This window comes from Geodermatophilus sp. SYSU D00696, assembly GCF_054050235.1.
Window position 1 is genome coordinate 1 of sequence record NZ_JBJGYY010000025.1, and the last position, 56,639, is coordinate 56,639.

Sequence of the window (56,639 nt, forward strand, 5' to 3'; positions counted from 1 at the left end):
GGGACGGACGAACCTCTGGTGTGCCAGTTGTACCGCCAGGTGCACGGCTGGTTGGCTACGTTCGGCAGGGATAACCGCTGAAAGCATCTAAGCGGGAAGCTCGCTTCAAGATGAGGTCTCTCACCCAGTCATGGGGTAAGGCCCCCGCCCAGACCAGCGGGTTGATAGGCCGGAAGTGGACGCACCGCGAGGTGTGGAGCTGACCGGTACTAACAGGCCGAGGACTTGACCACACTTCCATCCACCCCACACGCGGATCCCCGCGCGGTCGAAGATGGTTTCCACACAGCGTCCACTGTGCAGTTCTGAACGCACCCAACCAGCCGCGGCTGGCCGGGGTCTCGTTCACAGTGTTACGGCGGCCATGGCGAGAGGGAAACGCCCGGTACCATTCCGAACCCGGAAGCTAAGCCTCTCAGCGCCGATGGTACTGCCCTGGAGACGGGGTGGGAGAGTAGGACGCCGCCGGACAACCATTCGAAGACGGGGGTCGGAGCCACAGGCTCCGGCCCCCGTCTTCGTGCGTTTCCGGCATCCGTTCCCGTGGCGCTCCCAGGAGTGCCGCCCGTAGCACCGAGGTATCCAGGACGACATGACTTCTCCCCGACGAGGCTCCGCAGGGCGCGGCCGCCAGGACGGCGCGGCTGCCCGCGGTCAGGCCCGTGCGGGCCGCGACGACCGACAGGGACGGCCGGCGGCAGGACGCGATCCCGGTGGGGACCGCCGCGGGGGCCCGGCCGGTGCGGCCCGTCGTGGCGTCGGCGGCTCCGCAGACCGCCGGGGCGGTCAGGGCGGGCGGGTTCCCGGTGGCGAGCGGTCCGCGCGGGGTGGGCAGTACGGCCGTGCCACGGATCGGACGCAGGGCGAGCGGTCCGGCCGGCCGGTCGAGGGCAGGAGCGGTGCCGGAGACTGGCGCGACCGTCGTCCGGCGCCCGAGCGGGGCGCGAGTGACCGCCAGGATCGTCGTCCTGCGTCGGGGCGCTCCGTTGACGACTGGCGGGACCGCCGTCCCTCGTCCGAGCATTCGTCGGGGTCGTGGGGGGACCGGCGCAGCGGCGTCGGCCGTCCTGCCGGGGAGCGCCGCCCGTCCGGGGACGGGAACCAGGCGGGGCGTCGTCCCCGGCCGGCCACCGGCGGCGCCGGCAACTGGCGGGACCGGCGGCCGGAGGGTCCCCGGACCGACCACGGACGTCCCGCGGCCCGGCGGGAGGAGCAGCGTCCGCGCCCTCAGCGGCGGGACGACGAGAGCGCCACGCGTCCGGACTGGCGGGACCGCCGCCCGGGCGGTGAGCGGTCCACCCGGGCGAGCGGCGACCGGGGTGCGTGGCGCGGTCGGCAGGACAGCACCGGTGCCCGTCCGCAGCGGCAGGACGCCTCGGCCGGCCGGCCCGACCGTGCCGGCGGCCGGGACTGGCGCGACCGCCGTCCCACCGACGACCATCGGGCCCGTCCCGACCGGGACCGCACGCCACCCTCCCCTCCGGGGCCCGACCTGCCCGACTGGGCCGAGGCCCGCGACCTGGACCAGGCCGTCCGGGCGTCCCTGCGCGGCCTGGACTCCCGCAACGGGGAGAAGGTGGCCCGCCACCTCGTCGTCGCCGGCACGCTCGTCGACGAGGACCCGCAGTTGGCGCTCGCCCACGCCCGGGCCGCCCGGGACCGGGCCTCGCGGATCGCGGTCGTGCGGGAGGCGGTCGGCGTGGCCGCGTACCACGCCGGCGACTACGCCGAGGCGTCACGGGAACTGCGCGCCTACCGGCGGATGAGCGGCGATGAGCGGTACCGCGCCGTCCTCGCCGACTGCGAGCGCGCCCAGGGACGGCCGGAGGTCGCGCTGCGGCTGGTGCGGGAGGCGCTCGGCGCCGGGCCCGAGCCGGCGGAGACCATCGAACTGCGGCTCGTCGAGGCCGGCGCCCGTCAGGACCTGGGGGAGACCGCGGCGGCCCGGCTGGTCCTCGAGGGTGCGCTGGGCGGCCGCCCGGTCCCCGGCGGGGTGGACCTGGCCGACGAGGGCACGCGGCGGCTCGCCGCGGCATACGCCGACCTGCTCGCCGCCGTCGACGACCCTGCGGCCGGCTCGTGGCGGGAGGCCGTGGACGCGGCAGGCCCGGACGAGGACGAGGACGTCGCCTTCGGCGAGGAGGAGCTGCCGCTCGCGCCGGCCCCGGCCGACGCCGAGACGACCGAGCACGCCGGGGATCCGGTCGGCGGCGCCCCGGCCCCTGCCGACGAGGACGACCTCGACTTCGACGAGGACGTCGAGCGCGAGGTCGCCGAGCTGCTCGGTGAGATCGACCCGCCGAGCGAGGACCAGCCCGGGCACTGACCACCGACAGCCGCGCCTCGGTCGTCCACACCGCCTCTGTGCGTCCACAGCGTCCGTGACGATGACCGGCCGGGGGTCGGCGGGCACCACGCTGCCGTCATGAGCGTGGCTGTCATCGACCGGAACGACGTCGTGCTCCGCGGGCGCCTCTCGGCACCCGCGGAGCACCGGACCCTCCCCAGCGGGGACCCGCTGGTGACCTTCCGTCTCGTCGTGCGCCGACCCGAGCCGCGGGTCCGCGGGTCCTCGGTCGACGTGCTGACCTGCATCACCTACGACCGCGGCCTGCAGCGGCGGGTGGCCGCCTGGGAGGCGGGCGACGTCGTCGAGGTGGAGGGCGCGCTGCAACGGCGGTTCTGGCGCACCGGCCAGGGCACCGTGTCGGTGTGCGAGGTGAACTGCCGGCGTGGCCGCAAGGTCCCGCGGTCGGGTGCCCCGGGGACGGTGCGGACAGCGTGAGGGGTCCGGAGGCGGCGCGGTCCTCAGCCGGCGTGCGGCCGCAGCACCAGGCCTGTGCGCGGCTTGGGCACGAACAGCGTCGACTTGCGCGGCATCCGCGCCCCGGCACGGGCGACCGCGGCGACGTCGGCGGGGGAGGGTGGCCGCAACAGCACCGCCACCCCCGCCCGTGCGCCGGCCAGCCGCACCGCCTCGGGGAGGTCGTGCGCCACCAGCAGCGAGCCCGGGTCGTCGGCGCGGCCCCACAGCGCGGTCACCAGGCCGGCCGTGGCGAGCACGACGTCGAGCCGCCGCCAGGACGGGGGCGCCTCGGCGGGCACCGTGGCGCGGACCTCCGGCGTGGGATCGGACAGGCGCAGCAGGCGCCGGCCGTCGGTGACCAGGAAGCCGTCGTCGAGCGTTCCCAGCAGCGGCCGGGCCGCCGCGGCGACGGCGAGCGGGTCCGCCTCCACGGGCACCTCGGTCACCGTGAAGCCGCGCGCGGCGGCGTCCCCGGCCTGCTGCAGCGTCAGGTCGGGAACGACCCGGTGGATCGGCTCGACACGCAGCCCGCCGGCGCCCATCGGGGTGAGCAGCGCCAGGATCCGGCAGTCGCCCTGGCAGTCGCCCCGGGGATGGGTGCGGTGCAGTGCCTGGGCGGCGGCGTAGCGGTGGTGCCCGTCGGCGATGACCGCACCGGTGCGGGCGAGAGCCTCCTGCAGGCGCTCCAGGACGTCCGGATCGGTCACCCGCCACAGCCGGTGGGCGACCCCGTCGGCGTCGACGACCTCGAGGTCCGGGGCGCTGCCGCCGGCCGCGGCGGTCAGCGCGGCGACCTCCGGCTCGGTGTCGTGCGCGAGGACGATCGGCTCGAGGTCGGTGGCCGTCGCCGCCAGCAACGCCCGGCGGCCCTCCACGGCGGCGGGGAAGGTGTCCTCGTGCGGCAGCACCGCCCGCCCGCCCGACGCGGCGACCGCGACCGCGACCGCCCCGAGCCAGCCGACCGTCGGCGGCCCCTCGGCCGGCCGCATCTCGTAGCGCCACATCGCCGGGCGGTCGTCGCGCACCAGGACCCCGGCGCGCTCCCACGCGTGCAGCGTCCCGGCGGCGCGGGCCGCGACGTCGCCGGCCGCCGCCGGGCCGGTCGCACCGGCGGTACCCGGTCCGGACGTGCCCCCGGGGAGGATCAGGCGGACGATGTTGTGCGGGTCGGCGGCAGCCAGCCGCTCGGCGCCGTCCGGGGTCACCAGGTCGTACGCCGGCGAGCTCACGCGGGCCAGGTGCCCCGGGTCCCGCTGGCGGTAGGTGAGGGCCCGGAAGGGCCGGACGTCGAGCCCCGTCGCGAGGCGTGGCGGGGAGCCCAGCGGCGACGGGTGCACGACATGATCGTAGGAGCCGTCCGCTCCGGGCCGCCCGGGCGACCGGTCCCCGGGTCCGGACGCGCTCCGGGCGGGGGAGGCGGATCCGGGCAGGACGGGAGGGCGTCGGTGGCGACAGCAGGAGCCCCGGGACGGGGTACACCCGACGGGCAGGGACCCGAGGGCGGGGTCTACGAGTGGTACCGCCGCGGCCTGGACCTGCTCAGCAACGGCGACCCCGCGGCCGCGGCGACCCTGCTGACCCGGGTCGCGGAGGCCGAGCCCGGCTCGCGCAGCGTCCTGGAGGCGCTGGCCCGCGCCCAGTACGACGCCGGCCGCTACGGCGAGGCCGTCGACAGCTTCGGCGAGCTCGCCGCCGGCAACCCCACCGACGACTACGCCCACTTCGGCCTCGGCCTGGCCGCCAGCCGCGCCGGGGACCTGGAACTGGCCGCCGAGCACCTGGCCCTCGCGGTCGCCCTGCGTCCCGACCTGCCGCACTACGCGCGGGCGCTGCGCGGGGTCCGGGCACGACGGGCGTCGGGACCGGGGGCGGCGTGAGCACCGTCCCTGGCAGTCCCGTGCCGCGCGGTCTGGCCGCCGGCAGTCCCCGGCCACCTGCCGAGCTCTTCGACGTCGCCCTGCTCGACCTCGACGGGGTCGTCTACGTCGGGCCCGACGCGGTGCCCGGGGTCCCGGCCGCGCTCGCCGCCGCCCGGGCGTCGGGCATGCGGCTGGGCTTCGTCACCAACAACGCGGCGCGCCCGCCGGACGAGGTGTCCCGGCACCTGGCGGAGCTCGGCGTCCCCGCCACCGCCGACGAGGTGATCACCAGCTCCCAGGCGGCCGCCTCGGTGGTCGCCGCACTGCTCGGCGCCGGTGTCCGGGTGCTGCCGGTCGGCGGTCCCGGTGTCGCGGCGGCGCTGCGGGCGGCCGGGCTGACCGTCGTGGAGCGGGCCGAGGACGACCCGGCCGCGGTCGTCCAGGGCTACGGGCGGGAGGTCGGCTGGGCGCAGCTGTCCGAGGCGGTCGTCGCGGTCCGGCGCGGCGCCCGGCACGTGGCCACGAACGCCGACGCGACGATCCCCTCGCCGCGCGGTCCACTGCCGGGCAACGGGGCGATGGTCGGCGTGGTCCGCGGGGTCACCGGCGTGGAGCCGATGGTCACCGGCAAGCCCGACCCGGCGATGCACGCCGAGTGCGTCCGCCGCACCGGGGCGCGGCGCCCGCTCGTCGTCGGCGACCGGCTCGACACCGACATCGAGGGCAGCCACCGCGCCGGCGCCGCGAGCCTGCTGGTGCTCAGCGGGGTCACCGACCCGGCGCTGCTGCTGGGCGCGGGCCCTCCCCACCGCCCCGACCTGCTCGCGCACGACGCCGGCGGCCTGCTGACCCCGCATCCCCCCGTCGTCGCCGAGGAGGGTGGCTGGCGCTGCGGCGGCTGGGCGGCAACCGCCGACGGGGACGGCACGCTCGTGCTGCGCGCCGTCCCGGACGTCGCCGGCCGCGACGGCGCGAGCGGGGACGACGGTCTCGACGGGCTGCGTGCGCTGTGCGTGGCGTCCTGGTCGCGCCCGGGGGAGCCGGCCGCGCCGGCGGTGCGTGCCGGTGACGACGACGCCCGCCGCGTGCTCGCCGGCTGGGACCTGGCCCGGTGACGAGGACCGCCGGGCGGCCGCGCGGGCCGGGGCCCCCGGCCCGTCCCGGTGCCCCGTGGGGCCGTCCCCGGTCCCGTCCGCGCGGCGGTCCGCGTCGGTCCCGGCCGGTAGTCTCGCGGGCCGGGGACGCCGCCGCGTCCCGTCCCGGGCCCGCCGCCCGGAGACCTCCTGCTCCCTCGTCCGGAAGGTCGCTGCCATGACCGAGCCGAGCCGACCGCGACCGGTCCCGGGCCCGCCGCGGCCCGGTCCCGCCGCCGCGCCGGTCGCCGGCACGGCCGCTCCGGCCGGCCCCGGTGCACTCGTGGGCCCGGCCCCGGTCGACGGCACGGGCGCCGCCGTGGGGAACCCCCTGGCCGGGCTCGACCAGCGCCCCGTCGCCGAGCACGTGGCCGTCTTCGAGGCCGAGCACGACCGCCTGCGACGCGAACTCGCCACGATCGACCAGCTCTGATGCCGCGCCGCAGCCGACTCGACGCCGAGCTGGTGCGGCGGGGACTGGCCCGCTCGCGCGAGCACGCCGTCGAGCTGATCTCCGCGGGTCGGGTCGCCGTCGCCGGGCAGGCCGCGACCAAGCCGGCCACTGCCGTCGACCCGGCCACCCCCGTCGTGGTGCGCACCGACCCCGACGAGCAGCGCTGGGTCTCCCGCGGCGCGCACAAGCTGCTCGGCGCGCTCGACGCCTTCGGGGTGGCGGTGGCGAGCCGCCGTGCGCTGGACGCCGGTGCCTCCACCGGCGGGTTCACCGAGGTGCTGCTGTCCCGCGGCGCCCGCGAGGTGGTCGCGGTCGACGTCGGTTACGGCGAGCTGGCCTGGTCGCTGCGCACCGACGAGCGGGTGCGGGTGCTCGAGCGGACCAACGTCCGCACGCTGGAGCCGGCGCAGATCGGCGGCCCGGTCGACCTGGTCGTCGCCGATCTGTCGTTCATCTCGCTGCGGCTGGTGCTGCCCGCGCTCACCGCGTGCGCCACCGCGGAGGCCGACCTGCTGCCCATGGTCAAGCCGCAGTTCGAGGTCGGCCGCGAGCGGCTGGGCTCCGGCGGGGTCGTCCGGGAGCCGGCCGCCCGCGCGGACGCCGTCCTGGGGGTCGCCACGGCCGCCGCCGACCTGGGGTGGGGGACCGCCGGGGTGGTGGCCAGCCCGCTGCCGGGCCCGGCGGGCAACGTGGAGTTCTTCCTGTGGCTGCGCCACGACGCCGGGCGCCCGGAGGAGTCCGCGGTGCTGAGAGCCGTCGAGGAGGGCCCGCGGTGACCGCCCGGGCGGGCGGGCCGGTCGCGGGGGACGCTGGGACGGAGCCCGCGACCGACCGGGACCGCAGGACGGGTAGACCAGCGACGGGACCGCACAGTGACCAGCGTGGAGGACCGATGAGCGAGTCCGGCCAGGACGCATGGCGTCCCGGTGGCGGGCGGCACGTGCTGCTGGCCGTGCACACCGGGCGCGAGGACATCGTCGAGCTGGCGCGCAGCTCCGCCGCCCGGCTGGCGCGCGCGGACATCACCGTGCGCGTGCTCGAGGACGAGGCCGACGACCTGGGCATCCCGGGCGCCGAGGTGGTCGCCGCCGACGCCGAGGCGGCCCGGGGGGCCGAGATCGTCATGGTCTTCGGCGGCGACGGCACCTTCCTGCGGGCCGCCGAGCTGGCCCGCTTCAGCCACGCGGCGCTCATGGGCGTCAACCTCGGCCGCGTCGGCTTCCTCGCCGAGACCGAGCCCGAGGCGGTCGAGGAGACCCTGACCGCCATCGAGCGCTGCGAGTACGCGGTGGAGAAGCGGCTCGCCGTCGAGGTCGACGTCGTCGACGCCGCCGGTGCCGTCGTCGGCGGCACCTGGGCGCTCAACGAGGTGTCGGTCGAGAAGGCCCAGCGCTCCCGCGTCCTCGACGTGGTGATCTCCATCGACGGCCGGCCGCTGACCAGCTTCGGCTGCGACGGCGTCCTGTTCGCCACGCCCACCGGCTCCACGGCCTACGCCTTCTCCGCCGGTGGCCCGGTGGTCTGGCCCGACGTCGAGGCGCTGCTGCTGGTGCCGACCAACGCGCACGCCCTGTTCGCCCGTCCGCTGGTCACCTCGCCGGACTCGGTGCTGTCGGTCGCCATCCCGCCCGACGGCAACCGCGCCCGCGTGTCCGCCGACGGTCGCCGGGCGATGGACGTCCCCGACGGCGGCCGGGTCGACGTCCGGCGTGCCGAGCGGCCGGTGCGCATCGCCCGGGTGCACGCGGCCACCTTCGGCGACCGGCTGGTGGCCAAGTTCGGGCTGCCGGTGCGCGGTTTCCGCAACGCCCGCCGGCACGACCCGGGCCACGAGCTGCCGCCGTCGCGCAACGTGCTCATGCGTGACGTCGTGTCGCTGCCCCCGGCCGGCAACGGCGCACCCGCGACCCCGGCGACCGGGCGGGAGGAGGTGTGCGGTGGCTCCGCGGACGCCGACGCGTGAGCGGGCCGGGCGGACCCGGCGCGCCCCGGCTCCGGAGACCGCGCCGCCCGAGACCCCGGCCGGGGCCGAGGTGGCGGCGGCACCGGAGGCCGCCGCCGGCTCCGCGGCCCCGGACGCCGCGCCCGTCCGGGGCCGGCTCACCGAGCTGCGCATCCGCGGCCTGGGGGCCATCGACGACGTCACCCTCGAGCTCGGCCGCGGCCTCACCGTGGTCACCGGCGAGACCGGCGCCGGCAAGACGATGGTCGTCACCGGCCTGACGCTGCTCTTCGGCGGCCGCGCCGACCCCGGCCGGGTCCGCGCCACCGGCCGGGCCGGCGTCGAGGGGCGGCTGGAGCTGCCCGCGGAGTCCCCGGTGTGGGAGCGGGCCGCCGAGGCCGGCGCCGAGCCCGACGAGGACGGCTCGCTGATCCTGGCCCGCACGGTCAGTGCCGAGGGCCGCTCGCGGGCGCACCTGGGCGGGCGCAGCGTGCCGGTCGGCGTGGTCGCCGAGCTGGCCGAGGGGCTGCTGGCCGTGCACGGGCAGAGCGACCAGCTGCGGCTGTCCCGCCCCGCCGAGCAGCGGCACGCCCTCGACCGCTACGCGGGCCCCGCGCACCTGGAGCTGCTGCAGACCTACCGCGCCGCCTACGCGCACTGGCGCGAGCTCGCCGCCGACCTCGACCGCCGCCGCGGCCAGGCCCGCGAGCTGGCCCAGGCCGCGGACGTGCTGCGGCACGGGCTGGAGGAGATCGAGGCGCTGGCTCCCGAGCCCGGCGAGGACGACGCGCTCGACGCCCAGGCCAAGCGGCTCGGCGACGCCGACGCGCTGCGGGCCGCCGTCGACGAGGCCCGGATGGCGCTGGTCGGCGACGTCACCGGCGACCTCGGCACCGAGGGGCTGCCGCAGGACGCGACCGCTGCCCTGGCCACCGCCGAGCGGGCGCTCGCGACCACCGACGACCCCGCGCTGGTGCTGCTCGCCCGCGACCTCGCCGACGCGGTCGCGGTCGTCTCCGACGTCAGCGTCCAGCTGGCCGGGTACGTCGCCGACCTCGACGCCGACCCCGCACGGCTGGCCGAGGTCCTCGACCGGCGGGCGGCGATCACCGCGCTGGTCCGCAAGTACGCCGACCCGGGGGAGGGCCTGGCCGGCGTGCTGGCCTGGGCCGAGGAGGCACGCGAGAAGCTGTCCGCGCTCGACGTGTCCGACGAGGCCCTCGAGGCGCTGGCCGCCGCCCGCGACACCGCCCGCGCCGAGGTCGACGAGCTCGCCGCCCGCATCTCCGCCGGCCGCCGCGCCGCCGCCGACGGGTTCGCCGCCGAGGTGGGCCGGGAGCTCGCGGGCCTGGCCATGAAGAGCGCCCGGGTGTCGTTCTCCATCGACAGCCACCCCGGCGAACCCGACCCGGACGGCATCGACGAGGTCGCCCTGCTCATGGCCGCCCACCCCGGCGCCCCGCCGCGGCCGGTGCACCGCGGCGCGTCCGGCGGCGAGCTCTCCCGGGTCATGCTCGCGATCGAGGTCGTCTTCGCCGGCGCCGACCCGGTGCCGGTGATGGTCTTCGACGAGGTCGACGCCGGCGTCGGCGGGCAGGCGGCCGGCGAGATCGGCCGGCGGCTGGCCCGGCTGGCCCGCGACCACCAGGTCGTCGTGGTCACCCACCTCGCGCAGGTGGCCGCCTTCGCCGACACCCACCTGGTGGTCGACAAGTCGCCGGACACCGCGGCCGGGGTCACCGCCACCGACATCCGCGCCGTCGACGGCGAGGACCGGGTGCGCGAGCTGGCCCGCATGCTGTCGGGCCTCACCGACAGCGACACCGGCCAGGCCCACGCCCGGGAGCTGCTCGCGGTGGCCGCGGCCGCCCGGGCCTGACGGGCCCCGGGCCACCCGGTCGTGCACGACCGGGTCGCAGGACGCGGGAGTGCGCGACGCGCGGCCGGGGTAGGTGGGGAGCGTGCGTCTCGACGACCCCGCCCCACCCGTCCCCGCCGAGCGCCCCGCCGGGGCGCTCCGGTGAGCTGCTTCAGCTCGGCCGACGAGTCGGCGCACTACGGCTTCTCCGTCTGCATGCTGCTGCAGCAGTACCGCGAGCAGCTGCGCTGGGAGTCCGCGCCCGTCGTCGAGCTCGGCACCGGGGACGCCTCGGCCATCGCCGACGTCGTCGCCGGCCTGCCGGGCCTGCGGGTGCACGGCTACGACATCAGCGCCGACTCGGTGGCGGCGGCCCGGGCCAACATCGCCGAGCGCGGCGTGGCCGACCGCTACACCGTCGAGCTCGGGGACTTCTTCGACCAGGCCGACGCCGCGGGCGGGGAACCGGTCACCACCGCGATCTCCAACCCGCCCTACATCCCCGCGCCCGACCGCGACATCCGCATGCCCGAGCTCTGGGGCGGTGTGCGCGGCAACGACCTGACCCTGCAGCTGCTCAAGGCCGGCTACGACCACGTCGTCACCGCCGTCGCCAGCTACGCCGACCCGGTCACCACCGTCTCCACCGCCGCCGACCTCGGCTACCGGGTGGCCAACTTCCTCGCGATGGGCCTGGACTACGGGGCCTACAGCAGCGAGCCCAAGGTGCGCGCGCAGATCCGGCGGATCGTCGCCGAGGGCCGCGGCTGGGCAGGGGAGGACGAGTACATGGTCGCCGTGGCCCTGTTCACCCGCGATCCCGCGATCCCCGGCGACCGCGCCGACCAGCTGCGGCGGGCGCTGCAGCTGCCCGCCTGACCGCTCACCCCAGCGGCACGCACAGCGCGGCCGGGTCGTCGGCGCAGCCGCCCGCACCGACGCGCACCTCGTCCCACGGGCCGATCGCGTTCGACCCGGCCTCGTTGCGCAGCCCCGAGATCCGCAGCACCAGATCGGCGGTGGGCGCCGCGGCGCGGGCCACGACCCAGACCGACACGGTGGTGACGCTGCCGATCCCGCTGCCCACGCCGAAGCCGCCGGTCACCGGCGAGGTCGTGCCGTCCGGGCACCAGCGGGTCCCCGGCGCGGCGGACCCGACGAAGACGGCGGTCCCGGCGCGGGGCGCACCGCCGTCGGCCGCGGTCAGCGCGACGTCCGCGGCCAGCCCCGACATCCCCGCCGTCGAGGTGTCGGTGAAGGTCAGCTCGACGGCCAGGGAGCGCACGGACCCGTCGTCGGGCAGCCCGCAGTCCTCGGCGAAGGACCCCGGCAGCGGCGGGACGCCGACGGCGACCGGCGTGCGCACGACCTCGACCCGCCCGCTGTACGCCGCGCCGCCGGAGGAGTCGGCCAGCGTGGCGCTGGCGACCGGCACCGGCACCGGCACCGGCACCGGCGCGGGCGCCGGCAGCGGCACCGGGGCGATCGGCGGCGGCGACCCCTCGAACCGCGGGGCACCGGCCGGCGGGTCCCCGAGGTCGGTCAGCAGGCCGCAACCCGACAGCACCCCCAGCAGGGCGAGGGCCTGGAGGACGGCGGACCGGCGGGGACGCACGCCGCGCACCCTGGCAGACGACCCCCGTCTCCGGCGAGCACCGGCGGCGTCCTAGCGCCGTTTGGCGTACCCGGCCAGCCCGAACTGCAGCAGCGACAGCCCCCGCCGGCCGGCCGTGCGCAGCTCGGCGGCCAGCTCCGGACCGGTCACCCCGGCGAGCACCCGGTCGCGGGCCAGCTCGAGCAGCCGCCCGTACAGGGAGGTGATCGCCGACGCGGTCAGCTCCGGCTCCACCGCGCCGTCGGACGCCCCGGTCTCCGAGCGGATCTGCGCGGCCAGCGCCGCGGTGATCTCGCCGAGGATCTCCCGCTCCCGCACCTGCAGCGTCCGCGAGCCGCGCACCACCCGGGCCATCGCGGCCACCCCCTCGGCCGCCGCGGGGTCGCCCAGCGAGGTCATGGCCGCCACGACGAACGTCCCGGCCGCCGCGGCCGGCGACTCCCCGGCCGGCCGGGTGGCGACGGCGCGCAGCAGGGCGGCCCGCATCGGCGGGTCGGTGGACAGGACCAGGCCCTCCTTGACGGGGAAGTGGTTGAACACCGTCTTCTCCACCACGCCGGCCCGCTGGGCGATCTCCACGACGCTGACCGCGTCGAACCCGCGCTCGGCGAACAGCGCCGCCGCCACCTCGACGATCCGGTCCCGCGTCTCCAGCCGCCGGCGCTCGCGCACCCCGGCCCCCCGCCGCTCCCGGCGGCGGGCGGCCCGCCCCGACGGCGGCCCGGCGGCCGCGGGAGGGGCGGGCGCGGGCGACCCCGGGGGAGACGCGGACGGCTCGGGGCGGCTCCCCGGGACCGCCCGGATCACCGGGGCCGGAGCCGGTGCCCGCTCCGGCGCCGCCTCCGGCGCCCCGTCCGCGGCGCCGGGGCGGTTGGCCGGGAAGCTGGCAGCTGGAGCCCCACGTGTCACGTCGTGGACGCTAGACAGGACCGAGGGGCACTCCGGCGGTGCTGGTGGGGCAGCTGCGCCCGGCGTGTCGCGCTCACCGTGGTGTCGGACACCCTGCGTGACCAGGTCGTCGCCGGAGCGCGTCGGTGGGGAGCCCGTCCAGGCGTGCGTGGGACCATGACCCAATGCGCATCGGCACCCTGCGACGGAGCCGGGCCCAGGAGGCGGCACCCGGGGTCAGTGGCACCGTCCGGCTGGACCGTCGCACCAAGAACCTCACCAAGCGCCTGCGGCCCGGCGACGTCGCCGTCATCGACCACGTCGACATCGACCGTGTGAGCGCCGACTCCCTGGTCGCGGCGAAGGTCGGTGCGGTCGTCAACGCCGCCCCCAGCATCTCCGGCCGCTATCCCAACCTGGGCCCCGAGATCCTCACCGCCGCCGGCATCCCGCTGGTCGACGGCGTCGGCAAGGACGTCTTCGCCGCGCTCAAGGAGGGTGCGCAGGTCCGCGTCGACGGCGACACGCTCTACGGCCCCGACGGCACCCCCGTCGCGAAGGGCACCGAGCAGACGCCGGACACCGTCGCCGCGGCCATGGCCGACGCCAAGGCCGGGCTGTCCACGCAGCTCGAGGCCTTCGCCACCAACACGATGGAGTACATGAAGCGCGAGCGCGCGCTGCTCCTCGACGGCGTCGGCGTCCCCGACGTGCGCACCGCCATCGAGGGCCGCCACGTGCTCGTCGTCGTCCGCGGGTACGACTACAAGGAGGACCTGCAGGCGCTGCGGTCCTACATCCGCGACTACCGGCCGGTGCTCGTGGGTGTCGACGGCGGCGCCGACGCGCTGGTCGAGGCCGGCTACCAGCCGGACATGATCATCGGCGACATGGACTCGGTCAGCGACCACGTCCTGCGCAGCGGCGCCGAGGTCGTGGTGCACGCCTACGCCGACGGCCGCGCTCCCGGGCTCAAGCGGGTGCAGGACCTCGGGGTCGACGCGATCACCTTCCCGGCCGCGGCCACCAGCGAGGACATCGCGATGCTGCTGGCCGACGAGAAGGGCGCCAAGCTCATCGTCGCCGTCGGCACGCACGCCACGCTCGTGGAGTTCCTCGACAAGGGCCGCGGCGGCATGGCCTCGACCTTCCTCACCCGGCTGCGGCTGGGCGGCAAGCTCGTCGACGCCAAGGGCGTCAGCCGGCTCTACCGCAGCCGGATCTCGACCGGCGCGCTCGTCGTCCTGGTGCTCGCCGCGCTGCTGGCCATCGTCGCCGCGCTGGCCGTCACCACCGCCGGCCGCATCTACCTCGACCTGCTGGTCGACCAGTGGGACAGCTTCGTGTTCTGGTTGGAGAACCTCTTCTCGTGATCGACTTCCGCTACCACCTGGTCTCCCTGATCGCGGTGTTCCTCGCGATCGCCCTGGGGCTGGTGATCGGCGCGACCCAGCTGTCGGGACCGGTGCTGGACAACCTGCGGGGGCAGGTCACCGCACTGCAGGAGGACAAGCGGGAGCTGGAGGACACCACCCAGACCCTGCAGGCGCAGGTCGACACCGACCAGGCCTTCGAGTCCGCCGTCGCCCCGGCGCTGGTGCAGGGTGCGCTCACCGGCCGCGGCGTGCTGCTGGTGCTCGCCTCCGAGGAGGTCACCACCGACACCGTGGAGGAGGTGACCGCGATGGTCACCGAGGCCGGCGGCACGGTCAACGGGCAGGTCACCGTCACCCCGGACTACAGCGACCCGGCGAGCGAGTCGGCGCTGCAGAGCTACGTGACCACCCCGGCCGGCCGCCCCGCCGGCGTCGCGCTGCCCGAGACCGACGACACCGGCGAGCTCGTCGGCGCGCTGCTGGGCCAGGTGCTCATGGTCCCGGCCACCGGCGCCCCGGCGCCGGACACCGCCGCCGTCTCCACGGTCCTGGCCGGGCTGCAGGCGCTCGACGTGCTCTCCCAGGACTCGGACTCGGTGACGCCGGCCGACTTCGCCGTCGTGCTCACCGCCGGGACGCTCGGAGGCGAGGACGCCGCCGACCGCAACGACGCGCTGGTCGACCTGGCCACCGCGCTCGACGCCGCCGGATCGGGCGCCGTGGTCGCCGGGGACGCCGCCGCGGCGGGGGAGAACGGGCTCCTGGGCGCGCTCCGCGCCGACCCGGAGACCGCCACGGCCGTGTCCACCGTCGACAACGTGACCAGCCCGTCGGGCCAGATCAGCACCGTGCTGGCGCTGGGCCGCGAGCGCGAGGGCACCTCCGGCGCCTACGGCACCGCGGAGGGCACCCAGCCGGTCCCGCCGCTGCCGGCCGCCACCCCGTGACCGGGCGCCCGGCCCTCCTCGTGGCGGCCGGGGCGGTCGCCGCCCGCGCCGGGCTCGCCGCGGCCGGCGCGGTCGACGCCCGCCCGGCCGGGGACCCGTGGCGGCGGACCAACTACGCCGGCCGGCCGGTCACCCTGCTCGGCGGGCCGGCGCTGGCCGCCGCGGCCACCGCCGGCGCCGTCCTGGGCGCCCCGCCCGGCACCCGCGCCGCCGCCGCCGTGGCCGGCACGGTGTCCGGGCTGGTGGGCGGCTACGACGACCTGGCCGGCGCCCGGCCCGAGCAGGCCCGCGACAAGGGCCTGGCCGGGCACCTGGCCGCGCTGCGCGCCGGGCGGGTGTCGGGCGGCGCGGTGAAGGTCGCCGGCATCGGCGCCGCGGCCGCCGTCGCCGCGCTGCTCACGCGCCGCAGCCCCGTCGACGCCGTCCTCACCACCGGCCTGGTCGCCGGCACCGCGAACCTGGTCAACCTGCTCGACCTGCGCCCCGGCCGGGCGGCGAAGGCCGCGGCGCTGGCCGCCGCCGCGGGCCTGCGCGGTCCCGCGGGCGGCCTGGCCGCCGGGCCGCTGGGCGCCGCGCTGGCCGTGCTGCCGGCCGACCTCGGCGAGCGGGTGATGCTCGGCGACGCCGGCGCCAACGCCGTCGGCGCGCTGCTGGGGCTGCGGGCCGCGGCCGTCCCGTCGCGCCCGGTCCGCGCCGGCCTGCTGGCCGCGGTGACCGCGCTGACCCTGGCCAGCGAGCGGGTCAGCTTCACCCGGGTCATCGAGGCCACCCCGGGCCTGCGCGAGCTCGACCGGCTCGGCCGCCGCCCGGCGTGACCGCCGCGGGGCCGACCGTGTCGGGACGGCGGCTGGCCCAGGGGGTGGCCGGCGCGGCCGCGCTGATCGCCGTCCTCACGGTGCTGGCCCGCCTCGCCGGGTTCGGCCGCACGCTGGTGTTCACCAACGCCGTCGGCGCGGGCAGCACCGGCGACGTCTACACCGCGGCCAACACCGTCCCGAACATCGTCTTCGAGGTGGTCGCCGGGGGAGCGCTGGCCTCCCTGGTGGTGCCGATGCTCGCCGGCGGGATCGCCACCGGCGACCGCGAGCAGGTCCGCCGCACCGCCTCGGCGCTGCTGGGCTGGACCCTGCTGGTGCTCGTGCCGCTCGCCGCGCTGCTGGCGCTGCTCGCCGAGCCCGTCGCGCGGCTGCTGCTCGGCGGCGGTACCGACGCCGAGGTGGCCTTGGCCGCCCGGTTCCTGCTCGTGTTCGCCCCGCAGGTGGTCCTCTACGGCCTGGGCATCGTGCTCACCGGGATCCTGCAGGCCCACCGCCGCTTCGCCGCGCCCGCGCTCGCGCCGCTGCTGTCCAGCGTCGTCGTCGCCGGCGCCTACGCGCTGTTCGCGCTGATCGGCGGGGCGCGGTCGGTGGCGGACCTGACGACGCCGGCCGAGCTGGTCCTCGGCGTGGGCACGACGCTCGGCGTCGCGGCGCTCACCCTGCCGCTGCTGCTGCCGCTGCGCCGCCTGCGGCTGGGCCTGCGCCCGTCGCTGCGCTTCCCGGTGGGCGTCGCGCCGCGGGTGCGCCGGCTCGCCGTCGCGGGCGTGCTGACCCTCGCCGGCCAGCAGCTGGTGGCCGCCGTCGCGATCCGGCTGGCCAGCGACGGCCCCGACGGCACCCAGGTTGTCTACACCGCCGGCCTGACCCTGTTCCTCGTGCCGTGGGCCGCCGTCGCCGTGCCGCTGGCCACCTCGGCCTACCCGCTGCTGGCCGAGCGGGCCGGCACCGGCGACGAGGCCGGCTACCGCCGCGCGCTGGCCCCGCTGACCACGCTGGTGCTGGTGGCCTCGCTGGTCGCCGCCGCCGTCCTCGCCGCCGTCGCCGGGCCCATGGCCCGCGTCTTCCTGCTCGGCGGCAGCACCGGCGACGTCGCCGCGCTGCGCGACGCCATCCTCGCCTTCGCGCCCGGCCTGGCCGGCTACGGCCTGGTCGCCGTGCTCACCCGGGCGCTCTACGCGCGCGACCTGTGGCGGGCGCCCACCGCCTGCGTGCTCGGCGGGTGGCTGCTGGCGGTGGCGGCCGACGTCGTCCTGGCCCGCGCCCTCCCGCCCGCCGACCGGGCGCTGGCGCTGGCCGCCGGGCACAGCCTCGGGGTGACCGTCGCGGGGCTGGCGCTGCTCGCGGTCACCGCCCGGGTGGCCCCCGGCGGGCTGGCCGGCGTCGCCCGCTGCGGCCTGCCCGCGCTGCTGGCCGCCGGGGCCGGCGCCGCCGCGGGGCTGCTCACCGCCCGGGCGCTGGGCGCCGACCCGGTCCCGGCCGGCTCGCTGCCCGGGGCGGTCGGCGCCGGGCTGCTGGCCGCCGCGGCCGTGACCGCGGTGGCGGGGGCGGTCATGATGGTCACGGCGCGCCGCCCCCTGCTCGTGGCGGTGCGCGCGCTGCGGGAACCCGGGGGGACGGAGGTGCACGGTGGCTGAGCGGGGATCCCTGGCCGGCCGCCGCATCGCCGAGGTGCTGGCCACCAGCACCGGCGGCGTGGGCACCCACCTGCGCTCGGTGCTGCCGGCGCTGGCGGAGGCGGGCGCGGCGGTCACCGTCTGCGGCCCGGCCGCCACCGACGCGCTGTTCGGCTTCTCCGCGGCCGCCGGCTTCCGGCCCGTCGAGATCTCCGCCGGCCTGGACCCGGTGGCCGACGCCCGCGCGGTGCTCGCCCTGCGCCGCGCGCTGGCCGGCACCGACCTGGTGCACGCCCACGGGCTGCGCGCCGGGCTGGTCGCCGCGGCCGCGGTGCGGGCCGGGACCCGCGGCGGTCCCCGCCGGCCGCTGGTCGTCACGCTGCACAACGCCCTGCCCGACCGCGCCGGCCCGCTGCGCCGGGTGCTCGCCACCGCCGAGTGGACCACCGTCCGGGCCGCCGACGTCGTGCTGGCCGCCTCGGCCGACCTCGCCGCCAACGCCTGGCGGCTGGGCGCCCGCGACGTCCGGGTCGCGCCGGTGTCGGCGCCGGCGCTGCCCCCGGCCCGCCGCTCCCGCGCGGAGGTGCGCGCCGGGCTGGGCCTGACCGGGGGGCGGCCGCTGGTGCTCGCCGTCGGCCGGCTGCACCCGCAGAAGGGCTACGACGTCCTCCTCGACGCCGCCGCCACCTGGGCCGCCCGGCCGGACCCGCCGCTGGTCGCCGTCGCCGGGGACGGGCCGCTGGAGGCCGAGCTCGCCGCCCGCATCCGCGACCAGCGGCTGCCGGTGACCCTGCTCGGCCGCCGCGACGACGTCGCCGACCTGCTCGCCGCCGCCGACCTGGTGGTGCTGCCCTCCCGCTGGGAGGCCCGCTCGCTCACCGCGCAGGAGGCGCTGCGCGCCGGCACCCCGCTGGTGGCCACCCGCACCGGCGGCCTGCCCGGCCTGCTCGGCGACGGCGCGCTGCTGGTCCCGCCCGGTGACGCCGCCGCGCTCGCCGAGGCCGTCGACGGGCTGCTCGCCGACCCCGCCCGCGCCGCGGCGCTGGCCGCCGCCGGGAGGGCGCAGGCGGAGAGCTGGCCCGACGAGGCGGCCACCGCCCGCGCGCTGGCCGCCGTCTACCGCGAGCTGCTGGGCCCGCCGGAGAGCGGCGCGGCATGAGACGCGCCGCCGTCCTGCTGGCGACCCTGCTGACGCTGCTGGTCGCCGGGCTGCCCGGCGCGGCGGCCGCCGAGGACTGGTCGGCCGACCGGGTGCTGGTCGTCGGCGTGCCCGGGCTGGTGTGGAGCGACCTCGACCCCGCCACGACGCCGGCGCTGTGGGAGCTCGCCGACACCGCGCCGATCGGCGCCGTGTCGGTCCGCGCGGCGCGCTCGACCACCTGCCTGCTCGACGGCTGGGCCACGCTGGGCGCGGGCAACCGGGCACGGTTCCCCGCCCCCGACGAGGCCGCGCCGCCGGTGCCGCTGCCCACGGTCCCGCTGCCGGGCGGCGCCGCCGGGGCGGGCGCCACGCCGTCGCAGCCGCCGGTGCCGGCCGGGCCCCCGGCCAGCCCCGAGCTGTCGCACTGCGGCCTGCAGGAGCGGCTGGCGCAGGTCGGGCTGGCCGATCCGCTGACCGCCGTCCGCGCCGTCGCCGAGGACAGCGCCACCGTCCGGTTCGGCGCCGAGCCCGGCGCGCTGGGGGCCGCCGTGGGCTGCGCGACCGTGGTCGGCCGGGCGGCCGCGCTCGCCGTCGCCGCGCCCGGCGTGGGGCTGACCCGGGAGGAGGCGCTGCCGGCCGACCCGGCCGCCGTCGCCGCGCTGCTCGGGCCCTGCCCGCTGACGCTGGTCTCCCTCGACGGGCTGGTCGACGCCGGCGTGCCCGCGCCCGAGGGCAGCGAGACCGGCACCGAGCCCGGGTCGCGGGCGGCGGCCGTGGCGGCGATCGACGACGCCGTCGCGCGGCTGCGGGCCGCGGTCGCCACGCTGCCCGGCGAGACGCTGCTGCTGGTGCAGGGCGTCTCGGAGGTCAACGACGGCCGCCCGCAGCTGCACGTGGGCATCGCGTCGGGGCCGGGCTTCACCGAGCCGGGCTGGCTCACCTCGGCCAGCACCGGCCGCGCCCCGTTCACCCAGCTGATCGACGTCGCCCCGACCGTGCTGCGCGCCCTGGACGCCGAGCGGCCCGCCTCGGTCAACGGGCAGCCGCTCACGGTCACCGGCGGCCGCCCACCCACCGCCGAGGCGGTCGAGGCGCTGGAGCGGGCCAACACCGCGGCAGTGGTCCACCACCGCAGCACCGGCACCTTCTTCGTCGCGCTGGTGGCCGTCGACGCGGCGGTGGTCGCCCTCGGCCTGCTCGTCCTGGGCCTGCGCCGGGGGTCCCGCCCGCGGGCCGGCCGGCTCCGGCCGCTGCTCGAGGTCGCCGCCGTCGCCGCCGCGGCGCTGCCGGTCGCCACCTACCTCGCGGGGCTGCTGCCGTGGGAGCGGGCCGGGTCCCCGCGCTGGGCGCTGGCGGGGGCGGTGCTGCTGGCCACCGCCGCGGTGACGGCGCTGGCGCTGCTCGGACCGTGGGCCCGGGGAGCGGGACGGCGCCGGCGGCTCGGCCCGCTGCTCGCCGTCCTCGGCGTCACGCTGGCCACGCTGGTCGGCGACGTGCTGGCCGGCTCGCCGCTGGAGCTCGACGCGCTGCTCGGCTACGACGCGATCGTCGCCGGGCGGTTCACCGGCTACGGCAACCTCAGCTCCGGCCTGCTCGCCGCCGCCGCGCTGGTCACCACCGCCGTCGCCGCGACCGCCCTGGGGCGGCGCGCGGGCCCGGCCCGGCAGCGGCGGGTCACCGGCCTGGCGGTGCTGGCCGCCGGGGCGCTCACCGTCGTCCTCGTGGGGACGCCCGGGCTGGGCCGTGACTTCGGCGGCGTGCTGGCCGCGCTGCCGGGCTTCCTGCTGCTGGCGATGCTGCTCACCGGGGTGCGGGTGACGCTGGTCCGGCTGGCCGCGGTGCTCGGCGCTGGCGTGCTCGCCGTCGGCACGCTCGCGGTCCTGGACTGGACCCGCCCGGCCGACCAGCGCAGCCACCTGGGCCGCTTCGTCGAGCAGGTGCTCACCGGCGAGGCGTGGACCGTGGTCAGCCGCAAGGCCCAGGCCAACCTCGACATCCTGCTCGGCAGCGCGCTGGCGTGGGTGCTGCCGGTGGCGCTGGTGGCGGCGCTGTGGCTGGTCCGCGGGCGCCGGCCGGCCTGGCTGCGCGGCCCCGGCCTGCTGCGCTCGGGCGGCTCGGGCCTGGCGCCGGCCGACGTCGCGGTGCTGCGCGCGGGGCTGGTCGCCACCGCCCTGAGCCTGGCCCTGGGCGCCGCGGTCAACGACTCCGGCGTGGCGCTGCCCGCGACGGCCGCGACGCTGCTGGTGCCGCTGCTGGTGGCGCTGGCGGCGACCTCCCCGGCGGGCCGGGACACACCCGGTGGCACCGGGGGCGAAGCGGCCGATCGTGTTACGGTGGTTTCCCGTGGGTCGACCGTCTGGAATGCGTGATCGCGGGCTCCTCCACAACTCCCAGCCGACGAAGTTCGTCTTCGTCACCGGCGGAGTTGTCTCCTCTCTCGGCAAGGGCCTGACGGCCAGTTCGCTCGGCGCGCTGCTGTCCGCCCGCGGCCTGCGGGTGACCATGCAGAAGCTGGACCCGTACCTCAACGTCGACCCCGGGACGATGAACCCGTTCCAGCACGGGGAGGTCTTCGTCACCGAGGACGGCGCCGAGACCGACCTCGACGTCGGCCACTACGAGCGGTTCCTCGACACCGACCTGGGCGCGCGGTCGAACGTCACGACCGGGCAGGTGTACTCCGACGTCATCGCCAAGGAGCGGCGCGGGGAGTACCTCGGCGACACCGTGCAGGTCATCCCGCACATCACCAACGAGATCAAGGCGCGCATCCTCGCCGCGGCCGAGGCCGGTGGGGAGAGTGACGACGACGAGGACGCCGTCGACGTCGTCATCACCGAGATCGGCGGCACCGTCGGCGACATCGAGTCGCTGCCCTTCCTCGAGGCCGCCCGGCAGGTGCGCCACGAGATCGGCCGCGACAACTGCTTCTTCCTGCACATCTCGCTGGTGCCCTACATCGCCCCCTCCGGCGAGCTGAAGACCAAGCCGACCCAGCACTCGGTGGCCGCGCTGCGCAACATCGGCATCCAGCCCGACGCGCTGGTCTGCCGGGCCGACCGCGAGATCGCCACCGGCCTCAAGCGCAAGATCAGCCTGATGTGCGACGTCGACGCCGAGGGCGTCATCTCCTGCCCCGACGCGCCGTCGATCTACGACATCCCCAAGGTGCTGCACCGCGAGGGCCTCGACGCCTACGTCGTCCGCCGGCTCGGCCTGCCCTTCCGCGACGTCGACTGGACCGTGTGGGGCGACCTGCTCGACCGGGTGCACCGCCCGAAGCAGACGGTGACGATCGCCCTGGTCGGCAAGTACGTCGACCTGCCCGACGCCTACCTGTCGGTCACCGAGGCGCTGCGCGCCGGCGGGTTCGCCCACCGCAGCCGCGTGCAGATCCGCTGGGTGCCCTCCGACGACTGCCAGACCCCCGAGGGTGCGGCGGCCGCGCTCGGCGACGTCGACGGCGTCTGCATCCCCGGCGGGTTCGGCGTGCGCGGCATCGAGGGCAAGCTCGGCGCCATCCGCTACAGCCGCACCAACGGCATCCCGACCCTGGGCCTCTGCCTGGGCCTGCAGTGCATGGTCATCGAGTACGCCCGCCACATGGCCGGCCTCGAGCACGCCAACTCCGCGGAGTTCGACCCCGACACCCCCGACCCGGTGATCGCCACGATGGCCGACCAGCTCGACGTCGTCGCCGGCGAGCGCGACCTCGGCGGCACCATGCGGCTGGGCAGCTACCCAGCGGCGCTGCAGAAGGGGTCGGTGGCCGCGGCCGCCTACGGCTCGACCCAGGTCACCGAGCGGCACCGGCACCGCTACGAGGTGGCCAACGCCTACCGCGACCGGCTCAGCGAGGCCGGGCTCGTCTTCAGCGGCACCTCGCCCGACGGTCACCTCGTCGAGTTCGCCGAGCTGCCGCGCGAGGTGCACCCGTTCTTCGTCGGCACCCAGGCCCACCCCGAGCTCAAGAGCCGGCCCACCCGGCCGCACCCGCTGTTCGCCGCGTTCGTGCAGGCGGCCATCGACCGCGCCGAGTCCGCGCGGCTGCCGGTGCCCGACCTCGAGGCCGAGAAGGTCGGGATCTGACGGTGGGCGAGCCGGCCGCCGACGGCGGGTACCGGGTGCTGGGCACCGAGACGGTCTACGAGGGCCGGGTCATCACCCTGGTCAGGGACACCGTCGCCATGCCCGGCGGGGGCGACAGCGTCCGCGAGGTGGTCCGGCACCCCGGCGCGGTGGCCGTCGTCGCGCTCGACGACGAGGGCCGGGTCGTCCTGCTGCGCCAGTACCGGCACCCGGTGGGCGGCTACCTGTGGGAGCTGCCGGCCGGCCTGCGCGACGCCGAGGGCGAGGCCCCACTGACCACCGCGCAGCGGGAGCTGGCCGAGGAGGTGCGGCTGGCCGCCGACCGGTGGTCGCTGCTCACGACGACGTTCAGCACGCCCGGCTTCTGCGACGAGCAGGTGCTGGTCTACCTCGCCGAGGGGCTCACCGAGGCCGACCTGCCCGAGGGGTTCACCGCCGAGCACGAGGAGCTCGACATGACCGTCGAGCGGGTGCCGCTGGCGGACGCGGTGCAGCGGGTGTTCGACGGGGCGATCCGCAACTCCGCCGCCGTCGTCGGGCTGCTGGCCGCCGCCCAGCACCGCGCGGCCGGGACGACGCTGCGCCCCGTCGACGCCACCTGACGACCTCTGTCGAGATCACGTGATCTCGGCGCGCGGGACGGCGTGTCGCGGCCGAGATCGCGCGATCTCGACGCACGAGATCGGCGGTCAGCCGACGACGACCGCGCTCGACGAGCCGACCTGCACGTACTCGACGACGCCGGTGTCGGCATCGAGCAGCGCCTCCTCGAGCCAGAACACGTAGGGCGCGCCCGGGGTCAGGCCGCCGAGCACCGCGCGCACCTCGCCGCAGTCGTCGCGCTGGGCGACGTCGACCCGCGGCGGCGCGGGCTGCTCCCCGGTCACCAGCTGCTGGCTGACCGCGGTGACCCGGTAGCCCCGCACGTCGTCGCGGCCGTCGGCCTGCCAGGTCACCGTCGCCGACCCCGGCCCGGGCACCACGCCGGGCGTGACCTGCCGGGGGTTGCCGTAGCCGCCGCACTCGGCCGGCGGCGGCGTGACCTGCAGCGGCTGCCCGCGCGGCACCATCGGCGGCGGCAGCTCGACCTCCAGCCGCCGCGGCACCGGCAGCGCGAGCGCGGGGGTCTCGACGGCCGGCTCCGGCACGGCGGCGACCGCCGGCGGGGCGGCCGCGGCCGGCGCCGGCTGCGGGCGGGCGGTGGTGCCGGCGGCGCGGAACGGCGCCCACGACGCGCTCACCTCGGCGGCGATCTCCGTGGCCGGCGCCGACAGCGTCACCAGGCCCAGGGCCGCGACCACGGTCACCCGGCCGGCGATCCCGCCCGCAGACGGGCCCCGCCGCCGTCGCCGCGACCTCGACGCCCCTCGTCCCGCTCGTCCCACCGACACCTCCCGGATCGGCAGGGACTTCGGCACCCGGGGCGCCGGTCTCAACCCGAGCGCGGGGGCGCCGGTGCGGTGGCGCCCGACCCGACGCCGTCGGGCACCGGCAGCCGCAGCCCCAGCCGGCCGGCCTCGAGCCCGGCCAGCACGCGCACCGCCGCCGGGTCGCCGGCCCGCCAGGCCGCCCCGGTGCCCGGCGGCAGCGCCGCCAGCCGGGGCAGGGGAGCGGTGGCCACCGCCCGGGCGGCCAGCAGCTCCAGGTCGGGGTCGGCGCCGCGCAGCAGCCGGGACACCGCCGAGGCCTCCCGCACCCAGCGCAGCCGCCACGGCAGCCAGCGCGCCAGCAGCCAGCCCACCGGCAGCACCACCAGGACGACGGCGAGCACGGTCGCCAGCGTGGCGACGGCGTCCTGCGCGGCCTGCCCGGCGCCGCTGACCGAGCCGGCCGCGTCGCCGAGGGACTCCAGCGGCGCGGACAGCTCGTCGCCGACCACCGGCACGTCCTCGGCCGCCGACGCCGCCGAGCCCATGTCCTCGGCCACCGAGGCGCCGAGGTCCTCCACCGCCTGCCCGGGCTCGGCCAGGACCAGCACCGCGTCGTGCACCACCCGGGCGACCAGCACCCACAGCACCAGCCACGCGACCATGCCGGCGTCGGCCAGCACCTGGCCCAGCCGGCGGTCGGGGCGCGAGGCGTACAGGCGCATCGGGGTGTTCCTCCTCCGCAGGGGTGACCCGGCCACTACCCGAGCCATCGTCGGCGCTCCGCGCACTGACGGCAGCACGGGCGCTGGCTAGGGTCCGGTGAGGGGCACCTCCACCGGGGACGCCCGACGACAGGCGCGGGACCGACGACCTCGGCCCGGCCGCAGCGACAGGAGTGGACCACCATGCACGTCGGGGTGCCCCGAGAGGTCAAGAACAGGGAGTACCGGGTCGCGCTGACCCCGGCCGGTGTCACCGAGCTGACCCGTGCCGGGCACACCGTGCTCGTCGAGCAGGGGGCGGGCGAGGGCTCGTCGATCCCCGACGCCGACTTCACCGCCGCCGGCGCGCGGATCGTGCCGAGCGCCGACGACGTCTGGGCCGACGCCGACCTGTTGCTCAAGGTCAAGGAGCCGATCGCCGAGGAGTACTCCCGGCTGCGGGCGGGACAGACGCTGTTCACCTACCTGCACCTGGCGGCGTCCAAGGAGTGCACCGACGCGCTGGTCACCTCCGGCACCACCGCGATCGCCTACGAGACCGTGCAGACGGCGAACGGCGCGCTGCCGCTGCTGGCGCCGATGAGCGAGGTCGCCGGGCGGATGGCGCCGCAGGTCGGCGCGCACAGCCTCGAGCGGGCGCACGGCGGGCGCGGGGTCCTGCTCGGCGGGGTCTCCGGCGTCTACGCGGCCAAGGTCGTCGTCATCGGCGCCGGGGTGTCGGGCATGAACGCCGCCACCATCGCCCTGGGCATGCAGGCCGAGGTCGTCGTCCTGGACCGGGACATCGACAAGCTGCGCGCCGCCGACAGCATCTACCGCGGTCACCTGCAGACGGTGACCTCCAACGCCTACGAGGTCGAGCGCGCCGTCCTCGACGCCGACCTGGTCATCGGGGCGGTGCTCGTGCCCGGCGCGAAGGCCCCCACGCTGGTGAGCAACGAGCTGGTGTCGCGGATGAAGCCGGGCTCGGTGCTCGTCGACATCGCCGTCGACCAGGGCGGCTGCTTCGAGGACAGCCGGCCCACGACACACGACGACCCGACCTTCCGGGTGCACGAGTCGGTGTTCTACTGCGTGGCGAACATGCCCGGTGCCGTCCCGAACACCTCCACGCACGCGCTGACCAACGTGACGCTGCCCTACGTCATGGCGCTGGCCGAGAAGGGGACGCGGGCGGCGGTCACCGCCGACCCGGCCCTGGCCCACGGCGTCAACGTCGTCGCCGGGCAGGTCGTGCTGCCGGAGGTGGCCGAGGCGCACGGGATGACCGCCGTGCCGTGGGAGGAGGTCCTGCCCTGACCGTCGCACCGCCGGCCGGCACGCCCGCGCGGGACACCGACGTCGAGCGGGTGGTCGGGGGCTACCTCGACCACCTCGCCGTCGAGCGCGGGCTGGCCGCCAACACGATCGCCTCCTACCGCCGCGACCTGCGCCGCTACACCGCCCACCTCGCCGCGGCCGGCGTGCGCGGGCTCGGGGAGGTCGCCGAGAGCGACGTCGCGGGCTTCCTCGCCGCGCTGCGCGCCGGCGACGAGGAGCACCCGCCGCTGTCGGCGACGTCGGCCGCGCGCGCCGTCGTCGCCGTCCGGGGGCTGCACCGCTTCGCGCTGCTCGACGGGCTGGTGCCCGGTGACGTCGCCGCGGAGGTGCGGCCGCCGGCGCCGGCGCGGCGGCTGCCCAAGGCGGTGCCGGTGGAGGCCGTGGTGGCGCTCATCGAGGCCGCGGGCGCGGTGGAGGGCCCGCGCGGGCTGCGCGACCGGGCGCTGCTGGAGGTCCTCTACGGCACCGGCGCGCGCATCTCCGAGGCCGTGGGCCTGGCCGTCGACGACCTCGACCGCGGCCAGTCGGTGGTGCGGCTGGCCGGCAAGGGCGGCAAGGAGCGCATCGTCCCGGTGGGCAGCTACGCGCTGCGCGCCGTCGAGGACTACCTGGTCCGCGCCCGCCCGGCGCTGGCGGCGGCGGGGCGCGGCGGCGTCCGCGGCGGGCGGCTGTTCCTCAACGCCCGCGGCGGGCCGCTGTCGCGGCAGAGCGCCTGGGCGATCCTGCGCTCGGCGGCCGAGCGCACCGGGGACGCCTCGCTCGTCGCGCACGTCTCCCCGCACACCCTGCGGCACTCCTTCGCCACCCACCTGCTCGACGGCGGCGCCGACGTGCGCGTGGTGCAGGAACTGCTCGGCCACGCCTCGGTGACCACGACGCAGGTGTACACGCTGGTCACCGTCGACAAGCTGCGCGAGGTCTACGCCGGTAGCCACCCGCGCGCGCTCTCCTGACGAGCCGGAACCGTCCCGGTTGTCACCATCTGCCCGGCGTTACCGAGCAGTAGCCGGCGGCCACCGGCAACTTCCGCCAGCGGCGGCGTGTCCCGTGGATCGGTGCAGGTGATCTCCCTACCGTCGTGCCCGTCCCGAGCGGACCGGGCCGGCCGACCACGGCCGGCACCGCGGGGGAGCACGGAGGAGTGGGCACTCATGGCGATCCGAGGGGACGTGGCCGGTCAGGCGCTCGCACTCCCGGCCGACGGCGGGGAGATGGGGGCGGCCGCGTCGCGGCTGGACCCGGCCCGCGCGCGTCAGCGCCGGCTGCCCGAGCCCCCGCCCCTCGAGCGGCACGGGCCGGCCCGCGTCATCGCGATGTGCAACCAGAAGGGCGGCGTCGGCAAGACGACGTCGACGATCAACCTGGGCGCCTCGCTGGTGGAGTACGGCCGCCGGGTGCTGCTGGTCGACCTCGACCCGCAGGGCGCGCTGTCGGTCGGCCTGGGCGTGCCGGCGCAGCAGCTGGACCGCACCATCTACAACGCCCTCATGGAGCGCCACACGACGCTGGCCGACGTCCGCGTGGGCACCGACGTGCCCGGCCTGGACCTGGTCCCGAGCAACATCGACCTGTCTGCCGCCGAGGTGCAGCTGGTCAGCGAGGTCGCCCGCGAGCAGACCCTGCTGCGCAAGCTGGACTCGGTGCGCGACGAGTACGACTACGTCCTCATCGACTGCCAGCCCTCGCTGGGCCTGCTCACCGTCAACGCCCTGACCGCGGCGCACGGCGTGGTGATCCCGCTGGAGTGCGAGTTCTTCTCGCTGCGCGGCGTGGCGCTGCTGGTGGACACCATCGACAAGGTCAAGGAGCGGCTCAACCCGGAGCTGGAGATCGACGGCATCCTCGCCACGATGTACGACTCGCGGACCGTGCACTGCCGCGAGGTGTTCAGCCGCGTCGTCGAGGCATTCGGCGACACCGTCTTCCAGACCGTCATCCACCGCACCGTGCGCTTCCCGGAGACCACCGTCGCCGGTCAGCCCATCACCACCTGGGCGCCGACCTCCTCGGGTGCGGCCGCCTACCGCGACCTGGCGAAGGAGGTCATCTCCCTGTGACACGTCGACCCGTGCTGCCGGGTGCCGACGAGCTGTTCCGGCGCACCGACACCCCGCCGGCGGCAGAGGTCACCGAGCTGACCCCGCTGAGCTCCACGGCGGCGTCCTCGGCGCTGCGCACGTCCCGCCGGGCGGCGGCCGGGCCGGAGCCCGAGCAGCCGGCGTCGCTGACGCTGGTGCCCGGCGGCGCCCCCGCCGACCCGCTGGCCGCGTTCCGCGCCCCGGCGCCGCCGCCCGCGCCGGCGCCCGGGGCCCGCACCCGCGGCAAGGCCGCCCGCGCCAGCGGCGCCGGCCGGACCCGGCACGACGAGAAGATCACCGTCTACATCTCCGCCGAGGACCTGCTGGCGCTGGAGAGCGCGCGGCTGTCGCTGCGGGCGGAGCACGGCGTCGCCGCCGACCGCGGCCGGATCGTCCGCGAGGCGGTGTCGGTGCTGCTCGCCGACCTGGCCGAGAACGGCGAGGACTCCGTCCTGGTGCGCCGCCTCAAGGGTTGAGGCGGGCGGGGGCATACCCTTGCCCTCCGTGAGCGGAGAAGCGCGCGCGGTCGTGACCGCGCCGCAGCCGGCCGACGCCGGCCGCTTCACCGTGCGGCTCACCAACTTCGAGGGCCCGTTCGACCTGCTGCTCCAGCTGATCGGCCGCCACCAGCTCGACGTCACCGAGATCGCGCTGTCGGTGGTCACCGACGAGTTCATCGCCCACCTGCGGGCGCTCGGCGACGAGCTCGACCTCGACCAGGCCAGCGAGTTCCTCGTCGTCGCGGCCACGCTGCTCGACCTCAAGGCCGCCCGGCTGCTGCCGGCCGCGGAGATCGAGGACGAGGAGGACCTCGAGCTGCTCGAGGCCCGCGACCTGCTCTTCGCCCGGCTGCTGCAGTACCGGGCGTACAAGGAGGCCGCCGCGGTGCTGCGCGAGCGGGAGGCGGTCGCCGTCCGCCGGCACCCGCGCGAGGCGCCGCTGGAGCCGCGGTTCGCCGCGGCGCTGCCCGAGGTGCTGCTCGGCGTGACACCCGAGCGGTTCGCCGCGCTCGCCGCGCGGGCGCTCACGCCGAAGGAGCCGCCGACGGTGGGGGTCACCCACCTGCACGCGCCGCCGGTCAGCGTCGCCGAGCAGCTGCTCGCCGTCCGCTCGGCGCTGCTCGGTGCGGGCACCGTGACCTTCCGCGCCCTCACCGGGGACTGCGCCTCCACGCTGGAGGTCGTGGCCCGCTTCCTCGCGCTGCTCGAGCTCTACCGGCAGCAGCGGGTCACCTTCACCCAGCTCACCCCGCTGGGCGAGCTGCACGTGCGCTGGACGGGGCCGGCCACGGTCGCCGCGGTGGTCGACCTCGGCGGGGCGGCCGACGACGGGCGGGTCGCGTCGTGACCGGGCCGGAGGAGCGCGGTCCCGTCTCGTGGGAGGCGCTGGCCGCGGAGCTGGCGGCCACCCGCGAGGAGGCCGCCGACCGGCCCGACGCCGACCCCGCCGTGTGGGACGCCGTCGCCGCGGAGCTGGCCGCCCGGGTGGCCGAGCGCCCCGCGCCGCCGGCCGACGACGTCCCGCCGGTGCCGGACGAGCCGATGGTCCTGCCGGGGATGCCCGAGCCGGAGCCCGGACCCGAGCCGGAGCCGGCGGAGGAGCCGGCGGAGGAGCTCGACCCCGACGAGCTGCGCGGCGGCCTGGAGGCGCTGCTGTTCGTCGCCGACGGCCCGGTGGACGAGGCGACGCTCGCCGCCGCGCTGCGCGTCGCGGTCCCCCGGGTGCGCACCGCGCTGACCGAGCTCGCCACCGGCTACGACGAGCGCCGGTCGGGCATCGTGCTGCGCCGGGCGGGGGAGGGGTGGCGGCTCTACACCCGCGAGGACTTCGCGCCCGTCGTCGAGCGCCACCTGACCGGCGCCACGCGCAGCCGGCTCACCCAGGCGGCGCTGGAGACCCTCGCCGTCATCGCCTACCGGCAGCCGGTGACGCGGGCGCGGGTGTCGGCGATCCGCGGTGTCGGCGTCGACGGGGTCATGCGCACGCTGCTCTCCCGCGGACTGGTCACCGAGGTGGGCACCGACCCCGACAGCGGCGGCGGCCTCTACGGGACGACGCCGCTGTTCCTCGAGCGGCTCGGGCTGACCGGCCTGCACGAGCTGCCGCCGCTCGCGCCGCTGCTGCCCGACGCGGCCGACGTCGCCCGGGAGACCCCCGAGGGCTGACCCGGCGCCCGCCCGGTCGCGGCGACCGGCGTCCGCCCGCGGGGTGGGAGACTGGAGGGGATGGACACCGCAGCGCATCCCGACGACCTCCCCGGCACCCCCGGCGGGGAGGGCTGGTCGGAGCAGATGGAGCTCGCTCCCGCCCACCCCGGCGACCAGGCGCCCTCCGCGAGCCCCGAGCGCGAGGGGGAGCGGCTGCAGAAGGTGCTCGCCCGCGCCGGCGTCGGCTCGCGGCGGGTCTGCGAGGACATGATCGACCGCGGGCGGATCAGCGTGAACGGCGCGGTCGTCACCGTGCAGGGCATGCGGGTCGACCCGGCCAGGGACAGGATCGCCGTCGACGGGCAGCGGATCGAGCTGCGCGACGACCGGGTCACCTACGCGCTGAACAAGCCCGCCGGGGTGATCACGGCGATGAGCGACGACCGCGCCCGGCCCACCGTCGGCGACATCGTCGGCGACCTCGCGCCCGGCCTGGTGCACGTGGGCCGGCTCGACCAGGACACCGAGGGCCTGCTGCTGGTCACCAACGACGGCGAGCTCGCCCACCGGCTGGCCCACCCCAGCTACGAGGTGCGCAAGACCTACCTCGCGCAGGTGTCGGGGTCGGTCCGGCGCGACCTGCACCGCAGGCTGCGCGCCGGGATCGAGCTGGAGGACGGCCCGGTGCGGGTCGACTCCTTCCGGGTGGTCGACACCCACGCCGGGCAGTCGGTGGTGGAGGTCGTGCTGCACGAGGGCCGCAAGCACATCGTGCGGCGGCTGCTGGCCGCGGTGGACCTGCCGGTCTCCCGGCTCACCCGCACCGCCGTCGGCCCGATCTCGCTGCAGCGGATGCGCAGCGGCTCGATCCGCCGGCTCACCCGCCAGGAGGTCGGCGCGCTCGAGGAGCTCGTCGGGCTCTGACGCAGGGACCCCGGACCGGTCAGGACGCCGGGCCCGGCGGGGCGGTGGACGCCCGCCGGAGCAGGGAGGTCGTCAGGGTGCGGTGCCGGCGGGGGAGCTCCTCGCCGGAGATGAGGGCGAGGAGCATCTCCGCGGCCTCCCTGCCCATCTGCCGAATCGGCTGCTGCACCGTGGTGAGCGGGGGATCGGCGAGCGCGGACTCCGGGATGTCGTCGAAGCCCACGACCGAGAGCCGGCGCGGCACGTCCACGCCGAGCTCGGCCGCGACCTCGAGGGTCGCCAGCGCCGAGAGGTCGTTCGCCGCGAAGACCGCGGTCGGCGGGGACGGGTGCGTGAGCAGCTCGTGGGCGGCCTTCCGGGCGATCTCCGGGTCGAAGCCGCCGGACCGCACCAGCGCCTCGTCCACGGGCAGCCCCGCGGCGGCGAGCGCCTCGCGGTAGCCCTGCTCCCGCTGCTGCGCGGACAGCAGGTCCGAGCGCCCCGTGATCGTGCCGATGCGGGTGTGCCCCAGCCCGATCAGGTGCTCCACGCCGAGCCGGGCGCCCTGCAGGTTGTCGGCGGCGACCGAGGGCAGCCCGGCGGGACCGGTGTGCGGGTCGACCGCCACCACCGGTCCGTCGGACTGCACGTCGGTCACCGTCGGGGTGACGAGGACGGCGCCGTCGACGAGGCTGCCCATCAGCCGGGACAGCGACCGGCGCTCCCAGCCCACCCGCGCCTCGACGTGCCCGCCGGCGGAGTAGGCGATCAGCTCGTAGCCGGAGCCGTGGATCCCGTCGGCGACCCCCTTGAGGACCTCGGTGCTGAAGGGCTCGAAGTCCATGACGAGGACGCCGACGACGTTGGTCCGGCGGTTGCGCAGGCTCCGCGCGACGAGGCTCGCCTCGTAGCCGAGCCGGGTGATGACCCGGGTCACGTGGTCGACGGTCTCGGCGGAGACGCCGTACCGGCCGTTGATGACCTTGGAGACGGTGGAGATCGAGACGCCGGCCTCCGCGGCCACCTGCTGCATCGTCACCCGGCCGCGGGGGGCCGGCAGCGGGGAGTCCGCGGTGGCCGGTCCCTCTCCCGGTCCCACCACGAGTCCCGGGCCGACGACGTCGTCCCGGGGGGCATCGAGTTCCATGGTCCTCTTCTCGGTCAGGCCCTCGGTGGTCACAGTGCCAGAGGAGGGGGCTGCGCTGTCCAGGACATCGGCTGGGACATCGGTGGTGGCGGGCCCGGCCCGGAGCCGTCCTCGCGGCGGCTCCGGGCCGCGCCGGCTCAGCCCATCACCGCCCCCTGGAGCCCGCTGACGATGCGCCGCTGCATGGCGAGGAACAGCATCAGCGCGGGGATCATCGCGATGGTCGTGAACGCCAGGACCCCCGCGGTGTCGGCCGAGTGCTCGGTCGAGTAGTCGGCCACGCCCAGCGGGAGGGTGCGCATGTCCCCCTGGAGCAGCAGGAGCGGCAGCAGGTAGGCGTTCCACGAGGCGACGAAGGCCAGGACGCCGACGGTGACCAGGCCGGGCATCGACAGCGGCAGCGCGATCCGCCAGAAGATGCCGACCCGGGAGGCGCCGTCGAGCATGGCCGCCTCCTCGACCTCCTTCGGCAACGCCATCAGGAACGGCCGCAGGATCACCACCGTCGTCGGCAGCGCGAACGCCGCCTGCGGCAGGGCGATCCCCCACCAGGTGTTGCCCAGCTGCAGGTCCCGCGTCACGAGGATGAACAGCGGGACGATGGCCACGGCCGCCGGGAAGAGCAGCCCCAGGACGAACACCAGGAACAGCGGTTCACGGAACCGGAACTGGTAGCGCGCCAGGGGGTAGGCGGCCATCACGCCGGCGAGCACCGCCACCGCCGTGGTGATGAGCGCGACCACCGTCGAGTTCAGCGCGTAGGTCCAGAAGTCGGGGTTGGTGAGGACGCCCCGGTAGTTGTCCAGCACCCACGGGTCGGGGAGCCCGGCCGGGTCGCGCGCCAGCTGCTCGTTGCTCCGGAAGCCGCCGAGCGCCCCGTAGAGCACCGGCCCGAGCGTGACCGCCACGACGGCGGCCGCCACCAGGTAGACCAGCGGGCCGCCCCGCCCGTACGTCGTCGCCCGTCGTGCCATCACCGGGCCTCCTTCTCGCGGATCTCCAGCAGGTTCACGTGTCCACCTTGGTGTCGCGGCGCAGCACCAGGAACTGGTAGGCGACGGCCAGCGCGAACCCGATCAGGAACAGCACGACCGACGCGGCCCCGGCGATGCCGAAGTTGCTCCGCTGCGTGCCCTGGCTGACGAGGTAGGTCGCCATCGTGGTCGTCGCGTTCGCCGGCCCGCCGCCGGTCAGGATCCAGACCATGTCGAAGAGCTGCAGCGAGCCGATCATGGACAGGAAGACCCAGGTCCGGATGGTCGGCGCGAGCAGCGGGATCGCGATCCGGCGCTGGGTCTGCCACCACGAGGCGCCGTCGAGCTGCGCGGCCTCGGAGAGCTCGTCGGGGACCCCCTGCAGGCCGGCCAGGAACAGCAGCACGGCCAGACCCAGGTACTTCCACGTGAGCACCACGAAGACCGTGGCCAGCGCCAGGTCGGGGGTGCCGAGGAAGCCCTGCTCGGGGACCGGGATCCCCACCGAGCCCAGCATGGTCTCGAGGAGTCCGGACCGGGGCTGCAGCAGCTGGAACCACACGACGCCGGCGATGACCTCGGCGAGGACGTACGGGACGAAGATGATCGTCCGCAGCAGCCCCCGCCCGCTGATGCGGCGGTTGAGCAGCAGCGCCAGCGCCAGCCCCAGCGGCAGCTGCACGAGGATCGACGCGAAGACGATGAGGAAGTTGTGCACCACCGCGTCGGTGAAGACGTCGTCGGCCAGCACGCGGGCGTAGTTCTCCAGGCCGACGAAGTCCACCATCGGGCCGAAGCCCTTCCAGCGGTAGAACGACATCCGGGCCGCGGAGAAGACCGGGTAGACGACGAAGACGGCCATCAGCGCCAGGGCCGGCGCCACGAAGAAGAGGATCTCCAGGCGCTTGCGGCCCGTGTCGCGACGGGGGCGGCCGGTCCCACCGGGGGACCGGCCGGTCACCCGGCGCGCGTCCGCGCGCCGGGTGACCGCTGCCCCCGGGTCCGCCGCCGTGACGGCGCCCTGGGAGGTCATGGTCGGATCACTGCTCCTGGTCGGCGGCCTGCTGGGTCTGGTCCACGATGTCCTGCGGCGTCGCCTCGCCGGCGAACATCAGGGCGATCGCGTCGTTCATCGCACCGCCGACGGAGGCCCCGAAGGCGGTGTCGAAGTAGAGCTGCACGTACGGCGCCGCGTCGCGGACCTCGAGCAGCTGGGCGAGGGCCGGGTCGGAGACGGCGCCCGCGGCGGCGGGGTTCGTCGGCAGACCCATGTCGTTCTCGGCGAAGCCGGTCTGCACCTCGTCGGAGAGCAGGTACTTCACGAGGTCGACCGCCGCGTCGGGAGCCTCCTGCGAGACCGCCCACGCGTCGCCACCACCGAGCTGGGCGTCGGGGTCACCCTCGCCGCCCTGGACCGCCGGGAACGGGAACCAGCCGGTCTTGTCGCCGAGGCCCTGGCCGTCCTCGGTGAGGCCCTGCATGACGCCGGGCTCCCAGTGGCCGGTCAGCTCCATCGCGACCTGCCCGGTCGCGAGCAGGCCGGAGGCCGAGGTGGCACCCTCCTGCGCCGGCGTCGTCAGGAAGCCGGGGTTGAAGGGCTCGGTGCCGATCAGCGACTCGAGCTCCTCGCCCGCCTGGACGAAGCACGGGTCGGAGAAGTCGAGGCTGGTGACGGCGTCGGTCAGCACGTCCTCGGAGCAGGCGCGCACCGCCGTGTAGTACCAGTAGTGGGCGGCCGGCCACTTGTCGCCCGCGCCGAGCGAGATCGGCGTGATGCCGGCGCCCTTGAGGGTCTCGATGGTGGAGGCCAGCTCCTCCATCGTGGTCGGCGGCGCCGTGATGCCCGCCTGCTGGAAGAGCTCGGTGTTGTACCAGAAGCCCACGACGCCGACGGAGAACGGCAGCGCGTAGGTCTGGTCCTCGACCTGCCAGCCCGACACCTGGCCGCCGATCTTCTCGATCTCCTCGGCCGCGTCCTCGGACAGGTCGCGGACCATGCCGGCCTCCACGTGGTCGGCGAGCTCACCGCCGCCGCGCTCCATGTAGACGTCCGGCACGTCGCCGCTCTGGAACGCCGCCTCGAGCTTGTCGACCATGTCCTCGTGGGCCATGGCGACGACCTCGACCTCGACGCCGGGGTTGGCCTCCTCGAAGTCGGCGGCCACCTGCTCGTAGTAGCCCTTGCCGGGCTCGTTGTTCGAGTTGTGCCACCAGGTGATCGTGTTGTCGTCGCCCCCGGAGGCGCTGCTGTCGCCACCGCCGCAGGCAGTGGCCGTCAGCAGCACCGCGCTGCTGCACAGCACCGAGAGGGCTGCTCGTCCCGAACGCCGCATGTCTGACTCCTTCGTCCTTCGCACGCCGCGGTGGCGTGGAACACACCAACGAAGGTCGCAGCCGGGACTTGCGCTGTCAATCGTTGTCGATAACGATTTCCTCGTGACCTGTTCCACATCTACGGACGCCGTCCGCCGCATCGAGGGCACCGTCATCGTGCGCTCCGCCGACGGCTCGCCCTGCCCCGACACGGACGTGCTGGTCGAGCAGGTCCGGCACGACGTCGCCTTCGGCAACATCGGCTTCGACTTCGTCGGGCTGGCCAACGGCGAGCACGGCGAGGGGCGCGAGAACGTCTTCGGCGGAGCCGACCCGGAGGCGGCCGAGCGGCTCGAGGACCTCTGGCTGGACGTGTTCAACACCGCGACCCTGCCGTTCTACTGGGCCGGCTTCGAGCCGGTCGAGGGGCAGCCCGACACCCGGCGCCTGCAGGCGGCGGCCGCGTGGTTCCGCGACCGGGGGGTGTCCGTCAAGGGCCACCCGCTGGTCTGGCACACGCTCGCCCCGGACTGGCTGGTGGAGTACTCCGACGACGAGGTCGAGGAGATCGTGCGGGCGCGGGTCCGGCGCGAGGTCACGTCCTTCGCGGGCCTGGTGGACACGTGGGACGCGATCAACGAGGTCGTGATCATGCCGGTGTTCGCGAACGAGGACCGGCAGAACGCGATCACCCGGCTGAGCCGCCGCATCGGCCGCATCCCGACCATCCGCCTGGCCTTCGAGGAGGCCCGCCGGGCGAACCCGGCGACGACCCTCGTGCTCAACGACTTCAACCTCTCGACGGCGTACGAGTGCCTGGTCGAGGGGGTGCTCGAGGCCGGCGTGCAGGTCGACGCGATCGGGCTGCAGAGCCACATGCACCAGGGCTACTGGGGCGAGGAGCGGACGCAGGAGGTCCTCGAGCGGTTCGCCCGCTACGGCCTCCCGCTGCACTGGACCGAGACGACGCTGGTGTCCGGCGACCTGATGCCCCCGGAGATCGTCGACCTCAACGACCACCAGGTCGACGAGTGGCCCTCGACCCCCGAGGGCGAACAGCGGCAGGCCGACGAGATCGTCCGCCACTACCGGACGCTGCTGTCCCACCCCGCGGTCGAGGCCGTGACCTACTGGGGGATCACCGACCGGGGGGCCTGGCTCGGCGCCCCCGCGGGACTGGTGCGGGCCGACGGCACCCCCAAGCCGGCCTACGACGCCCTGCGGGGCCTGGTCAAGGACGAGTGGTGGCTCGCGCCGACCCGGCTGCGGACCGACGCCGAGGGCCGGGTCGCCGTGCGGGGGTGGGCCGGCGACTACACGGTGTCGATGGGCGACCGCTCCGCGTCGTGGCGGCTGCGGCCGGACGCGCCGCTGTCGGAGGTCACCCTGGCCTGACCGCCGCACCACCCGGCCGCACCAGCAACGCACGAGACAGGACGGACTCCCCCACAGCATGGGCACCAACGACGACACCGGCAGGAACACCCAGCAGGCGCCCTGGCGCGACACCGACCTCCCCGCCCGGGACAGGGTGGCGGACCTGATCCGGCGCATGACGCTGGAGGAGAAGGTCGCCCAGCTCTACGGCGTCTGGGTGGGCATCGACGCGACCGCGGGCGAGGTCGCGCCGCACCAGCACGAGATGGCCGCCGCGCCGGTGGACTGGGAGGAGCTGATCCGCAGCGGGCTCGGGCAGCTGACCCGCCCGTTCGGCACCGCGCCGGTCGACCCGCTGGTGGGGGCCAAGGGCCTCGCGGAGAGCCAGCGGGCGATCACGGCCGCCGGGCGCCACGGGATCCCCGCCCTGGTGCACGAGGAGTGCCTCACCGGGCTCGCGGCGTGGACCGCGACCGCGTTCCCCTCGCCGCTGTGCTGGGGAGCCAGCTTCGACCCGGACCTCGTCGAGCGCATGGGCGCGCTGATCGGGCAGGGCATGCGCCGGCTCGGCGTCCACCAGGGGCTCGCCCCGGTGCTCGACGTCGCCCGCGACCTGCGCTGGGGCCGGGTCGAGGAGACCATCGGCGAGGACCCGCACCTGGTCGGCACCATCGGCAGCGCCTACGTCCGCGGCCTGCAGTCCAGCGGCATCGTGGCCACCCTCAAGCACTTCGTCGGCTACTCCGCCTCGCGGGCGGGGCGCAACCTCGCGCCCGTCTCCGCCGGGCCCCGGGAGATCGCCGACGTGCTCCTCCCGCCGTTCGAGATGGCGCTGCGGGCCGGTGCCCGCTCGGTGATGAACTCCTACACCGACGTCGACGGCGTGCCCGCGGCGGCGGACCCGGCGCTGCTCACGACCCTGCTGCGGGAGACCTACGGGTTCACCGGCACCGTGGTCGCCGACTACTTCTCCATCGCCTTCCTGCAGACCCTGCACGGCGTCGCCGGGTCGCCGGCGGAGGCGGCCGCGCGCGCCCTCGAGGCCGGCATCGACGTGGAGCTGCCGACCGTGGCCTGCTACGGCCAGCCGCTGGTCGAGGCGGTGCGCGGCGGGGCCGTCGACGAGGGCCTGGTGGACCGGGCGCTGCGCCGGGTGCTGCTGCAGAAGTGCGAGCTGGGCCTGCTCGACCCCGACTGGTCGCCGGACTCGCCGGCCGTCGTCGACGGCGCGGTCGACCTCGACTCCGCGGAGTCCCGGGCCGTCGCCGGGGAGCTCGCCCGCCGCTCGGTGGTGCTGCTGGCCAACGACGGGACGCTGCCGCTGCGGGCGGGGCTCCGCCTGGCGGTGGTGGGTCCCCGCGCCGACACCGCGCAGGCGATGCTGGGCTGCTACTCCTTCCCGATGCACGTCGGCGTGCACCACCCCGACGTGCCCGTGGGCGTCGACATCCCGACGCTCGCCGACGCGCTGCGGGCGGCTCCGGAGGCGTTCGACGTCGTGGTCGCCGAGGGCTGCCCGGTGCTGGGCGGCGACGACGAGGGCATCGCGGCCGCCGCGCGCGCCGCGGCCGACGCCGACGTCTGCGTCGCCGTCCTCGGTGACCAGGCCGGCCTGTTCGGCAACGGCACCTCGGGGGAGGGCTGCGACGCGGTCGACCTGCGGCTGCCCGGCCGCCAGGAGGAGCTGCTCGAGGCCCTGCTCGCGACCGGGAAGCCGGTCGTGCTGGTCCTGCTCGTCGGGCGCCCCTACGAGCTGTCGCGCCAGGTCGACCGGCTCGCCGCCGTGGTCTGCGGGTTCTTCCCCGGCGAGGAGGGCGGGCCGGCGGTGGCCGACGTCCTCAGCGGGCGGGTGTCCCCGTCGGGCCGGCTGCCGGTGAGCTTCCCGCGCGCGGGGAGCAGCCAGCCGGCGACCTACCTCGCCGCACCCCTGGGCCGGCGCACCGACGTGAGCACGGTGGACCCGACCCCGCTGTTCCCGTTCGGGCACGGGCTGGGCTACGGCGCCGCCACCTGGGCCGGCGTCCGCGCGGTCGGCGGGCCGGAGTGGGACACCGACGGCACCGCCGAGGTGGAGGTCGAGCTCCGCAACGACACCGACCGCGAGGTCACCGAGGTGGTGCAGGTCTACCTGCACGACCCCGTGGCCGAGGTGGTCCGCCCGGTGCAGGCCCTCCTCGCCGCCCGGCGGGTCGACCTCCCGGCTGGGACCGGCGCGACCGTGCGGTTCACCCTGCACGCCGACCTCACCTCCTTCACCGGGCGTGACGGCGCGCGGATCGTCGAGCCGGGCCAGGTGGAGCTGCGGGTGGGCGCCTCCAGCGCCGACGTGCGGGAGGTGCTGCCGTTCACCCTCACCGGCGGCCGCCGCGCCGTCGGCGTCGACCGCCGGTTGCACCCCGAGAGCGTCGTCCGGCGGAGCGGGGCCTGATGCCGCAGACCGACCTCCCGCTGGAGGAGCTCCGGCGCTACCGCCCGGAGCTCCCGGCCCCGGACGACCTCTGGGACTTCTGGGCGGCGACCCTGGCCGAGGCGGCCGAGCGGCCGCTGGACGTGTCCTGCACGCCGGTCGACGGCGGGCTGCTGACCGTCGAGACCCAGGACGTGTCCTTCGCCGGCTCCGGCGGGTCGGAGGTCCGCGCCTGGCTGCACCTGCCCGCCCGTGCGCTGCGCGGGGACGGCCCGCTGCCCGGGGTCGTCCAGTTCCAGGGCTACAACGGCGGGCGGGGACTGCCCCACGAGCACGTCCTCTGGGCGTCGGCGGGGTACGCGCAGCTCGTCGTCGACACCCGCGGCCAGGGGAGCGGCTGGGCCGTGGGGAGCACCGGCGACCCGGTCGGCTCCGCCGCCGCGCAGCCCGGGTTCACGACCCGCGGCGTGCTCGCACCGGAGGACTACTACTACCGGCGCGTCTACACCGACGCGACGAGGGCGCTCGAGGTGCTCCGGAGCCACCCGGAGGTCGACGGCGAGCGGGTCGCGGTGACCGGCATCAGCCAGGGCGGCGGGATCGCGCTGGCCGTCGCCGCGCTCGCCGACGGGGTGCGGGCGGTCATGCCCGACGTGCCGTTCCTCTGCGACTTCCCCCGGGCGGCGCGCATCGCCGCCGGCGACCCGTACGCCGAGATCTCCCGGTACCTCGGGGCCCACCGCGACCACGTGGACCGCGTCTTCCGGACGCTCTCCTACTTCGACGGCGCGGTCCTCGGCCGCAGGGCGTCCGCGCCGGCCCTGTTCTCCGTCGCCCTCATGGACGAGATCTGCCCGCCGTCGACGGTCTTCGCGGCGTACGCCGCCTACGGCGGGCCCAAGGAGATCGAGGTCTACCCGTTCAACGACCACGAGGGCGGGCAGGCCTTCCAGCAGCGGGCGCAGCTGGCCTGGCTGGGCGGGGTGCTCGGGGCGCGGGGGGTCTGATGCTGCGCGCACGCCTCGCCGTCGACCCGGCGCGACCGGTGGGCCCGGTGTCCCGCCGGCTCTTCGGCGCGTTCGTCGAGCACATGGGACGCGGCGTGTACGGCGGCATCCACGAGCCGGGGCACCCGCAGGCCGACGAGGACGGCTTCCGCCGGGACGTGGTCGACCTGGTCCGGGAGCTCGGGGTGACCACGGTCCGGTACCCCGGCGGGAACTTCGTCTCCGGCTTCCGGTGGGAGGACAGCGTGGGGCCGCGGGACCAGCGCCCCGTCCGGCTCAACCTCGCCTGGCACAGCACGGAGACCAACGAGGTCGGGCTGCACGAGTTCGCCGCGTGGCTGGAGCGGGTCGGCGCCGAGCTCATGCTGGCCGTCAACCTCGGCACCCGGGGCACGCTCGAGGCGCTGGACCTGCTCGAGTACGCGAACGTGCCCGCCGGGACCACGCTCGCCGACCAGCGGGTCCGCAACGGCCGCCCGCAGCCGTTCGACGTCCGGATGTGGTGCCTGGGCAACGAGATGGACGGCCCGTGGCAGCTCGGCCAGCTGTCGGCGGAGGACTACGGCAAGCTCGCCGCCCGGACCGCGAAGGCCATGCGCCAGCTCGACCCGGGCCTCGAGCTGGTGGCCTGCGGCTCGTCCGGCGCCGGCATGCCGACCTTCGGCGAGTGGGAGCGGACCGTCCTCACCCACGCCTACGACGACGTGGACTACATCTCCTGCCACGCGTACTACGAGGAGAAGGACGGCGACCTCGGCTCCTTCCTCGCCTCCGCGACGGACATGGACCGGTTCATCGAGACCGTCGTCGCCACCGCCGACCACGTGAAGGCCGTGCGCAAGAGCCCCCGGACGATCGACATCTCGTTCGACGAGTGGAACGTCTGGTACCTGTCGAAGGTCCCGGCCGGCCTCGCCAAGCGCATCGACGACTGGCCCCTCGCGCCACCCGTCAGCGAGGAGCCCTACACCGTGGCCGACGGCGTCGTCGTCGGGAGCCTGCTGATGTCGCTGCTCCGGCACGCCGACCGGGTCACGAGCGCCTCGCTCGCCCAGCTCGTCAACGTGATCGCCCCGATCGCGGCCGAGCCGCACGGACCGGCGTGGCGCAAGGCGACGTTCTTCCCGTTCGCGACGACCGCCCGCCTGGCGCGCGGCGTCTCCCTCCGGGTGGACGTCGACTGCCCCGGCTCCGACACCGCCGAGTACGGCGAGGTGCCGGTCGTCGACGCCGCCGCCACGACCGACGACGGCCGGGCCGCGCTCTTCCTCGTGAACCGCTCGCAGACGGAGGAGGCGGAGGTCACCGTCGACCTCGCCCCGCTGGGGGTGGGCGCCGTCGAGGAGGCGCTGACCCTCTCCGACCCAGACCCGTACGCGGCGAACACGAGCGACGACCAGGACCGGGTCCGGCTGCGGCCCAACGACCGGGCAGCCGTGACCGGGGGCAGCCTCCGGGTCGTCCTGCCGCCGGTCTCCTGGACGGCGCTCTCCCTCTCCTGACCGCGAACCCCGACGCCCCCCGACCACCGACCAGCACGACCGGCACCGTCGCCGTACCCCTGAGGAGCACCCCATGGCCACCGTCACCTACGACTCCGCGACCCGCCGCTACGCCGGCGCGGAGCGCCCCGCCGTCGACGCGCTCGACCTGGAGGTCGCCGACGGCGAGTTCCTCGTGCTGGTCGGCCCGTCGGGCTGCGGCAAGTCCACGTCGCTCCGGATGCTGGCCGGTCTCGAGGACGTCGACGGCGGCCGCATCCTCATCGGCGACCGGGACGTCACCGACCTGCCGCCCAAGGACCGTGACATCGCGATGGTCTTCCAGAACTACGCGCTGTACCCGCACATGACCGTCGCCGACAACATGGCCTTCGGGCTGAAGATGGCCGGGGTCGGCAGGGCCGAGTCGGCCTCGCGGGTGCGCGAGGCGGCCCGGCTGCTCGACCTCGAGCAGTACCTCGACCGCAGGCCGAAGGCCCTCTCGGGCGGTCAGCGGCAGCGGGTCGCGATGGGCCGGGCGATCGTCCGCCGGCCGCAGGCCTTCCTCATGGACGAGCCGCTGTCCAACCTCGACGCCAAGCTGCGGGTGCAGACCCGCACCCAGATCGCGTCGCTGCAGCGCCGGCTGGGCACCACCACGGTGTACGTCACCCACGACCAGACCGAGGCGATGACCATGGGCGACCGGGTCGCGGTGCTCCGCGACGGGCTGCTGGTGCAGGTCGGCACGCCGCGCGAGCTCTACGACCGGCCGCGCAACGCGTTCGTCGCGGGCTTCATCGGCTCGCCGGCGATGAACCTCCTCGAGCTGCCGGTCGCCGACGGCGGGGTGCGGCTGGGCGCGGACGTGCACCCGGTGGCCCGCGAGGTCCTGGCCGCGGCCGGCGCGGACCGCGTCGTGCTCGGCGTGCGGCCCGAGGACCTCGAGATGAGCGTGTCGGGCCTGCCCGTGGAGGTCGACGTCGTCGAGGAGCTCGGCGCCGACGCCTTCGTCTACGGGCACGCCGACACCGGGGCGGAGCGGCACCCCGTGACGGTGCGCGTCGACGGCCGCCGTCCCCCGGCCAAGGGCGACGTCCTGCAGGTCGCCCCGCGGCCCGGGCACGTGCACCTGTTCTCCGCCGTCGACGGCGAGCGTCTCGGGTGAGCGTCCTCCCGACCGGCGAGCAGCACGTCCTGCGCAGCGGGGACGCCGAGGCCGTCGTCGTCGAGGTGGGCGGCGGCCTGCGCACCTACACCGCCGGGGGCCGCGACGTCGTCGACGGATACGGCGCGGGGGAGATGGCCCTCGACGTGCGCGGCAACGTGCTGGCGCCCTGGCCCAACCGGCTGCGCGACGGCGTCTGGCACTGGGACGGGCAGGAGCTGCGCACCCCGGTCACCGAGCCGGAGCGGGGGACGGCGATCCACGGGCTGGTCCGCTTCGCGGCCTGGCGGCTGCTGGCCCGCAGCGACGACTCGGTGGTGCTCGAGCACCTGCTGCACCCGCAGACGGGCTACCCGTTCGCGCTGCGGCTGCGGGTCGGGTACGAGCTGTCGGCCGAGGGGCTGCGGGTCACGACGACGGCGACCAACGAGGGGGAGACCGACCTGCCCTACGGCGAGGGCCACCACCCCTACCTCGCCGCGCCGGCCGGGCTGCGGGTCGACGACTGCACCCTGGTGCTCCCCGCCGCGACCCGGCTGACCACCGACGACCGGCTGCTGCCCACCGGCACCGAGCCGGTGGAGGGCACGCCGTTCGACCTGCGCGCGGGGCGCCGGATCGGGGACCTGCGGGTCGACGACTGCTTCACCGACCTCGCGCGCGACGCCGACGGGAACATCGAGGTGCGGTTCACCGGCCCCGACGGCCGCGGCGCCGCGCTGTGGGCCGACGCGTCCTACACGCACCTGCAGGTGTTCACCGGTGACGCCGTCGAGCCGCCGTCGCGGCGCCGTCGCGGCCTGGCCGTCGAGCCGATGACCTGCCCGCCCGACGCGCTCCGCAGCGGCGTGGGCGTGCGCCGGCTGGCGCCGGGGGAGTCGACCACCGGCACCTGGGGGATCCGCCCGCTCTGAACCTGTGCGGCCTTCGTAGCGACAAAGGCACCCAGGGGCTCAGGTCGTCAGAGCGAGGCAGATCCAGCACAGGGGGTCGCCGGCCTCGGCGCGGTCGTCGGGCCAGGACCACTCGGCCGGGTCGAGGAGGACGACCGGCGCCAGGCACACCGACCGGCCCATGACGAGGCCGTCCCCGCTCACCGCGTGCAGGCGGCCCAGGGGCACGCGCAGCGACCCGCCGGTGCGGTAGAAGGGCCGCACCGCATCCGCCCCCACCGTCCAGCGCCCACCGGGCCCGGTGTCCGGGCACCCGGCCCCCTCGGGGACCTGCCGGCCGCCGGTCACCGCAGCACCTCGAGGTCGCCGGGCAGCCGCCGGGCGAGCTCGGCGAGGAACGCGGCGGCGTCGTCGGTGACGGTCGCCGACCCCAGTCGCACGACGACCGGCTGGTGGCCCAGCCGCCGGAGCGCGGTGACGGTCCGGCCCAGCGCCTCGGCGCCCAGCCGGTCGAGGTGGCCGCGGAGGGAGACCGACCCCGCGCTCGGGTCGGTGCGCGCGGTGAGCAGCGGGGGCCGTGGGCCAGACGTCCCGCCGGTGGGCCGCGCGGCGGGGAGCGGTGCCGCCCCGGCCGCTCGCCGGCATCCGACGGCTCGGTGGTGGGCCTCGTCTCGACTCACGCCCCTACCGTGACGATTCCGTCCGTTTCTCCCCAGGGCCCTAGGTCCCCGAGGAGCGATCCATGCCCGTCTTCCGTTATCCCCAACTCATCCTCACACATGCCGGACGACGGTGCCCCCGGCGCCGATGACGGCACCTGGGGGAGGACGGGTCCGGGTGGGTGGCGGGCGGAACCTAGACTCGACCGGGCACCCAGGATCGGGGAGCCCGATCGACCGAGGAGGGTGCACGTGGCCGTACGGGCCATCCGGGGCGCGACACAGGTGGACGCCGACGACCGCGACCAGGTGCTCGAGGCCACCCGCGAGCTGGTGAGCGCCGTGGTGGAGCGCAACGCGCTGCGCTCCGACGACATCATCAGCATCCTGTTCACCGCGACACCGGACCTGGTCTCGGAGTTCCCCGCGCTCGCCGCACGGGAACTGGGCATGGGCGACGTGCCGCTCATCTGCGCCACCGAGATGGCGGTGCCGCACGCGCTGCCGCGGGTGCTGCGGCTGATGGCGCACGTGGAGACCGACCGGCCGCGTGCGGAGATCCAGCACGTGTACCTGCGCGGCGCGGTGGCGCTGCGGCGGGACATCGCCCAGTGAGCGAGGAGACGGGGAGCATGGAGACGACGAGCGGGTTCCGGGGCCAGGTGACCCTCGACGGCCCGTCGGGGACGGGCAAGTCCAGCGTCGCCCGGTCGGTGGCCGCCCGGCTGGGCGCGGCCTACCTCGACACCGGCGCCATGTACCGCGCCGCCACCGTGGCGGTGCTCGACGCCGGCGTCGACCCCGAGGACGCCGCGGCCGTGGCGCGCGTGGTGGCCGGCGCCCGCATCGAGGTGGGGACGGCGGCGGAGACCGAGCGGGTCGAGGTCGACGGCGCCGACGTCGCCGAGCGCATCCGCGGCGCCGAGGTGACCCGGCACGTGTCGGCGGTGTCGGCGGTGCCGTCGGTGCGCCGTCAGCTGGTCGACCAGCAGCGGTCGCTGGTGGGCGCGGTGGGCGCCGTCGTCGTCGAGGGCCGCGACATCGGCACCGTGGTGCTGCCGGAGGCGACGGTGAAGGTGTACCTCACCGCGGCGCCGGAGGCCCGCGCGCAGCGGCGGGCGCTGCAGCTGGGGATCAGCGATCCGGCGGAGGTGGCCGCGCTGGCCGCCGACCTGCGCCGCCGCGACGAGTACGACAGCAGCCGCGCGGACAGCCCGCTGCGGCCGGCCGCGGACGCGGTGATCGTGGACAGCACCGACCTGGGCCGGGAGGCCGTCGTCGACCGGGTGGTCGGGCTGGCGCTCGCGGCGGCCGGCCGGCGAGGGGTGGAGGCATGAGCGAGGAGGGCACCGGCGGTCCGCTGCCGGTGGTGGCGGTCGTCGGCCGCCCCAACGTGGGCAAGTCGACGCTGGTCAACCGGATCCTGGGCCGGCGGGCCGCGGTGGTGCAGGACGTCCCGGGCGTGACCCGCGACCGCATCTCCTACGAGGCGCTGTGGAACGGGCGGCGGTTCACCGTCACCGACACCGGCGGCTGGGACCCGAAGGCCGAGGGGCTGGGCGCGTCGATCACCCGCCAGGCGGAGTTCGCGATGCGCACCGCCGACGTCATCGTGCTCGTCGTCGACAGCACCGTGGGCGCCACCGACACCGACCTGGCCGCCGCGCGGATCCTGCGCCGCAGCGACCGGCCGGTGATCGTCGTGGCCAACAAGGTCGACGACGAGCGCAGCGAGGCCGGCGCCGCCGAGCTGTGGTCGCTGGGGCTGGGGGAGCCGCAGCCGGTCAGCGCGCTGCACGGCCGGGGGTCGGGCGACCTGCTCGACTTGGTCCTCGACGCGCTGCCCGAGGCGCCGCGCGAGCAGCCGGAGGAGGGCGGCCCGCGCCGGGTGGCGCTGGTGGGGCGGCCCAACGTGGGCAAGTCGAGCCTGCTCAACCGGCTGGCCCGGGAGGAGCGCTCGGTCGTCGACTCGGTGGCCGGCACCACCGTGGACCCGGTCGACTCGATCATCACCCTCGGCGGCGAGGAGTGGCGCTTCGTCGACACCGCCGGGCTGCGGCGCAAGGTCAACACCGCCAGCGGCACCGAGTACTACGCCAGCCTGCGCACCGAGGCCGCGATCCAGGCCGCCGAGGTCGCCGTCGTCCTGCTGGCCGCCGACGAGGTCATCAGCGAACAGGACCAGCGGGTGATCACCCAGGTCATCGAGGCGGGGCGTGCGCTGGTCATCGCGTTCAACAAGTGGGACACCCTCGACGAGGACCGGCACGCCCAGCTCGAGCGCGAGATCGAGCGCGACCTCGCCCGCGTGCGCTGGGCCAGCCGGCTGAACATCTCGGCGGCGACCGGCCGCGGGGTGGGCAAGCTGCCCGAGCACCTGCGGGCGGCGCTCGCCTCCTGGGAGACCCGGGTGCCGACGGCGGAGCTCAACGCCTACGTGCGCCAGCTGGTGCAGGAGACGCCGCCCCCGGCCCGCGGCGGGCGCGCGCCGAAGATCAAGTACGTGACCCAGGCCGACGTCCGGCCGCCGCGGTTCGTCGTGTTCTCCACCGGCTTCCTCGAGGCCGGCTACCGGCGGTTCCTCGAGCGCAAGCTGCGCGAGCGGTGGGGCTTCGGCGGCACGCCGATCGACATCTCGGTGAAGGTCCGCGAGGGCCGGGGCGGCGACCGGCGCGGCTGACCGGGGTCAGTCCGCCGGCGCGGGGTCGCTGTCGAAGCGCAGCGGCTCGGTCCGCCGGGGCATGGCCAGCACCGCCAGGGCGATGACGACGGCGGTCAGCGCCGTCGCGACGAAGACGCCGTGCGAGGCCGCGTGCAGGCTGTCCCGGGCGAACTCGGCGACCGCGCCGCCCTGGGACAGCGCGGCGGTCGTGCTGTCGACGTCGGTGGGCACCTGGCCGTCGAGCCCGGGCGGCGGTGCGGCGAAGCGGGCGGCCAGCGTGGTGTTGGCGATCGCGCCGAACACCGCGGCGCCGACCGCCGAGCCCATCGAGCGGGAGAACATGTTGGTGGCGGTGACGACGCCGCGCCGGTCCCAGCCGACGACCGACTGCACCGCGACGATCAGCGGCGCCGACGACAGCCCCAGGCCCGCGCCGGTGACGAACATCCACGCCCCGACCTGCCACAGGTGCGCGCCGGGGGCGAGCAGCGCCGTCCCCGCGGTCCCGAGGACGGCGAGGGCGGTGCCGAGCAGCGCCGTGGTGCGGAACCCGATCCGCAGGTAGAGCCGGCCCGACAGGCTGGCCGCGATCGGCCAGCCGAGGGTGAGGGCCGCGAGCGCGAAGCCGGCCTCCAGCGCGCTGGCGCCGAGCACGCCCTGCGCCCAGGTGGGCAGGTAGGAGCTCAGCCCGATGAGCAGCGCGCCGAGCCCGAAGGCGGCGACGTTGCCGGTGAGCAGGATGCGGCGGCGCAGCACCCACGGCGGCAGCACCGGCTCGGCCGCCCGCCGCTCGACGAGGGCGAAGGCGACCAGCAGGACGACCGCCGTGGCGAGGACCGCGAGGGAGACCGCCGACGTCCAGGCCCAGGCGCTGCCGCCCTGCAGCAGGCCGAGGATGAGCAGCGCGGCGCCGGCCGAGAGCAGCACGGCGCCGGCGGCGTCGAACCGGTGCTCGCGGCGCTCGACCCGCTCGGTCCACCGGCGGAGCAGGGCGACGAAGGCCAGCGCGCCGAGCGGCAGGTTGACCAGGAAGATCCAGCGCCAGGACAGGTGGTCGCTGAAGACGCCGCCGAGCGTGGGCCCCAGCACGGCGGAGATCGCCCACACCGAGGCGAGGTAACCCTGGACGCGGGCGCGCTCCTCGACGGTGTAGATGTCGCCGACGACGGTCATCCCGATCGGCTGGATCGCGCCGGCGCCGATGCCCTGCAGCGCCCGGCCCACGATGAGCGCCGGCATCGACCAGGCCAGGCCGCAGAACACCGAGGCCGCGACGAACACCGCGATGCCGAACAGCAGCACCGGCTTGCGGCCGTGGACGTCGGCGAGCTTGCCGTAGACCGGCACGGTGACCGCCTGCGTGAGCAGGTAGACGCTGAACAGCCAGGGGAACTGGCTGAACCCGCCGAGGTCGTCGACGACGGCGGGCACGGCGGTGGCGATGATCGTGCTGTCGAGCGCGATGAGCGCGGTGCTGAGCATGACCGCGCCGAGCACGGGGCCGCGCTCGGAGCGGAGCCCGACCGAGGCCCGGGTCACGGTTGTCACGAGCAACGACAAAGCCGGGGCGGCGCCGCTCATTCCCGGGCGGCGCGCGCCGGACCACCGGGGAGACCGAGGAGCGGGTGGGGTAACCTGCTCTGGCAGCGATCGGGCGGTGCGAGCCGCCCGGCGCTCGGGCTGTAGCGCAGCTTGGTAGCGCACTTGACTGGGGGTCAAGGGGTCGCAGGTTCAAATCCTGTCAGCCCGACAGCGGGAAACCGCAGCTCAGGGGCCGTGTCCGGAGAGATCCGGAACGGCCCCTGAGCGCTTCCTGGGGCGATTTGACCACCATTGTGACCACCATCAGCCGACCCTGAGTTCCCGTCGGTGCAGGCCAGACAGCCGTGGAGGCCCTCCCCGAGCTGGGCATCTCGGTGACGGAGAGCGATTGCGGCTACCGGTCGAGGTCGTCGCCGAGCAGGTCCATGGCCTGGCGGGCAACGTCGGGGGAGACGTGGCCGTAGATGTCGCCGGTGATGGCGATCGAGCTGTGGCCGAGGATCTCGAAGACCACCTTCAGCGGGACGCCGCCGGTGAGCAGCACGCTCGCCGCCGAGTGGCGCAAAGTGTGCAGCCCCGCCCTCGGCAGGCCGGCCTTCGTCGCCGCCACCCGCAGGGCCCGGAAGGCGTTCCGGGGATCGCAGGGCTCGCCGAACTCCGTGGTGAACACGAAGCCGGTCTCGCGCCACGCCGCGCCGGCTCGGCGCCGCTCGCGTCCTGGGCGGCGTGCACGGCCCGCAGCAGGTGCTCGGCGGGCGAGCTGATGGGCACGACGTGCTTGGACTTCGCGGTCTTGGGCTCGGTGACGACCAACGCTCCGTCGATCCGCGACAGCGTGCCGCGGACGCGCAGGGTGTGCCGCTCGAGGTCCACGTCGGACCAGCGCAGGGCAAGGGCCTCGCCGCGGCGCAGGCCGGTGTGCACCAGCAGCGCGAACAGCGGCGCGTAGCGGGTGCCGCGCGCGGCTTGCAGCAGAGCGGCGACCTGCACCGGCGTCAGGTGCGGGGCCTCCTTGATCGTGACCCGAGGCCGGCGGACCGCCGCGGCCGGATTGGACGCCAGCGCACCGTCGCGGACGGCGGTGTCCAGGATCGCTCGCAGAATCGTGTAGGCGGACCGGATCGTGGACTCCGCCAGGCCCTTGCGCCGGAGCTCGACCACCCAGCCCTCGACATGGGAGGGGCGGACCCTGTCCAGCGGCAGCCGTCCGAGAGGACTGCTGAGGATGTGGGTGCGGGCGACGCCGGCGTACATGACCTTGGTGTTGCGCTTGCGCTCGGACGCCTCCAACGACGTGCCGATCCAGTGCTGGGTGAAGGCCGCGACCGTCTCCTTCCGGTCGCGCGCCGGTTGCCCGCCCTCGATCCGCTTCCGGATCTCGGCGGCCTTGGCCCGCGCCTCCCGTGCCGTTTCGCCGTAGACGGTGTGCCGGCTCGCCCGGCCGGAGTCGTCGGTGACGCGGAGGTTGATCTGCCAGCGTCCGTCGGGCCGATGGCGCGGGGTCGAGCCCTCGCTGTTACCTCGTCGCCTGCTCGTCGACCGTGCTCGTGGCGTCTGAGGGCTCACCGCTGGCTCCTCCCTCGCCGCTCACCGAAGGACGAGTGTCGTGGGAAGGAGGGCTGCCCACCGTGGGGAGTCCACAGGTCACTCGGCCTGCGCCGGGGTGTGGACAAAGTCGAACAGCGCGCCCTGGTGCGGGCTCGTTTGGCTGCCTCGGCGCTGGCGCAGAGCTGGCGATGGTGGCGGGGGAGCCTGGAGGCGATCGACGTAGCGCTCGAGTTCTGCGCGCGGGAGACGGCAGCTGCGGCCGATGTGCACCGGCCGCAGGTCGCCGGCCTTCATGAGCGCATAGATCGTCGTGCGGCCGATGCGGAGGACCGTCGCCGCTTCCGCGGGCGTGAGCAGCAGGGGACTGCTGGCCAGCACATCCTGAAGGGGCTCCGGGTCGCCCATGTCCTCTCCCTCCCGGTTCGTTCGTTCCGCCCGCCGGCGGCGGACAGCGGCCACGCGCGGACGGCGGCTCAAGCGGTGCGTCCGTCGACGATGGGGGAGCGGCCTCGGGTGCCTCTCCAGTGCTTCTGCGACCAGGGATGTGCTGTCGACACGGCAGGGCAGCTCGGGGCTGCGACGGTCCTCCAGTTCCCGGAGCCTCAACTGGAGAAGGCCGCTCAGGACGCGTCCGAAGGCGGTCCGGAGATCGGCGCCATCAGTAGGCCTCCGGTACGCCCCTTGCCTCAGGCGCACTCGTCACCGGGATGTGTGTCGGGGACCCCAGATCGCGCGGCGCTCGTCGGCGGCTCGGAGGCGGACGTAGGGGCGGCGGTTGTAGGCCTCGAGGACGGCGTCGAGTGCCACGGACAGTCCGGAGAGGTCGCGGTCGTAGATCCGCCCGTCGTCGAGTTGCTGGGCGAGCTCCTGCAGCGCCTGGGGCCAGTCCCGGCGAGTGAGCGGCAGCCGCGTCGGGACCTCCACGCGCCGCTCGACGACCTGGACTGCGCTACGGCCGGAGGCCGCGGCCCGTGCTTGCTCCCAGGCGCGTTGCCGGCATGCCGGTGAGCACCAGGTGGGGATGCGCCCGCGAGCCTTCGGCTGGATCGGTCCGCCGCACCATCCGCAGGTCGTCGCCGCTCGGCGGCGATCACTCGGATCCGCTGCGGCGGAAGTTGCCTCTGCGCTTCCGACGTCGGCGCTGGGCGCAGGCTTCCGGGACGCCGCTGGTCGTGGCTGCTGACGGAGCTCCCGCTGTCCCCTCCGCTTCCTCACCATGGCAACCAGCGTATTCATCACGACGGAATTTGCACCCGACGGTGCATGAGGTGTGATGCCTCGTGATCTTGGACTCTCCGGTGCCGTTCGTCTCGGCCTGGGCAGCGCTTCGAAGCGGATAAGCGACGCGACTTGGCGGTCCGTGAGACGACACCGGCGCCCGGGGAGGCGTCTCTGAGGGCGGCTTCAGGGACAGCGGCACACACTGGTCGGGCGCACGTCGGCGGGCTGCTTCGCCGCGGTCAGCAATGGCTGAACCCCTGAGCCAGCGTGGTAGCGCACGTCGTGCCTCCCGGACCTGTTGCGAATCCGTGCACGAAGCCATATGGATCGCCGGCCCGACGCGTTAGGGAGAGCGGATGAGGCAGGCCGTGTTCTACGGAGTCGTGGCGTCCAGCCCGTTGATCCTGGGCGCCTTTCTGGGCCTGAGGTTCCGCCTGCCCGAACGCTTGCTGGCGTCGGTGCTCGCGTTCGCCTCCGGGGCGTTGATCACCGCGCTCGCCTTCGAACTCTTCGAAGACTCCTACGAGCAGGGAGGGCTCTGGCGCGCCGGCCTCGGGATGGCCGTCGGTGCTGTCGTCTTCACAGTCCTCAGCGCTGCGCTGGACCGGTGGGCCCAGCCAGAGGAAGCACCGGAGGACCACGAGGAAGAGGGCAGCCCGAAACTCGACAAGGACGCTGCCACAGCCGATCGCCCGGCGACGGCGACGTCGACGAGAGGGGCCGCGGGGCTGGCACTCCTCGCCGCCGTGACCCTGGACGGTGTGCCGGAGAACGTCGCACTGGGAGTCTCCCTCGGTGAGGGGACAGGAGGCCTGGCCCTCCTGGCCGCAATCTTCGCTTCCAACCTCCCGGAGGCACTCGTGGGCAGCGCCTCGATGCAGGCCCAGGGGCGCTCCTCGCGATTCATCATCGGCACGTGGGCCGGCGCCGCTGTGCTGCTCGCGCTCGCCGTCGTCGTCGGCGCGGGACCGCTGTCGGCTGCCGACCCCACGACCATCTCCCTGCCGCTCGCCTTCGCTGCAGGAGCCGTGCTGGCCTCGCTCGCCGACACGCTCATGCCGGAGGCATACGAGCAGGGCGGACCGTCGGTGGCCTTGAGCACGACCGCAGGCTTCATCCTCTCGTTCCTGCTCGCGACACTCTGAGGCGCCGGCCCTGTTGCGAACTAGTGCCGTCGAGGAAGTGTCCTCGAGTGGGCCGCTGTGGGACAGGCGACGAACTCACGGTGGTGGAACCGGTGACCACGTCGCACCCGGGTCTCGCCCTGGCGGCTCACTGGTCGGTCGTCGGGCCGAGCAGTCCGTCGACCAGCGACGAGCCTGGGAGGGCGGGCGCCAGGACGGGCACTGCTTCTGACGGCCGTAGTCAAATCGTTGCCCGCAGCTCAGCGAGCACAGGGCGCGCGCCCGTGACGGCCGCCGCCGGCTCCCTGGCGGGACCGGCCTACGGGCCACGGCGCGCTGCCCTGCGGCGGTGCACGTAGCCCTCGAAGGTCCGTCGCGGCTAGTGCTGGTCATCCTCAGGCCGGCCGGAGGTGGCCTTCTGGAGTGGGGTTACCCGCCGCAGATTGGGCCCCGGGGGTGAGCCAGTGACCTCACTGGTTCGAGGAAGCGCCCCGGAGCGTGACGGTGGTCGAGCCATAGAAGCCTCGGGTCCTGCCGGTGCCGTTGTGCGCATCGCAGCTATGGGCCGGGTCTGCGGCTTCCCCGCATCCGAGCTACGAGGGACAGGCCATGACCACAGTCGAACAGCAGGCCGACATCCGTCCGTTCCAGGTAGAAGTACCGGAGGAGGCACTGGCCGACCTGCGTCGCCGGATCGCCGCGACGCGGTGGCCGTCCCGGGAGCTGGTCGAGGACCGCTCCCAAGGGGTGCAGCTGGCGACGATGCAGGCGCTGGCCCGCTACTGGAGCACCGAGTACGACATGCGCCGGGTCGAGACAAGACTGAACGCGCTGCCGCAGTTCACCACCGAGATCGATGGGGTGGACATCCACTTCCTCCACGTGCGCTCACCGCATCCGGACGCCCTGCCGCTGATCATGACGCACGGCTGGCCCGGCTCGGTCATCGAACTCCTGGACACCGTCGGACCGCTCACCGACCCAACCGCACACGGCGGACGCGCCGAAGACGCTTTCCACCTGGTGCTGCCGTCCCTGCCCGGCTACGGCTTCTCCAGCGAGCCCGCCGAGCCCGGCTGGGGGGCCGGCCGCACCGCGCAGGCCTGGGCAGAACTGATGCGCCGCCTGGGCTACACCCGCTACGTCGCCCAGGGCGGCGATCTGGGCGCCATCGTCACTGATGGGATGGGCCGTCAGGCACCCGAGGGGCTGGTAGGCATCCACACGAACTTCCTCGTGACGGTGCTGGCCGACCCCCCGCCGGAGGAGTCCGAGCAAGAACGCGCGGCTGCGGCTGCGCTCGCCGAGTTCCAGGCCACCGGCTTCGCCTACTTCCTGCAGATGACCAATCGGCCGCAGACGATCGGCTACGCCCTGCTGGATTCGCCCGTAGCCCTGGCGGCCTGGATGCTCGACCATGACACGGACAGCTACTACAAGATCTCCCGCGCCTTCGTTGACGGGCAGCCCGTGGGCAACCTCACGCGCGAGCACATCGTCGACAACATCACGCTGTACTGGCTGACGGGCACCGGCGCCTCGGCCGCCCGGTGGTACTGGGAGTTCGGACGGTTCGTGGCCGCAGCCCAGGCGTCCGGCCAGGCTCCTCCGGAGGTCCCGGTTCCGGTCGGCTTCACCACCTTCCCTGGCGAGATCTGGCGAACTTCGCGCAGATGGGCCGAACGGAGCTACCCCAACCTCACCTACTTCAACGAGGTCGACAGGGGCGGTCACTTCGCCGCATGGGAGGAGCCGGAGCTCTTCACCTCCGAGGTGGCGGCCGCCTTCCGTCCCCTGCGTACATCAGCGATCCCTCAGCCGCGTCGGTGATCGGTGAACGGTGGCTCCAGGGACACGATCGGTCCCTGGAGCCACCTTCGAAGGCATCTCGGAGCAAGGGGGTCGACGAGCGAGGGCCGCCGTCGATGACGTCGGACCCGGAAGCCGCGAGCGATGTCCTCGTACTGCCCGCTGACGGGGTGGCGATTGATCCTGGAGCTCGGTCGCCTCGCACTCACGCCGCACGACACGCAGTGGTACCGCCTGCACGTGGTCGACAGTCGGACCGCCCACGTGTGCATCGATGAGTCGATCGTGATCCCGTCCACCGATCCTCACGACCAGTTCCGGTACGTGGGACTCGGCGTTGTCACCCGGCACCGCGAGCTGGCCGCACGTGCCACCGGGTTCGAGCGGCACACGACCTTCGACGATGACGGTGCTCAGCATCCGGTGGTGGCCCGCATCGTCGGGCGGCGACCGCCGGACGAGGCGCTCGCCGTCCTGCTGCACACGCGTCGGACGGGCCGGTTCCCCTACGACGACGAGCCGGTGAGCGCCGCAGCGATCGGAGCCGTGCAGGCGATCGGCAACGGTCGGACGACCCTGGCCATCACCACGGACCCCGTGATCGTGCAGGCGGTGCTGGAGCTCGACAACGAGATCCTGCTCGACGACCTCCGGGACAAGGCACCAGCCGCGAGCTGGACAGCTGGATCCGGTACACGGAGCGCTCTCGGCGAGGCCACCAGAGCGGCTTCACGCCGGCGTCGCTAGCGACCCCGGCATGGAAGATCTGGCTGGTGTTCCGGCTGCGGTCGCTGCTCGGGGTGGCTGTGGTTCGGCGCTGTCTCCCACGCAGTACTTGGCGCAGAACCGTGCCGCGAGCGTCGGATGGATCTCTGGGCCGCTAGCGACCCACCACGACCAGTTCCGGGCGGGCAGGACCCTCAGGGATGCGTGGATTGCCTTGACGAGGCACAGCTACCACCTGCAGCCATGCGGATGGGACTGCGCCGACTTCAGTTGACTCGGTTCGGTGGGGCGATCAAGCCGTGTGAGCGGCCTGGGTCAGTGTCTCCAACTGGATGGGTGTGAGTCGTCCGAGGCGGAGTTGCCGGCGGCGCCGGTGGTAGGTCTTGTCGACCCAGGTGATGATCGCCAGCCGCAGGTCCTCTCGGGTGGCTCAGCACTGCTGGTCCAGGACGTTGCGCTGCAGCAGGGCGGAGCAAGAACTCCACCGCGGCGTTGTCGCCGCAGGCGTCGACGCGGCCCATCGAGCCGATCACGCCGTTGTTCTCGACCGTCGCAACGAAGGCAGCCATGACGGTGGACGAGCAGGACACGGTCGCGATCCGGACGCCGGACCAGCGGCTGCGCGTCTTCGTCAGCTCCACGCTGACCGAGCTCGCGGACGAGCGAGCGGCGGTCGCACGCGCCATCGTGGCGCTACGGCTCACTCCGGTGTTGTTCGAGCTGGGCGCTCGACCGCATCCGCCGCGTGAGCTGTACCGCGCCTACCTGGCGCAGTCGGACGTCTTCATCGGCCTGTACTGGCAGCGGTACGGCTGGATCGGGCCCGACATGGACGTCTCGGGGCTGGAGGACGAGTTCCGGCTGTCCGGGTCGATCCCCCGGCTGCTCTACGTCAAGGAGCCGGCACCCGAGCGGGAACCCCGGCTGGCGGCCATGCTCGCCGGGCTCCGGTCCGAGGGCACCGACTCCTACCGCCCGTTCCGCACCCCGCGGGAGCTGACGCGGCTGGTCAGGGACGACCTCGCCCTGCTCCTCAGTGAGCGATTTGCGACCGCGGGCCGGGCAGACCGCGCTCCGGCGTCCACCGCGCCCCGGGCCGCCGACCGGCCGGTCACGCGGACCCTGCCGCTGGCGTCGACGTCGCTGATCGGGCGCGAGCAGGACATCGACGCCGTCGCGGGCCTGCTGCAGTCCCCCGGGGCGCGGCTGGTCACCTTGACCGGGCCCGGGGGCGTCGGGAAGACGCGGCTGGCGATCGCCGTGGCGGAACGGGTCCAGGCCCGCTACCCACGCGGCGCGGTGTTCGTCCCGCTGGCCTCCGTCGACGACCCCGCGCTGGTGCTGCCGCGGGTCGCCGCCGTCCTCGGCGCCGCGCTCGACGGTGCCCGCCCGCCGCTGGACGTCCTGGCCGAGCACCTCGCGGACGAGCCGGCGTTGCTCGTCCTGGACAACCTCGAACAGGTCGTCGGAGTCGCAGCCGACCTCGACCACTTCCTGGCGCG

General features: G+C 75.6%; 52 protein-coding genes, 1 tRNA gene, 2 rRNA genes and 2 pseudogenes (1 of these 57 running past the window's edge). 40 read left to right on the forward strand and 17 right to left on the reverse strand.

Going from position 1 to position 56,639, the window contains the following annotated elements:
* From ACI79O_RS16030 to ACI79O_RS16045, 4 genes are all read left to right on the forward strand, one after another.
* Positions 1-233 (forward strand): 23S ribosomal RNA (locus tag ACI79O_RS16030); the annotation flags it as partial.
* Positions 234-354: 121 nt separating this feature from the next.
* A 5S ribosomal RNA gene (rrf, locus tag ACI79O_RS16035) occupies positions 355-471 on the forward strand.
* Positions 472-1,576: 1,105 nt separating this feature from the next.
* On the forward strand, positions 1,577-2,326 hold the full coding sequence (locus ACI79O_RS16040; protein ID WP_456914640.1) for a tetratricopeptide repeat protein: 750 nt from the start codon (positions 1,577-1,579) through the stop codon (positions 2,324-2,326).
* Positions 2,327-2,425: 99 nt separating this feature from the next.
* A complete protein-coding gene (locus ACI79O_RS16045) occupies positions 2,426-2,785 on the forward strand; it encodes a single-stranded DNA-binding protein (RefSeq protein ID WP_456914641.1) in 360 nt (119 codons plus the stop codon).
* Between the two features lie 23 nt (positions 2,786-2,808).
* Here ACI79O_RS16045 and ACI79O_RS16050 read toward each other — a convergent pair whose 3' ends face one another.
* The gene (locus ACI79O_RS16050) at positions 2,809-4,143 is read right to left on the reverse strand and encodes a DUF1015 domain-containing protein (protein WP_456887645.1); all 1,335 of its coding nucleotides are present in this window, start codon (positions 4,141-4,143) and stop codon (positions 2,809-2,811) included.
* A gap of 108 nt (positions 4,144-4,251) precedes the next feature.
* Here ACI79O_RS16050 and ACI79O_RS16055 point away from each other — a divergent pair, with 108 nt between their 5' ends.
* From ACI79O_RS16055 to ACI79O_RS16085, 7 genes are all read left to right on the forward strand, one after another.
* On the forward strand, positions 4,252-4,683 hold the full coding sequence (locus ACI79O_RS16055) for a tetratricopeptide repeat protein (protein ID WP_456887643.1): 432 nt from the start codon (positions 4,252-4,254) through the stop codon (positions 4,681-4,683).
* Positions 4,680-5,780 (forward strand): HAD-IIA family hydrolase, encoded by a 1,101-nt coding sequence (locus ACI79O_RS16060; RefSeq protein WP_456914642.1) that lies wholly within the window; start codon positions 4,680-4,682, stop codon positions 5,778-5,780. Before ACI79O_RS16055 ends, ACI79O_RS16060 begins: the two co-directional genes overlap by 4 nt.
* Before the next feature lie 196 nt (positions 5,781-5,976).
* Positions 5,977-6,231, forward strand: a complete 255-nt coding sequence (locus ACI79O_RS16065; RefSeq protein ID WP_456887640.1) for a hypothetical protein — start codon at positions 5,977-5,979, stop codon at positions 6,229-6,231.
* Complete coding sequence (locus tag ACI79O_RS16070; RefSeq protein ID WP_456914643.1) at positions 6,231-7,028, forward strand: TlyA family RNA methyltransferase; 798 nt, start codon at positions 6,231-6,233, stop codon at positions 7,026-7,028. Before ACI79O_RS16065 ends, ACI79O_RS16070 begins: the two co-directional genes overlap by 1 nt.
* A 116-nt stretch (positions 7,029-7,144) precedes the next feature.
* The gene (locus ACI79O_RS16075; protein ID WP_456887638.1) at positions 7,145-8,215 is read left to right on the forward strand and encodes an NAD kinase; all 1,071 of its coding nucleotides are present in this window, start codon (positions 7,145-7,147) and stop codon (positions 8,213-8,215) included.
* A complete protein-coding gene (gene recN / locus ACI79O_RS16080; protein WP_456914644.1) occupies positions 8,190-10,073 on the forward strand; it encodes a DNA repair protein RecN in 1,884 nt (627 codons plus the stop codon). The genes ACI79O_RS16075 and recN overlap by 26 nt, the downstream gene beginning before the upstream one ends.
* A 141-nt stretch (positions 10,074-10,214) precedes the next feature.
* The gene (locus tag ACI79O_RS16085; RefSeq protein WP_456887635.1) at positions 10,215-10,931 is read left to right on the forward strand and encodes a methylase; all 717 of its coding nucleotides are present in this window, start codon (positions 10,215-10,217) and stop codon (positions 10,929-10,931) included.
* Between the two features lie 4 nt (positions 10,932-10,935).
* Here ACI79O_RS16085 and ACI79O_RS16090 read toward each other — a convergent pair whose 3' ends face one another.
* Both ACI79O_RS16090 and ACI79O_RS16095 read right to left on the reverse strand, forming a co-directional pair.
* Positions 10,936-11,667, reverse strand: coding sequence for a hypothetical protein (locus ACI79O_RS16090; RefSeq protein WP_456914645.1), 732 nt, complete (start codon positions 11,665-11,667; stop codon positions 10,936-10,938).
* 51 nt (positions 11,668-11,718) lie between these two features.
* Positions 11,719-12,339 carry a TetR/AcrR family transcriptional regulator gene (locus tag ACI79O_RS16095; RefSeq protein WP_456887632.1) on the reverse strand — a complete coding sequence of 207 codons (621 nt, stop codon included), beginning with the start codon at positions 12,337-12,339 and terminating at the stop codon, positions 11,719-11,721.
* A gap of 401 nt (positions 12,340-12,740) precedes the next feature.
* Here ACI79O_RS16095 and steA point away from each other — a divergent pair, with 401 nt between their 5' ends.
* The 8 genes from steA to ACI79O_RS16135 are packed head-to-tail and all read left to right on the forward strand — an operon-like array spanning position 12,741 to position 23,141.
* On the forward strand, positions 12,741-13,928 hold the full coding sequence (steA, locus tag ACI79O_RS16100; protein ID WP_456887631.1) for a putative cytokinetic ring protein SteA: 1,188 nt from the start codon (positions 12,741-12,743) through the stop codon (positions 13,926-13,928).
* Positions 13,925-14,878, forward strand: coding sequence for a copper transporter (locus ACI79O_RS16105; RefSeq protein ID WP_456887628.1), 954 nt, complete (start codon positions 13,925-13,927; stop codon positions 14,876-14,878). The genes steA and ACI79O_RS16105 overlap by 4 nt, the downstream gene beginning before the upstream one ends.
* Positions 14,875-15,693: a hypothetical protein gene (locus ACI79O_RS16110; protein ID WP_456887625.1), complete on the forward strand. Its 819-nt coding sequence runs from the start codon at positions 14,875-14,877 to the stop codon at positions 15,691-15,693. Before ACI79O_RS16105 ends, ACI79O_RS16110 begins: the two co-directional genes overlap by 4 nt.
* Complete coding sequence (murJ, locus tag ACI79O_RS16115) at positions 15,690-17,330, forward strand: murein biosynthesis integral membrane protein MurJ (protein ID WP_456914646.1); 1,641 nt, start codon at positions 15,690-15,692, stop codon at positions 17,328-17,330. The genes ACI79O_RS16110 and murJ overlap by 4 nt, the downstream gene beginning before the upstream one ends.
* Entirely contained in the window at positions 17,323-18,468 is a 1,146-nt protein-coding gene (locus ACI79O_RS16120) for a glycosyltransferase family 4 protein (protein WP_456887619.1), read from the forward strand. Before murJ ends, ACI79O_RS16120 begins: the two co-directional genes overlap by 8 nt.
* Entirely contained in the window at positions 18,465-20,819 is a 2,355-nt protein-coding gene (locus ACI79O_RS16125; protein ID WP_456914647.1) for a hypothetical protein, read from the forward strand. Before ACI79O_RS16120 ends, ACI79O_RS16125 begins: the two co-directional genes overlap by 4 nt.
* Positions 20,812-22,539, forward strand: a complete 1,728-nt coding sequence (locus tag ACI79O_RS16130) for a CTP synthase (protein ID WP_456887614.1) — start codon at positions 20,812-20,814, stop codon at positions 22,537-22,539. Before ACI79O_RS16125 ends, ACI79O_RS16130 begins: the two co-directional genes overlap by 8 nt.
* A 2-nt stretch (positions 22,540-22,541) precedes the next feature.
* Positions 22,542-23,141 carry an NUDIX domain-containing protein gene (locus tag ACI79O_RS16135; protein ID WP_456914648.1) on the forward strand — a complete coding sequence of 200 codons (600 nt, stop codon included), beginning with the start codon at positions 22,542-22,544 and terminating at the stop codon, positions 23,139-23,141.
* Between the two features lie 87 nt (positions 23,142-23,228).
* On the opposite strand, the gene ACI79O_RS16140 is transcribed toward ACI79O_RS16135, so the two are convergent.
* The gene (locus ACI79O_RS16140) at positions 23,229-23,846 is read right to left on the reverse strand and encodes a hypothetical protein (protein ID WP_456914649.1); all 618 of its coding nucleotides are present in this window, start codon (positions 23,844-23,846) and stop codon (positions 23,229-23,231) included.
* A 125-nt stretch (positions 23,847-23,971) separates the two neighbouring features.
* Positions 23,972-24,631, reverse strand: coding sequence for a hypothetical protein (locus ACI79O_RS16145; protein ID WP_456887607.1), 660 nt, complete (start codon positions 24,629-24,631; stop codon positions 23,972-23,974).
* A gap of 183 nt (positions 24,632-24,814) precedes the next feature.
* Between ACI79O_RS16145 and ald the strand changes: the two genes are divergently transcribed.
* From ald to ACI79O_RS16180, 7 genes are all read left to right on the forward strand, one after another.
* Positions 24,815-25,930, forward strand: a complete 1,116-nt coding sequence (gene ald / locus ACI79O_RS16150) for an alanine dehydrogenase (protein ID WP_456887605.1) — start codon at positions 24,815-24,817, stop codon at positions 25,928-25,930.
* Complete coding sequence (locus ACI79O_RS16155) at positions 25,909-26,904, forward strand: site-specific tyrosine recombinase XerD (protein WP_456877590.1); 996 nt, start codon at positions 25,909-25,911, stop codon at positions 26,902-26,904. Before ald ends, ACI79O_RS16155 begins: the two co-directional genes overlap by 22 nt.
* 198 nt (positions 26,905-27,102) lie before the next feature.
* Positions 27,103-28,008: a ParA family protein gene (locus ACI79O_RS16160; RefSeq protein ID WP_456887603.1), complete on the forward strand. Its 906-nt coding sequence runs from the start codon at positions 27,103-27,105 to the stop codon at positions 28,006-28,008.
* Positions 28,005-28,505, forward strand: coding sequence for a hypothetical protein (locus ACI79O_RS16165; RefSeq protein WP_456887601.1), 501 nt, complete (start codon positions 28,005-28,007; stop codon positions 28,503-28,505). The genes ACI79O_RS16160 and ACI79O_RS16165 overlap by 4 nt, the downstream gene beginning before the upstream one ends.
* Positions 28,506-28,533: 28 nt before the next feature.
* Positions 28,534-29,376: a segregation and condensation protein A gene (locus tag ACI79O_RS16170; RefSeq protein WP_456914650.1), complete on the forward strand. Its 843-nt coding sequence runs from the start codon at positions 28,534-28,536 to the stop codon at positions 29,374-29,376.
* The gene (gene scpB / locus ACI79O_RS16175) at positions 29,373-30,194 is read left to right on the forward strand and encodes an SMC-Scp complex subunit ScpB (protein ID WP_456887599.1); all 822 of its coding nucleotides are present in this window, start codon (positions 29,373-29,375) and stop codon (positions 30,192-30,194) included. The genes ACI79O_RS16170 and scpB overlap by 4 nt, the downstream gene beginning before the upstream one ends.
* 60 nt (positions 30,195-30,254) lie before the next feature.
* Positions 30,255-31,100 (forward strand): pseudouridine synthase, encoded by an 846-nt coding sequence (locus ACI79O_RS16180; protein WP_456914651.1) that lies wholly within the window; start codon positions 30,255-30,257, stop codon positions 31,098-31,100.
* A gap of 19 nt (positions 31,101-31,119) precedes the next feature.
* On the opposite strand, the gene ACI79O_RS16185 is transcribed toward ACI79O_RS16180, so the two are convergent.
* From ACI79O_RS16185 to ACI79O_RS16200, 4 genes are all read right to left on the reverse strand, one after another.
* Complete coding sequence (locus ACI79O_RS16185) at positions 31,120-32,226, reverse strand: LacI family DNA-binding transcriptional regulator (protein WP_456887597.1); 1,107 nt, start codon at positions 32,224-32,226, stop codon at positions 31,120-31,122.
* Between the two features lie 137 nt (positions 32,227-32,363).
* Positions 32,364-33,200: a carbohydrate ABC transporter permease gene (locus ACI79O_RS16190; RefSeq protein WP_456914652.1), complete on the reverse strand. Its 837-nt coding sequence runs from the start codon at positions 33,198-33,200 to the stop codon at positions 32,364-32,366.
* 34 nt (positions 33,201-33,234) lie between these two features.
* The gene (locus ACI79O_RS16195) at positions 33,235-34,233 is read right to left on the reverse strand and encodes a carbohydrate ABC transporter permease (RefSeq protein WP_456914653.1); all 999 of its coding nucleotides are present in this window, start codon (positions 34,231-34,233) and stop codon (positions 33,235-33,237) included.
* A gap of 7 nt (positions 34,234-34,240) precedes the next feature.
* Complete coding sequence (locus ACI79O_RS16200) at positions 34,241-35,533, reverse strand: extracellular solute-binding protein (RefSeq protein ID WP_456887593.1); 1,293 nt, start codon at positions 35,531-35,533, stop codon at positions 34,241-34,243.
* Positions 35,534-35,636: 103 nt separating this feature from the next.
* Here ACI79O_RS16200 and ACI79O_RS16205 point away from each other — a divergent pair, with 103 nt between their 5' ends.
* The 6 genes from ACI79O_RS16205 to ACI79O_RS16230 all read left to right on the forward strand — a co-directional run bounded on the left by ACI79O_RS16205 (position 35,637) and on the right by ACI79O_RS16230 (position 43,867).
* A complete protein-coding gene (locus tag ACI79O_RS16205; protein ID WP_456914654.1) occupies positions 35,637-36,908 on the forward strand; it encodes an endo-1,4-beta-xylanase in 1,272 nt (423 codons plus the stop codon).
* Between the two features lie 58 nt (positions 36,909-36,966).
* A complete protein-coding gene (locus ACI79O_RS16210; RefSeq protein WP_456914655.1) occupies positions 36,967-39,318 on the forward strand; it encodes a beta-xylosidase/alpha-l-arabinosidase in 2,352 nt (783 codons plus the stop codon).
* Positions 39,318-40,304 (forward strand): acetylxylan esterase, encoded by a 987-nt coding sequence (locus tag ACI79O_RS16215; protein ID WP_456887587.1) that lies wholly within the window; start codon positions 39,318-39,320, stop codon positions 40,302-40,304. The genes ACI79O_RS16210 and ACI79O_RS16215 overlap by 1 nt, the downstream gene beginning before the upstream one ends.
* The gene (gene arfA / locus ACI79O_RS16220) at positions 40,304-41,806 is read left to right on the forward strand and encodes an arabinosylfuranosidase ArfA (protein WP_456914656.1); all 1,503 of its coding nucleotides are present in this window, start codon (positions 40,304-40,306) and stop codon (positions 41,804-41,806) included. Before ACI79O_RS16215 ends, arfA begins: the two co-directional genes overlap by 1 nt.
* Before the next feature lie 73 nt (positions 41,807-41,879).
* On the forward strand, positions 41,880-42,953 hold the full coding sequence (locus ACI79O_RS16225) for an ABC transporter ATP-binding protein (protein ID WP_456887583.1): 1,074 nt from the start codon (positions 41,880-41,882) through the stop codon (positions 42,951-42,953).
* On the forward strand, positions 42,950-43,867 hold the full coding sequence (locus ACI79O_RS16230) for an aldose 1-epimerase family protein (protein ID WP_456887581.1): 918 nt from the start codon (positions 42,950-42,952) through the stop codon (positions 43,865-43,867). The genes ACI79O_RS16225 and ACI79O_RS16230 overlap by 4 nt, the downstream gene beginning before the upstream one ends.
* A 39-nt stretch (positions 43,868-43,906) precedes the next feature.
* Here ACI79O_RS16230 and ACI79O_RS16235 read toward each other — a convergent pair whose 3' ends face one another.
* Positions 43,907-44,194 carry a hypothetical protein gene (locus tag ACI79O_RS16235; RefSeq protein WP_456875688.1) on the reverse strand — a complete coding sequence of 96 codons (288 nt, stop codon included), beginning with the start codon at positions 44,192-44,194 and terminating at the stop codon, positions 43,907-43,909.
* Entirely contained in the window at positions 44,191-44,526 is a 336-nt protein-coding gene (locus tag ACI79O_RS16240; protein WP_456887579.1) for a hypothetical protein, read from the reverse strand. Before ACI79O_RS16240 ends, ACI79O_RS16235 begins: the two co-directional genes overlap by 4 nt.
* Positions 44,527-44,757: 231 nt before the next feature.
* On the opposite strand from ACI79O_RS16240, the gene aroH reads away from it, so the two are divergent.
* Genes aroH through der form a run of 3 tightly spaced genes read left to right on the forward strand, consistent with a single transcriptional unit; the run spans position 44,758 to position 47,185 of the window.
* Positions 44,758-45,120 carry a chorismate mutase gene (aroH, locus tag ACI79O_RS16245; protein ID WP_456875686.1) on the forward strand — a complete coding sequence of 121 codons (363 nt, stop codon included), beginning with the start codon at positions 44,758-44,760 and terminating at the stop codon, positions 45,118-45,120.
* 17 nt (positions 45,121-45,137) lie between these two features.
* Positions 45,138-45,842: a (d)CMP kinase gene (gene cmk / locus ACI79O_RS16250; protein ID WP_456887577.1), complete on the forward strand. Its 705-nt coding sequence runs from the start codon at positions 45,138-45,140 to the stop codon at positions 45,840-45,842.
* A complete protein-coding gene (gene der, locus ACI79O_RS16255) occupies positions 45,839-47,185 on the forward strand; it encodes a ribosome biogenesis GTPase Der (protein WP_456887575.1) in 1,347 nt (448 codons plus the stop codon). The genes cmk and der overlap by 4 nt, the downstream gene beginning before the upstream one ends.
* 6 nt (positions 47,186-47,191) lie before the next feature.
* Here der and ACI79O_RS16260 read toward each other — a convergent pair whose 3' ends face one another.
* Positions 47,192-48,706: an MDR family MFS transporter gene (locus tag ACI79O_RS16260; RefSeq protein WP_456887574.1), complete on the reverse strand. Its 1,515-nt coding sequence runs from the start codon at positions 48,704-48,706 to the stop codon at positions 47,192-47,194.
* A 137-nt stretch (positions 48,707-48,843) separates the two neighbouring features.
* On the opposite strand from ACI79O_RS16260, the gene ACI79O_RS16265 reads away from it, so the two are divergent.
* Positions 48,844-48,917: transfer RNA gene (locus ACI79O_RS16265), tRNA-Pro, on the forward strand.
* 186 nt (positions 48,918-49,103) lie between these two features.
* On the opposite strand, the gene ACI79O_RS16270 is transcribed toward ACI79O_RS16265, so the two are convergent.
* From ACI79O_RS16270 to ACI79O_RS16285, 4 genes and pseudogenes are all read right to left on the reverse strand, one after another.
* A complete protein-coding gene (locus ACI79O_RS16270) occupies positions 49,104-49,379 on the reverse strand; it encodes a tyrosine-type recombinase/integrase (RefSeq protein WP_456887573.1) in 276 nt (91 codons plus the stop codon).
* Between the two features lie 68 nt (positions 49,380-49,447).
* Positions 49,448-49,963, reverse strand: a pseudogene (locus tag ACI79O_RS16275) (tyrosine-type recombinase/integrase); the annotation flags it as partial.
* 390 nt (positions 49,964-50,353) lie between these two features.
* Positions 50,354-50,662 (reverse strand): helix-turn-helix domain-containing protein, encoded by a 309-nt coding sequence (locus ACI79O_RS16280; RefSeq protein ID WP_456887571.1) that lies wholly within the window; start codon positions 50,660-50,662, stop codon positions 50,354-50,356.
* Between the two features lie 294 nt (positions 50,663-50,956).
* On the reverse strand, positions 50,957-51,181 hold the full coding sequence (locus ACI79O_RS16285; RefSeq protein WP_456887569.1) for a hypothetical protein: 225 nt from the start codon (positions 51,179-51,181) through the stop codon (positions 50,957-50,959).
* 653 nt (positions 51,182-51,834) lie between these two features.
* Between ACI79O_RS16285 and ACI79O_RS16290 the strand changes: the two genes are divergently transcribed.
* The 3 genes from ACI79O_RS16290 to ACI79O_RS16300 all read left to right on the forward strand — a co-directional run bounded on the left by ACI79O_RS16290 (position 51,835) and on the right by ACI79O_RS16300 (position 55,158).
* A complete protein-coding gene (locus ACI79O_RS16290; protein ID WP_456887567.1) occupies positions 51,835-52,623 on the forward strand; it encodes a ZIP family metal transporter in 789 nt (262 codons plus the stop codon).
* A 588-nt stretch (positions 52,624-53,211) separates the two neighbouring features.
* Positions 53,212-54,432, forward strand: a complete 1,221-nt coding sequence (locus ACI79O_RS16295) for an epoxide hydrolase family protein (RefSeq protein WP_456887566.1) — start codon at positions 53,212-53,214, stop codon at positions 54,430-54,432.
* Positions 54,433-54,588: 156 nt separating this feature from the next.
* A complete protein-coding gene (locus tag ACI79O_RS16300) occupies positions 54,589-55,158 on the forward strand; it encodes a hypothetical protein (protein WP_456914657.1) in 570 nt (189 codons plus the stop codon).
* Between the two features lie 271 nt (positions 55,159-55,429).
* On the opposite strand, the pseudogene ACI79O_RS16305 reads toward ACI79O_RS16300, so the two are convergent.
* Positions 55,430-55,697: pseudogene (locus ACI79O_RS16305) on the reverse strand (IS3 family transposase); the annotation flags it as partial.
* 7 nt (positions 55,698-55,704) lie between these two features.
* Here ACI79O_RS16305 and ACI79O_RS16310 point away from each other — a divergent pair.
* Positions 55,705-56,639, forward strand: partial view of a DUF4062 domain-containing protein gene (locus ACI79O_RS16310; protein WP_456914658.1) — the 5' end (the start) only. The gene runs 1,657 nt beyond the window's last position; 935 of the gene's 2,592 nt are visible here — the first part of the coding sequence; its start codon is at positions 55,705-55,707; its stop codon lies beyond the right edge, outside the window.

Excerpts from the sequence above, each read along its gene's own strand:
- ACI79O_RS16070 (WP_456914643.1), top strand. The coding sequence starts at position 6,231 with ATGCCGCGCCGCAGCCGACTCGACGCCGAGCTGGTGCGGCGGGGACTG.
- ACI79O_RS16280 (WP_456887571.1), bottom strand. The coding sequence starts at position 50,662 with ATGGGCGACCCGGAGCCCCTTCAGGATGTGCTGGCCAGCAGTCCCCTG.
- ACI79O_RS16210 (WP_456914655.1), top strand. The coding sequence starts at position 36,967 with ATGGGCACCAACGACGACACCGGCAGGAACACCCAGCAGGCGCCCTGG.
- ACI79O_RS16195 (WP_456914653.1), bottom strand. The coding sequence starts at position 34,233 with ATGACCTCCCAGGGCGCCGTCACGGCGGCGGACCCGGGGGCAGCGGTC.
- ACI79O_RS16125 (WP_456914647.1), top strand. The coding sequence starts at position 18,465 with ATGAGACGCGCCGCCGTCCTGCTGGCGACCCTGCTGACGCTGCTGGTC.
- ACI79O_RS16160 (WP_456887603.1), top strand. The coding sequence starts at position 27,103 with ATGGCGATCCGAGGGGACGTGGCCGGTCAGGCGCTCGCACTCCCGGCC.
- der (WP_456887575.1), top strand. The coding sequence starts at position 45,839 with ATGAGCGAGGAGGGCACCGGCGGTCCGCTGCCGGTGGTGGCGGTCGTC.
- steA (WP_456887631.1), top strand. The coding sequence starts at position 12,741 with ATGCGCATCGGCACCCTGCGACGGAGCCGGGCCCAGGAGGCGGCACCC.
- ald (WP_456887605.1), top strand. The coding sequence starts at position 24,815 with ATGCACGTCGGGGTGCCCCGAGAGGTCAAGAACAGGGAGTACCGGGTC.
- ACI79O_RS16295 (WP_456887566.1), top strand. The coding sequence starts at position 53,212 with ATGACCACAGTCGAACAGCAGGCCGACATCCGTCCGTTCCAGGTAGAA.
- ACI79O_RS16200 (WP_456887593.1), bottom strand. The coding sequence starts at position 35,533 with ATGCGGCGTTCGGGACGAGCAGCCCTCTCGGTGCTGTGCAGCAGCGCG.
- ACI79O_RS16045 (WP_456914641.1), top strand. The coding sequence starts at position 2,426 with ATGAGCGTGGCTGTCATCGACCGGAACGACGTCGTGCTCCGCGGGCGC.
- ACI79O_RS16215 (WP_456887587.1), top strand. The coding sequence starts at position 39,318 with ATGCCGCAGACCGACCTCCCGCTGGAGGAGCTCCGGCGCTACCGCCCG.
- ACI79O_RS16075 (WP_456887638.1), top strand. The coding sequence starts at position 7,145 with ATGAGCGAGTCCGGCCAGGACGCATGGCGTCCCGGTGGCGGGCGGCAC.
- cmk (WP_456887577.1), top strand. The coding sequence starts at position 45,138 with ATGGAGACGACGAGCGGGTTCCGGGGCCAGGTGACCCTCGACGGCCCG.
- arfA (WP_456914656.1), top strand. The coding sequence starts at position 40,304 with ATGCTGCGCGCACGCCTCGCCGTCGACCCGGCGCGACCGGTGGGCCCG.
- ACI79O_RS16145 (WP_456887607.1), bottom strand. The coding sequence starts at position 24,631 with ATGCGCCTGTACGCCTCGCGCCCCGACCGCCGGCTGGGCCAGGTGCTG.
- ACI79O_RS16290 (WP_456887567.1), top strand. The coding sequence starts at position 51,835 with ATGAGGCAGGCCGTGTTCTACGGAGTCGTGGCGTCCAGCCCGTTGATC.
- ACI79O_RS16225 (WP_456887583.1), top strand. The coding sequence starts at position 41,880 with ATGGCCACCGTCACCTACGACTCCGCGACCCGCCGCTACGCCGGCGCG.
- ACI79O_RS16185 (WP_456887597.1), bottom strand. The coding sequence starts at position 32,226 with ATGGAACTCGATGCCCCCCGGGACGACGTCGTCGGCCCGGGACTCGTG.
- ACI79O_RS16065 (WP_456887640.1), top strand. The coding sequence starts at position 5,977 with ATGACCGAGCCGAGCCGACCGCGACCGGTCCCGGGCCCGCCGCGGCCC.
- ACI79O_RS16190 (WP_456914652.1), bottom strand. The coding sequence starts at position 33,200 with ATGGCACGACGGGCGACGACGTACGGGCGGGGCGGCCCGCTGGTCTAC.
- ACI79O_RS16180 (WP_456914651.1), top strand. The coding sequence starts at position 30,255 with ATGGACACCGCAGCGCATCCCGACGACCTCCCCGGCACCCCCGGCGGG.
- ACI79O_RS16130 (WP_456887614.1), top strand. The coding sequence starts at position 20,812 with ATGCGTGATCGCGGGCTCCTCCACAACTCCCAGCCGACGAAGTTCGTC.